Origin of the sequence: Pseudomonas retamae (assembly GCF_043496865.1) — a bacterium.
Lineage (GTDB): Bacteria > Pseudomonadota > Gammaproteobacteria > Pseudomonadales > Pseudomonadaceae > Aquipseudomonas > Aquipseudomonas retamae.
In genome coordinates this window covers 1-54,632 of record NZ_JBIEIL010000021.1, presented here as the reverse complement: position 1 = coordinate 54,632, position 54,632 = coordinate 1, and the positions used below count along the sequence as shown (strand labels likewise).

General features: G+C 58.0%; 44 protein-coding genes, 5 tRNA genes and 1 riboswitch. Of the genes, 30 read left to right on the top strand and 19 right to left on the bottom strand.

What is annotated here, in order from left to right; translation table 11 throughout:
* Positions 1–373 precede the first annotated feature (373 nt).
* The gene (locus tag ACGSLL_RS27500; protein WP_394508591.1) at positions 374–679 is read right to left on the bottom strand and encodes a PepSY domain-containing protein; all 306 of its coding nucleotides are present in this window, start codon (positions 677–679) and stop codon (positions 374–376) included.
* Between the two features lie 156 nt (positions 680–835).
* Positions 836–1,963: a glycerophosphodiester phosphodiesterase gene (locus ACGSLL_RS27495; protein ID WP_394508590.1), complete on the bottom strand. Its 1,128-nt coding sequence runs from the start codon at positions 1,961–1,963 to the stop codon at positions 836–838.
* Between the two features lie 221 nt (positions 1,964–2,184).
* Between ACGSLL_RS27495 and ACGSLL_RS27490 the strand changes: the two genes are divergently transcribed.
* Complete coding sequence (locus ACGSLL_RS27490) at positions 2,185–2,511, top strand: DUF2025 family protein (RefSeq protein ID WP_394508589.1); 327 nt, start codon at positions 2,185–2,187, stop codon at positions 2,509–2,511.
* Positions 2,512–2,695: 184 nt separating this feature from the next.
* Here ACGSLL_RS27490 and ACGSLL_RS27485 read toward each other — a convergent pair whose 3' ends face one another.
* The 3 genes from ACGSLL_RS27485 to ACGSLL_RS27475 all read right to left on the bottom strand — a co-directional run bounded on the left by ACGSLL_RS27485 (position 2,696) and on the right by ACGSLL_RS27475 (position 5,981).
* A complete protein-coding gene (locus tag ACGSLL_RS27485) occupies positions 2,696–3,403 on the bottom strand; it encodes a CTP synthase C-terminal region-related (seleno)protein (RefSeq protein WP_394508588.1) in 708 nt (235 codons plus the stop codon).
* A gap of 199 nt (positions 3,404–3,602) precedes the next feature.
* On the bottom strand, positions 3,603–4,922 hold the full coding sequence (locus tag ACGSLL_RS27480; RefSeq protein WP_394508587.1) for a methyl-accepting chemotaxis protein: 1,320 nt from the start codon (positions 4,920–4,922) through the stop codon (positions 3,603–3,605).
* A 450-nt stretch (positions 4,923–5,372) separates the two neighbouring features.
* The gene (locus ACGSLL_RS27475) at positions 5,373–5,981 is read right to left on the bottom strand and encodes a TetR/AcrR family transcriptional regulator (protein ID WP_394508586.1); all 609 of its coding nucleotides are present in this window, start codon (positions 5,979–5,981) and stop codon (positions 5,373–5,375) included.
* A gap of 212 nt (positions 5,982–6,193) precedes the next feature.
* Between ACGSLL_RS27475 and ACGSLL_RS27470 the strand changes: the two genes are divergently transcribed.
* The gene (locus ACGSLL_RS27470; protein WP_394508585.1) at positions 6,194–7,249 is read left to right on the top strand and encodes an MBL fold metallo-hydrolase; all 1,056 of its coding nucleotides are present in this window, start codon (positions 6,194–6,196) and stop codon (positions 7,247–7,249) included.
* 35 nt (positions 7,250–7,284) lie between these two features.
* Here ACGSLL_RS27470 and ACGSLL_RS27465 read toward each other — a convergent pair whose 3' ends face one another.
* On the bottom strand, positions 7,285–7,602 hold the full coding sequence (locus tag ACGSLL_RS27465; RefSeq protein WP_394508584.1) for a helix-turn-helix domain-containing protein: 318 nt from the start codon (positions 7,600–7,602) through the stop codon (positions 7,285–7,287).
* Positions 7,603–7,695: 93 nt separating this feature from the next.
* Complete coding sequence (locus ACGSLL_RS27460) at positions 7,696–8,463, bottom strand: AraC family transcriptional regulator (RefSeq protein ID WP_394508583.1); 768 nt, start codon at positions 8,461–8,463, stop codon at positions 7,696–7,698.
* Between the two features lie 111 nt (positions 8,464–8,574).
* Between ACGSLL_RS27460 and ACGSLL_RS27455 the strand changes: the two genes are divergently transcribed.
* From ACGSLL_RS27455 to ACGSLL_RS27445, 3 genes are all read left to right on the top strand, one after another.
* On the top strand, positions 8,575–9,390 hold the full coding sequence (locus ACGSLL_RS27455; protein WP_394508582.1) for a sulfite exporter TauE/SafE family protein: 816 nt from the start codon (positions 8,575–8,577) through the stop codon (positions 9,388–9,390).
* A 76-nt stretch (positions 9,391–9,466) separates the two neighbouring features.
* Complete coding sequence (locus tag ACGSLL_RS27450) at positions 9,467–10,186, top strand: DUF6933 domain-containing protein (RefSeq protein ID WP_394508581.1); 720 nt, start codon at positions 9,467–9,469, stop codon at positions 10,184–10,186.
* Between the two features lie 81 nt (positions 10,187–10,267).
* Positions 10,268–11,464 (top strand): hypothetical protein, encoded by a 1,197-nt coding sequence (locus ACGSLL_RS27445; protein WP_394508580.1) that lies wholly within the window; start codon positions 10,268–10,270, stop codon positions 11,462–11,464.
* A 3-nt stretch (positions 11,465–11,467) separates the two neighbouring features.
* Here ACGSLL_RS27445 and ACGSLL_RS27440 read toward each other — a convergent pair whose 3' ends face one another.
* The 6 genes from ACGSLL_RS27440 to ACGSLL_RS27415 all read right to left on the bottom strand — a co-directional run bounded on the left by ACGSLL_RS27440 (position 11,468) and on the right by ACGSLL_RS27415 (position 18,136).
* Positions 11,468–12,457, bottom strand: a complete 990-nt coding sequence (locus ACGSLL_RS27440) for a hypothetical protein (protein WP_394508579.1) — start codon at positions 12,455–12,457, stop codon at positions 11,468–11,470.
* Between the two features lie 44 nt (positions 12,458–12,501).
* Positions 12,502–14,214, bottom strand: coding sequence for an AIPR family protein (locus tag ACGSLL_RS27435; RefSeq protein ID WP_394508578.1), 1,713 nt, complete (start codon positions 14,212–14,214; stop codon positions 12,502–12,504).
* Positions 14,215–14,354: 140 nt separating this feature from the next.
* A complete protein-coding gene (locus ACGSLL_RS27430; RefSeq protein WP_394508577.1) occupies positions 14,355–15,071 on the bottom strand; it encodes an HNH endonuclease in 717 nt (238 codons plus the stop codon).
* 137 nt (positions 15,072–15,208) lie between these two features.
* Complete coding sequence (locus ACGSLL_RS27425) at positions 15,209–15,718, bottom strand: BRO-N domain-containing protein (RefSeq protein ID WP_394508576.1); 510 nt, start codon at positions 15,716–15,718, stop codon at positions 15,209–15,211.
* 359 nt (positions 15,719–16,077) lie between these two features.
* Positions 16,078–17,325 (bottom strand): ribonucleotide-diphosphate reductase subunit beta, encoded by a 1,248-nt coding sequence (locus ACGSLL_RS27420; protein ID WP_090285427.1) that lies wholly within the window; start codon positions 17,323–17,325, stop codon positions 16,078–16,080.
* 550 nt (positions 17,326–17,875) lie between these two features.
* Complete coding sequence (locus tag ACGSLL_RS27415; RefSeq protein WP_203419157.1) at positions 17,876–18,136, bottom strand: DUF2790 domain-containing protein; 261 nt, start codon at positions 18,134–18,136, stop codon at positions 17,876–17,878.
* Between the two features lie 447 nt (positions 18,137–18,583).
* Between ACGSLL_RS27415 and acs the strand changes: the two genes are divergently transcribed.
* The 7 genes from acs (at position 18,584) to argR (ending at position 26,525) form a co-directional block, all read left to right on the top strand.
* Complete coding sequence (gene acs, locus ACGSLL_RS27410; protein ID WP_090285423.1) at positions 18,584–20,539, top strand: acetate--CoA ligase; 1,956 nt, start codon at positions 18,584–18,586, stop codon at positions 20,537–20,539.
* A gap of 693 nt (positions 20,540–21,232) precedes the next feature.
* Positions 21,233–22,006, top strand: a complete 774-nt coding sequence (locus tag ACGSLL_RS27405) for an ABC transporter substrate-binding protein (RefSeq protein ID WP_394508575.1) — start codon at positions 21,233–21,235, stop codon at positions 22,004–22,006.
* 91 nt (positions 22,007–22,097) lie between these two features.
* Positions 22,098–22,787, top strand: coding sequence for an ABC transporter permease (locus tag ACGSLL_RS27400; protein WP_016773583.1), 690 nt, complete (start codon positions 22,098–22,100; stop codon positions 22,785–22,787).
* Positions 22,784–23,482 carry an ABC transporter permease gene (locus ACGSLL_RS27395; RefSeq protein WP_093099200.1) on the top strand — a complete coding sequence of 233 codons (699 nt, stop codon included), beginning with the start codon at positions 22,784–22,786 and terminating at the stop codon, positions 23,480–23,482. The genes ACGSLL_RS27400 and ACGSLL_RS27395 overlap by 4 nt, the downstream gene beginning before the upstream one ends.
* Position 23,483: 1 nt before the next feature.
* Positions 23,484–24,596 (top strand): succinylglutamate desuccinylase/aspartoacylase family protein, encoded by a 1,113-nt coding sequence (locus ACGSLL_RS27390; protein ID WP_394508574.1) that lies wholly within the window; start codon positions 23,484–23,486, stop codon positions 24,594–24,596.
* 27 nt (positions 24,597–24,623) lie between these two features.
* The gene (locus ACGSLL_RS27385) at positions 24,624–25,388 is read left to right on the top strand and encodes an ABC transporter ATP-binding protein (protein ID WP_007912705.1); all 765 of its coding nucleotides are present in this window, start codon (positions 24,624–24,626) and stop codon (positions 25,386–25,388) included.
* A gap of 156 nt (positions 25,389–25,544) precedes the next feature.
* Complete coding sequence (gene argR / locus ACGSLL_RS27380; protein ID WP_090285414.1) at positions 25,545–26,525, top strand: transcriptional regulator ArgR; 981 nt, start codon at positions 25,545–25,547, stop codon at positions 26,523–26,525.
* A gap of 7 nt (positions 26,526–26,532) precedes the next feature.
* Here argR and ACGSLL_RS27375 read toward each other — a convergent pair whose 3' ends face one another.
* Positions 26,533–34,305, bottom strand: coding sequence for a dermonecrotic toxin domain-containing protein (locus ACGSLL_RS27375; protein ID WP_394508573.1), 7,773 nt, complete (start codon positions 34,303–34,305; stop codon positions 26,533–26,535).
* Between the two features lie 304 nt (positions 34,306–34,609).
* On the opposite strand from ACGSLL_RS27375, the gene ACGSLL_RS27370 reads away from it, so the two are divergent.
* The 7 genes from ACGSLL_RS27370 (at position 34,610) to astE (ending at position 42,454) form a co-directional block, all read left to right on the top strand.
* Positions 34,610–35,830, top strand: a complete 1,221-nt coding sequence (locus ACGSLL_RS27370) for an aspartate aminotransferase family protein (RefSeq protein ID WP_394508572.1) — start codon at positions 34,610–34,612, stop codon at positions 35,828–35,830.
* A 206-nt stretch (positions 35,831–36,036) separates the two neighbouring features.
* Complete coding sequence (gene aruF / locus ACGSLL_RS27365; RefSeq protein ID WP_059404897.1) at positions 36,037–37,056, top strand: arginine/ornithine succinyltransferase subunit alpha; 1,020 nt, start codon at positions 36,037–36,039, stop codon at positions 37,054–37,056.
* A gap of 51 nt (positions 37,057–37,107) precedes the next feature.
* A complete protein-coding gene (astA, locus tag ACGSLL_RS27360) occupies positions 37,108–38,136 on the top strand; it encodes an arginine N-succinyltransferase (RefSeq protein WP_394508571.1) in 1,029 nt (342 codons plus the stop codon).
* Positions 38,133–39,599, top strand: a complete 1,467-nt coding sequence (gene astD / locus ACGSLL_RS27355; protein WP_394508570.1) for a succinylglutamate-semialdehyde dehydrogenase — start codon at positions 38,133–38,135, stop codon at positions 39,597–39,599. The genes astA and astD overlap by 4 nt, the downstream gene beginning before the upstream one ends.
* Before the next feature lie 138 nt (positions 39,600–39,737).
* Positions 39,738–41,084: an N-succinylarginine dihydrolase gene (gene astB, locus ACGSLL_RS27350; RefSeq protein WP_394508569.1), complete on the top strand. Its 1,347-nt coding sequence runs from the start codon at positions 39,738–39,740 to the stop codon at positions 41,082–41,084.
* Positions 41,085–41,140: 56 nt separating this feature from the next.
* Positions 41,141–41,431, top strand: coding sequence for a hypothetical protein (locus ACGSLL_RS27345; protein WP_016773591.1), 291 nt, complete (start codon positions 41,141–41,143; stop codon positions 41,429–41,431).
* A 12-nt stretch (positions 41,432–41,443) separates the two neighbouring features.
* Positions 41,444–42,454 (top strand): succinylglutamate desuccinylase, encoded by a 1,011-nt coding sequence (astE, locus tag ACGSLL_RS27340; protein ID WP_394508568.1) that lies wholly within the window; start codon positions 41,444–41,446, stop codon positions 42,452–42,454.
* 156 nt (positions 42,455–42,610) lie between these two features.
* Here the strand turns inward: astE and ACGSLL_RS27335 are convergent, their stop codons facing one another.
* Positions 42,611–43,120, bottom strand: coding sequence for a 6,7-dimethyl-8-ribityllumazine synthase (locus ACGSLL_RS27335; protein WP_394508567.1), 510 nt, complete (start codon positions 43,118–43,120; stop codon positions 42,611–42,613).
* A gap of 101 nt (positions 43,121–43,221) precedes the next feature.
* A riboswitch (FMN riboswitch) is annotated at positions 43,222–43,393 on the bottom strand.
* Between the two features lie 276 nt (positions 43,394–43,669).
* On the opposite strand from ACGSLL_RS27335, the gene ltaE reads away from it, so the two are divergent.
* From ltaE to ACGSLL_RS27295, 8 genes are all read left to right on the top strand, one after another.
* Entirely contained in the window at positions 43,670–44,674 is a 1,005-nt protein-coding gene (ltaE, locus tag ACGSLL_RS27330) for a low-specificity L-threonine aldolase (protein ID WP_394508566.1), read from the top strand.
* A gap of 146 nt (positions 44,675–44,820) precedes the next feature.
* On the top strand, positions 44,821–47,439 hold the full coding sequence (gene alaS / locus ACGSLL_RS27325; RefSeq protein ID WP_208940126.1) for an alanine--tRNA ligase: 2,619 nt from the start codon (positions 44,821–44,823) through the stop codon (positions 47,437–47,439).
* 90 nt (positions 47,440–47,529) lie between these two features.
* Positions 47,530–48,771 (top strand): aspartate kinase, encoded by a 1,242-nt coding sequence (locus tag ACGSLL_RS27320; protein ID WP_093099222.1) that lies wholly within the window; start codon positions 47,530–47,532, stop codon positions 48,769–48,771.
* A gap of 185 nt (positions 48,772–48,956) precedes the next feature.
* A complete protein-coding gene (csrA, locus tag ACGSLL_RS27315) occupies positions 48,957–49,145 on the top strand; it encodes a carbon storage regulator CsrA (protein ID WP_002554426.1) in 189 nt (62 codons plus the stop codon).
* Between the two features lie 62 nt (positions 49,146–49,207).
* Positions 49,208–49,298: transfer RNA gene (locus tag ACGSLL_RS27310), tRNA-Ser, on the top strand.
* Between the two features lie 107 nt (positions 49,299–49,405).
* Positions 49,406–49,482, top strand: a tRNA-Arg gene (locus ACGSLL_RS27305).
* 71 nt (positions 49,483–49,553) lie between these two features.
* Positions 49,554–49,630 (top strand) — tRNA-Arg (locus ACGSLL_RS27300).
* A gap of 72 nt (positions 49,631–49,702) precedes the next feature.
* A tRNA-Arg gene (locus tag ACGSLL_RS27295) sits at positions 49,703–49,779 on the top strand.
* A gap of 19 nt (positions 49,780–49,798) precedes the next feature.
* On the opposite strand, the gene ACGSLL_RS27290 is transcribed toward ACGSLL_RS27295, so the two are convergent.
* On the bottom strand, positions 49,799–50,317 hold the full coding sequence (locus tag ACGSLL_RS27290; RefSeq protein WP_394508565.1) for a cell envelope protein SmpA: 519 nt from the start codon (positions 50,315–50,317) through the stop codon (positions 49,799–49,801).
* Positions 50,318–50,638: 321 nt separating this feature from the next.
* Here ACGSLL_RS27290 and mgtE point away from each other — a divergent pair, with 321 nt between their 5' ends.
* Positions 50,639–52,081 carry a magnesium transporter gene (gene mgtE, locus ACGSLL_RS27285; protein ID WP_090285386.1) on the top strand — a complete coding sequence of 481 codons (1,443 nt, stop codon included), beginning with the start codon at positions 50,639–50,641 and terminating at the stop codon, positions 52,079–52,081.
* 112 nt (positions 52,082–52,193) lie between these two features.
* On the opposite strand, the gene ACGSLL_RS27280 is transcribed toward mgtE, so the two are convergent.
* Positions 52,194–52,520, bottom strand: coding sequence for an Arc family DNA-binding protein (locus ACGSLL_RS27280; RefSeq protein WP_003178899.1), 327 nt, complete (start codon positions 52,518–52,520; stop codon positions 52,194–52,196).
* A gap of 387 nt (positions 52,521–52,907) precedes the next feature.
* Here ACGSLL_RS27280 and phnN point away from each other — a divergent pair, with 387 nt between their 5' ends.
* Entirely contained in the window at positions 52,908–53,477 is a 570-nt protein-coding gene (gene phnN / locus ACGSLL_RS27275) for a phosphonate metabolism protein/1,5-bisphosphokinase (PRPP-forming) PhnN (protein ID WP_394508564.1), read from the top strand.
* Here the strand turns inward: phnN and ACGSLL_RS27270 are convergent.
* Positions 53,452–53,631 (bottom strand): PA3371 family protein, encoded by a 180-nt coding sequence (locus ACGSLL_RS27270; protein ID WP_394508563.1) that lies wholly within the window; start codon positions 53,629–53,631, stop codon positions 53,452–53,454. The two genes, phnN and ACGSLL_RS27270, sit on opposite strands and share 26 nt — an antisense overlap.
* A gap of 22 nt (positions 53,632–53,653) precedes the next feature.
* On the bottom strand, positions 53,654–53,884 hold the full coding sequence (locus ACGSLL_RS27265; protein WP_394508562.1) for a hypothetical protein: 231 nt from the start codon (positions 53,882–53,884) through the stop codon (positions 53,654–53,656).
* 293 nt (positions 53,885–54,177) lie between these two features.
* Between ACGSLL_RS27265 and ACGSLL_RS27260 the strand changes: the two genes are divergently transcribed.
* A tRNA-Arg gene (locus ACGSLL_RS27260) sits at positions 54,178–54,254 on the top strand.
* The last annotated feature ends 378 nt before the right edge of the window (positions 54,255–54,632 follow it).

Below are 54,632 nucleotides of genomic sequence, written 5' to 3'. Positions count from 1 at the left end.
CATTGTTGGGTTTTACAACAACGAACGGCTGCACTCAAAACTGGGGTATCTGCCACCGACCGTTTATGAGCGGGCGATGGCGTCAAAACCACCTATCGAGGTGTCCGGAATTAGTTGACCACTGCAGAGATATGTCGACCTGAGATCTCGAGGCGAACACAGGCTCTGAACTGATCAAGAGTTATCAGAGATCTCGAGGCGAACTCAGGCTTTGAATGGCCCCCGATCTGCTCCCTTTCCCCCTCGCCCCCTTGGGGGAGAGGGCTGGGGTGAGGGGGAATCGATTTCCCAGTCACCCCAAACATCACGCCAAACCCCAGCCACAAAAAAGCCGCACGATCGTTAAATCGTGCGGCTCTCTATCAGCGCTCTATCAAGTATCTTGCTTGTTGCTCAACACCTTGCCGGTAGTTGCATCAAAGTCCACGTCGAACTCTTTGCCATCAGCGGCCTTCAGTTCAACTTCATACTCATAACCGTTGAAGTGGTTATCCAGGTCGGTGTCAGTAATGGTCGCACCCGGATGCAGTTTCAGCGCTTCGGCGTTCATCGACTCCAGCGACTTGATCTTGCCGTCTTTCACCAGTTGCGGGATCTGGTCGATGCGCACGTCAGCCTGAGCCAGGCCAGCGGTAAGAGTCAGGGCAGCGGCGGTAAACAGGGCAGTCAAAGTTTTCATCGGTTCATTCCTTGGTGGTGCGTTGAAGTGGTTGATCTGTGTAAGTGAGTTCAGATTAACCAGCGCAACTTAATTCACCCTTAAATCTCTGCCTCGCGATAAAACTGCTCTTTGTGGGAGCGAGCCTGCTCGCGAAGCAGGCAACTCGATGACGGCTCAGAAACCGTTCTTCTTCAAAACTTCTTCAACGCTGCCAGTGGCCGGACGCTTATAAAACTTCAGCAGTTCACTGGCACGGTTGGTAAAGATCCCATCGACACCGGCCGCCATGACTTTCTCGTAATCCACTGGCTCATCGACGGTGTAGACATGCACCAGCATGCCCTGATCATGGGTGTACTGATTCATCCACGGCTGCACCAGATCCGAATAGCTCTGGTCACCGCCATGGGTCAGTTTGGCCGACGGACCGGTGCCGATAGCGCCCTGGGCCTTGGCGTAGTCGACCCACTGCTTGAATTCAGCTTCGGACTTCGGTTCCTGTTTACCGTAGAAAACGTTCTTGTCCTTCTCGCCGGAGGCGGCAAAGGTCACGTTCGATTTCGGCTCGATGCTGCCTTCGCCGACCCACAACAGCAAGATCTTCGGCACTTGCGGCATTTCCTTTTCCAGCAATTGCAGACTGTTCTTGTCAAACGTCTGCAGGATTACCTTGCCTTTGCCCTGGCCGACACCGAGCGCGCTTTTCGCCAGTTTCGAACCGGCCGGGCTCAGCCAGCCGCGGTCCTGCAGTTTTTCCTTGAGATCATGTTCGATGCCCGGAAACAGCTGCGGTTCTTTGGTTTCGATGTACAGACCCGGCTTGTGCTGCGGATTGGCGCGGGCGATGTCGATGATTTCATCGAGGGTCAGAATTTTCAGCCCGGCGTAGGACGGACGCGCGCGATCCGGGTACTTGGCGTTGAACCAGCTACCGGCGTCGAGGGTTTTCAGTTCGGCCATGGTAAACGCGGTGGCGGGGCTGTCCTTGCGCTCCGGGAATTTGCTCGCAACGTCGGTGGTGCGCTGCAGATTGTCATCGTGCAGGGCGAACAGCACGCCGTCCTTGCTGCGCTGCAAATCCAGCTCCAGGTAGTCGGCGCCCAGGTCGCGGGCCAGTCGATAAGCGGCGGCGGTGGATTCCGGCGCATCGAACGACGCGCCACGGTGAGCGATCACCGCCGGGTGCGGGATGCCGTGGGCCGCGGCGATGGCCTCAGGGGCGCTGTGGCTGGCGGCCTGCGCCTGACCGAGGCCGAGCAGCAGACTCAGGACCAAAGCGCTTTTGCTAAAAGTGGCAGGCATGTTCGAGTTCCTTTCGCAGGGCAATTTCAAAGAGCACTGTTTTAACAACTGAAGCGCTCGGGTGCCAGCGCAAGACCGACATAAACGTATCAAAAGCGAATTTTCCTGCACGTTTGTGGCGCCGTTTGCAGTACGCTTGCTCGCGGCAGACACCCCGGCAGAGGGTGCGCCACTCAATGGCCCTGCGTGTAAACCATCGATCATCATTCGCGAGGTTTACCATGCGCATCACCTCCCAACTCATCTGCCAGGCCGCCGACGACCTCAAGGGCTTCGTCGGCCTCAACCGCAAGACCGGTCAATACATCGTCCGATTCAGCGAAGACTCCTTCGGCATGGACGTCGCCGATGACGGCATCATCCCCGCCAGCGAGTTTGTCTGGGCCGCCACGACCGAACAGACCATGACCCTTAAACGCGAGTTGATCCAGTTGCTGCTGGATCAACACATCGACGACCGGATCAACATCACCGAACCGCTGCGCGTTTACATGAGCAAGGTGCAAGTGCCGGAGATCGTGGCGGTGCGCAGTCTGGTTCGGGGCTGAAGCCTTGCGCTGACCGGGTTGCCGTCATCGCCAGCAGGCTGGCTCCCACATTGGCTCGCGGCGTGCCTGCATCCTTTAGGAACCCGCAGGGAATTGAGTATTCACCGATCCCTGTGGGAGCCAGCCTGCTGGCGATGAGGCCGGTGAATGCGCCGCCAGTCATTTGCCTTAAACAGAGCCGAACTCAGCACGGCTTCCCGGCACAAGCTTCAACAAACGCAAGCACCAGCGGCGGCGTCTGCCCCTTGAGCGCCGCGCGTTCCGGCTGGAACAGCGTAGCGACAAAGAACGGGTGATCCTTGAGCTCAACGGCACGCAAGTCCCCCGCAGAATCGTGCCCCACTGCGTGTAGCCGATCGCTGAGCAATTCGTGTTCGAACTGCGGGTTTACACCATAACGGCAGCGATAACCTTCACTGATTTCAGCCGTTTCGTACGCCTTGGCGATCAACGAGCCAGGCACGAGATGAATGCGGTCCACTGCCTCGACCAGCGAACACGTCAGTGGCGTAAGCAATGCGCGCTCGGACTCCGGCGAGGTTTCACCATGTGCTGCATCGGCCCAGCCCAGCACATTGCGCGAATATTCCAGCACGGCATGCTGAAAACCGCCGCAAGTGCCGAGGAACGGGCGCTGCTGTTCGCGCGCAAACCGGATCGCGCGCAAGGCGCCGGCTTCGCTTTTGTAGGGACTGGCCGGCACGCACCAGAAACCGTCGAAGGCGTGCAGCGGCGTATCGGCGTGGATCTGCTCGGTGGGCAACCATTCGAATTGCACCGCGCGCTCGAGCTGTTCGGCAACCAGCCCGAGGGCGACGGGAATCGCCTGATGGGCGGTGACTTGTGGGTCGTGATCGCCGATCAGGGCGATGCGGATGGCGCTGCGTTCCATGTGCGTGTCCCTGCGCTGTTGACTGTTGGCGGACAATATAATCGGGCGCTCGCGCACTGGATAGCGCATTTCTCCCTGTCAAAAAACACGCTTCGCTATACCGAAGTCCCTGTGGGAGCCAGCCCGCTGGCGATCGCGGCAAGCCGCTTCACTGCCAGGCCGAGACCTCAATTCCACCGCGCTCCCGAGCCAAGCCGCCTTACCCCGGCGCCCGTTCATTGGCAAACATGCTCACCGCCTCCACCGCTTCACTCGCGCCATCGCGGATCTGCAATATCACCGTGCCCGCCTGATTGGCCAGTTCGACCCCTTCCGCCGCGCGGCCACGGGTGCCTTCCATGCTCTTGATGGCCTGGCGGGTTTCGCTCTGGATCAGGCCGATCATGTTGGAAATTTCTGCGGTCGAACCGCTGGTACGGCCGGCCAACAGTCGCACCTCATCGGCGACTACGGCAAAACCGCGGCCCTGTTCCCCGGCGCGAGCGGCTTCGATGGCGGCGTTGAGCGCGAGCAGATTGGTCTGGTCGGCAATCGCGCGGATGGTGTTGACGATGGCGGTGATCTGTTCGGAGCGTTCGCCCAGTTGCGCAATCAAGGTTGAAGACTGGGCGATGTCTTCGGCGATCTCGCGCATTTCGCTGGCGGCTTGCTGGATCACCTGTGTGCCTTGCTCGGCGACTTTACGGGTCGCCACCGAGATGTGATAAGCCGCGCTGGCGCTGCGTGCATCCTGCTCATGCTGGACGACACGGGCGGTAACGTCGGAGGCGAACTTGACCACTTTGCACAAGCGCCCGGCGGCGTCGTAGACCGGGTTGTAGTTGGCTTCGAGCCAAACTATTTGCCCGCGTTTATCGACGCGTTCAAACAATCCGTGAAAAAGCTCACCCTGATTCAAGCGGCGCCAGAAATCCTGATACGCACCGCTGTTGACCAACTCCGAAGTGCAGAACAACCGGTGATGTTTACCTTTCAACTCGGCGAGCGTGTAACCCATGCGCGTCAGAAAATTCTGGTTGGCGGTGAGGACATTGCCCTCCAGGTCGAACTCGATCACGGCCATCGCCCGGTCAATCGCCTGCAACTTGGCGTTGGCTTCGCTTTCCTGTTGCACCTTGGCGGTCACGTCCATGGCGTACTTGACCACTTTCACCACGCGTCCCGAAGCATCCTTGATCGGGTTGTAACTGGCTTCGAGCCAGATCGGCTGACCCTGGCTGTTGATCCGCTCAAACGTGCCGGACTGAAACTGGCCATTCTTCAGGCGCGACCACAGTTCGGTGTATTGCGCGCTGCGGCCGAATTCCGATGTGCAGAAACGCCGATGCGGCTGGCCGATGGCTTGTTCAGCCGTGTAGTCCATGGTCTTTAAAAAGTTGTCGTTGGCGCGCATCACCACGCCCTCCAGATCGAATTCGATCACCGCCATCGAGCGATTGATCGCGTCGAGCAGGCCGGATTGTTCAGTGAGGGTGCGCTGAAGGTCGTCGATGATGGATTTTTGGCGATTGAAGAACATGCTCGCAGTACTCTGGAAATTGGGAAGATCAAGGATTCAGTCCCTATTACCGCGCCGGCAGACCGAATGCGCGGGGCGGCATTCGGTGGTGACTGCTCAATGCCAGCGTTCCTTAGCTGGCAGAGTGCTACTTATACAAAAAATCGTAAACTTGTACAAGAAGGTGCGTTTTTATAAATTTGTATAAGTTTTAGGGAGGGTAGACCGATCGGTCAGCAATTTGCCGGATGGCGTCTTGAATGGCTGCAAGCCTTGCATGGCGGGATTATAAGCATGTTGTCGGCATGATCCGGAGCTTTACTGGCATTCTTGTACAACATGCGAAGCGGTTTGCACCGATACTCAGGCGCACTGGAACCGGAACAATCTGCGCAAGATTGTTCCTGAAATACGTTGCAGGATTATTCAGGCGGCCAACCGTTCGTCGGTCGCGCTGGTTCGGCAGGAGGTTCAGACCTGATAGCGCGCCAGAAACATCTCCAGCGCCGATTCGGCCACGGTCTGCTGCGTCGCGGCATCCAGCGCGGCGCGGCCCATCGATATCTGCGGCCAGAAACCAAAGGCCTTCAGCAGTCCCTGGACCTGATGCGCAGCAAATTCCGGGTCGACCGCTTTTACACGACCATCGGCCTGCGCCGCGCGAATCCATACGGTCAATGCTTCTTCGCGCTCGCCCATGCGCTCGATCATGTTCTGCGCGCGCTCGGGCGAGTGGATGGTCGCCGCGATCGCCACACGCGCCAGCGTCAGAAAGTTTTCATCGGCCATCATTTGCACTTTGGCCTGGAGCAGCGGCCACAGCTGCTCGCGCAGTGGTACATCGCGGCGGTAGGCGACTGACTGCTCGGCACTGATGCGCGCCCACAACTGATTGAGGATTTCCGCGAACAATTCTTCCTTGCTGGGGAAGTGGTTGTACACCGTGCGCTTCGAAACGCCAGCGCTCGCGGCGATCTTGTCCATGCTGGTGATCTCGAACCCGTTGGCACGGAATTCGGCAATCGCCGCCTGAATAATGGCTGCGCGTTTACGCTCGGTGAGGCGCTGGGGAGCTGTCATAAGGTCGCTTAGGCAAAAAAGAGGAAATTACACTTGGCAGTTTACTTGGCGGCAGCTTTGATGCAACCTAGAAACTACACCCGTCAGTGTAATGTTGCGTTAATCCTCGCCGCTTACAAAACCGACAGTTCGGCCTTTGCGTGCAGCTTGGCCATCAACCGTCCCACCGTTGGAAAACCGTGTAATACGCGGCGTTCCGGAGTCATTCAGTCATGGCCAATCCAGTTTCGCTCACGGATAACACTTCCAAGCCTGAAGCCTCGCGCCAGGATCAAGGCCTGTTCCGCAATCACGCACCCGTGCAGCGCGAAGGCCTGCGCAAAATGCTGCGAATCATGTGGAACATGATCTTCCACAAACCGCGCACTACCCGGCCTAGCGCCGCGATCCCGGTGCAAGCACTGACCCGCGAAGATCTGCTGGCCGCACCGAACCACAGCGTTTATCGCCTCGGCCATTCGACCTTGCTGCTGAAAATGCGCGACAAGTTCTGGATCACCGACCCGGTGTTCGCCGAGCGCGCCTCACCGGTGCAGTGGGCCGGCCCGAAACGCTTTCACCAGCCACCGATCAGCATCGACCAGTTGCCGCCGATCGAAGCGGTGATCCTTTCCCACAACCACTACGATCACCTCGATTACGCTGCCGTGCTCAGACTGGCCGCGAAAACCAACCTGTTCCTCACGCCGCTGGGTGTTGGCGATACCCTGATCAAATGGGGCATCGAGGCCAGCAAAGTCCGCCAGTACGACTGGTGGCAGGGCGCGGAAATCGCCGGCATTCGCTTCATCGCCACGCCGTCACAGCACTTTTCCGGTCGCGGCCTGTTCGACGGTAACAGCACGCTATGGGCGTCCTGGGTAATGATCGACGGCGACACCCGCATCTTCTTCAGCGGTGACAGCGGTTACTTCGACGGCTTCAAACGCATCGGCGAACAGTACGGGCCGTTCGACCTGACCCTGATGGAAACCGGCGCCTACAACGTCGAATGGCCACACGTGCACATGCAGCCAGAAGAAACCCTGCAAGCGCACATCGACCTAAAGGGCCGCTGGCTCTTCCCGATCCACAACGGCACCTTCGACCTGGCGATGCACGCCTGGCACGAACCTTTCGACCGCATCCTCGCCCTGGCCTGGGAACGCAGCGTCGCCATCACCACCCCGCAGATGGGCGAAGCGTTCAACATCGCTCAACCGCAACGCGGCAGTGCGTGGTGGCTGGCGGTTGAAGGGGAGGGTGAGGTGGTGGCGCAGAATGCATGATGGGTTGAAGTCGGTTCGCACCTGTGGCGAACCGACTATTCAGCCATTGCATATTCCCCACGCTCCAGGCTTTCCGATGCCGCCGCTCGAACACTCGCACTACGCCCCGGCCTGAATCCCGGAAAAAACACCAACCCCAGCGCTTCAAATCGATAAGCCAGCGCCAAACGCGTCGCATCCGCAACCTCTTGCTGCGACTCGAACCGTTGAATGTCTTCAACCGGCACCTGCGCCTCGCGCGATAGTTGTTCCACGCTCCAGCCCAGCATCGCTCGGGCCTGGACGCAGTGCGTCGGGGTGAACTGGAAAAGGGCAATGCGTTCGAGAATGTGGTTCATCGCAAGAGAGGCCATGGTGTGCTCCGGGCTCAAAAGTGCTGATTGAAAATGTACTGTGTTTTTGTACAGTTGTTTTTGGCCGGGATCAAACGCATTTTTAGATTTGCCCTACTTCGCCGCCTCCAACCAGACGGACGGTGCCTGACCGAGCACGCGCCGGAACATCGTCGAGAACGCTGCCGGGCTTTCGTAACCGAAGTCCAGCGCAATGCGTGTGACCGCCTCGCCCTCGGCCAGCCGCGCCAGCGCCAGCACTACGCAGGCCTGCTGCCGCCACTGGCGAAAGCTGAGCCCGGTCTGCTGCCGAAACAATCTGTTAAAGGTGCGTAAGCTTATGTGTATCTGCTCGGCCCAATACTGCGGGGATAGGTGTGCGTTGGGCTTGTTCAGAAAGGTCTGACACAGACTGAGGAGCTTTCCTTCGGCTGGCATAGGGATATGTAGGGGCAGCACCTCGCTGCGTGTCAGCTCATGCAACAACAAGTCAAACAGTGCACCGTCACGTCCTGCCTGGTCGTAAATCAGCGGCGCTGCCACCGCCTCCATCAACAGATGACGCATCAACGGCGACACACTGATCACTTGGCAGCGCGAGCCCAGGTCCACCGTACCGGGCTCGATATATAAACTGCGCGTGCTGACCCCGAGCATCAACACTTCATGCGCTACCCCCGGGGGAACCCAGACTGCCCGCTGCGGCGGCACCACCCAATTGCCGTCATGGGTACGGACCTGCATCACGCCAGTCGCGCCGTACAACAACTGCGCGCGCCGATGTGTATGAAAAGGCAGTAGGTGACCGTGGGAATAATCCGTACCGAGCGCCACCACTTTGCGCGGTGTGTCATCCAGTTGGCTGATCGAAACATTGCGCATGTGCGACTTCCGGTGGTTGGCGTAAACGCAAACATTATTGTCCGACATGCTGAAGCGGGCCAAGCGGCGAAACTCTATCGTCGAGCGCTTTCCCACCACGGACGCCTCGACATGTTCTACCTACTGTTGACCTGCTTCGGTTGCCTGACCGGCATCTCCGCCGTGCTATTCGGCTTCGGCGGCGGCTTCGTCATTGTGCCGCTGCTGTATCGCCTGCTCACCGCCAGCCACGGCGCCGACGACCCGATCAGCCAATCGGCCATGCACATCGCCGTCGCCACCTCGACCTGCGTAATGATCGTCAACGCCCTGATCGCCACCAACCAACATCGCCGCGCCGGCCATCTCATCCGCCATTACCTGTGGCCGTTGGGTGGGTTTATCGCAGTGGGTGCGGTCGTAGGTGCAATAGCGGCAGTGTGGGTCAGCGGCGACATCATTCGCTACGCCTTCATCGCCTACCTCGGCGTGACCATCATCGATTGCCTGCTCAGACGCGGATTTCTTCGCCGCACCGAAGGTGTCATCCCACGCCGACTCGGCCTTACAGAAAACTCCACCGGCGGCGTAGGCATCGGCGCCATCGCGACCTTTCTCGGTGTAGGAGGAAGCGTCATGACCGTGCCGCTGTTGCGCCGTTGCGGATTGAGCATGTCGCAAGCGACGTCCATGGCCAATCCGCTGAGCGTGCCGGTGGCATTGGCCGGGACGTTGACGTACATGGCGCTGGCCGGGTTCAGTCAGGCTGAGTTGGGGGTGTGGTTTGTCGGGTATGTGGATTTGCTGGCGTTTGCGGTGCTGACGGTTGGCTCGCTCATCGGGATTCGATTGGCCGCGCCATGGATTGGGCGGATACCAGATCGGGTGCATGCATGGGTCTATATTGGATTGCTGATTATCGTGCTGCTGTTTATCTCGGTGAAATGAACCATTGCCAGACTACAGCGCAAGAAACCAAAATCGATAACTGAACGCTGTCTCCAGCAACGACCAGAGAACCAGGATGTTGATCTTTAATTGCACCGAAGCCGCCAGCAAGTTTTTCAGCCGTGTTCATAAAGGCAAAAAGGTCACGCCGGTGGACGCTAATCCGCCGTCCTCAATCATTGAAGATCATGAGTTGAGCGGTGCTGACGAGCAGTGGCTGGTTCACGCCATAACGGTGCAACGCAAGCACGTGCTGCTGGTCATTCACGTCAAAACCCGTTATTGCCTGATTTTGGCCGATTTGAAAAAGGCCGATACCGAAGACTTCGTTGCGCGGTTTATTGATCGCTGGGTCCATGGATTGATGATCAACGCACACCTTCATAAACTTGGGCCTTGGCTTAACCCTGAATTGATGGCGGCGCGTCTGCTACAGACCTGTGAACACCAACGTTTTTATCGACGCAGCCATCGCAGCGCGCAAAAACACATTGATGAAATTGCATGGATGTTCCAGGAAAAGGTCGCCCATACCGGGTCTTTGCCACCGGATGAAACCGCAGCGATGGTGTTTGACGCGCAAATGAATGACACACCGAGGAATAGCAAGGGCGCCAAGTCTTACTTCTTCCCGGATGAAGAAATGACACTCCACTGGCTGCGTCATTACTGCTTTCTTGATGATGTCCAGCTTCATGCGGCCAAGGAACGTCGCCAACAAGTGGCTCGAGAACTCACAGCCCTTGAGCACGAAGCCTGGCTTAAAGAGTACGAACGAGAAAACTCGAATAGTTGATCGATTCTCGCCATAATCCGCAGCGTATTTTTCAGCGTCGGCCATGTCGACGCTATCTTCGACTTCTTCAAGGATTGATCCATGTTCAAAGGACTGAAGCGCCTGGCGCCATGCGCTGCTGCGCTGTTCTCATTGGTTTCCGTCGCGCATGCCGAAGAAGGCCCGCGTGTCTTCACCGGTACGTTGGGCAAATCACCGATCGTGGTTGAGCTCAACACATCAAAGGACGGCGAAGTCATCGGCCGTTATTTCTACGAGAAATACCATCGTGACTTGCTCCTCACTGGTTCGTCGAGCGACGGCACGCTGGCCTTGGTTGAAGGAGAAAACCGCTACGGCGAGGAAGAACCATTACCCACTTTGAAATTGAAAGAAACCGGTGGTGGCTTGCAGGGTGAATGGCAAAGTCCCCAGGGGAAAAAACTGCCGGTCAAGTTGGCTGATGCCAAACTTCCAGCCTCGCCCTTGACGACGCTGCCGTTCATTGCCGCGCTGCCGCAAAGTGCGCCGTATGAATATCTGCGCCTGCAAGGCCTCAAGCTCAAAGCCGAGAAGAAAGAAAGCTTCATGGGCTACGAGCTGCAATGGTGGACGGAACCCGAATCGAAAATTTCCCTGTTCAGCGTCGAATCCGGTTTGCCGAAAGATGGGCAGCAACGAGTCAATCAGCAGTTGCTTGGCAGGTTGTGGCGCGAGGTGATCAGTTATCACGGTTGCCTGTTGCAAGGTGGTGTGAACACCGACTTCATGCAACAAGCCGAACCCAAGCTGATTTCGCCTTCGGTAGTCAGCCTCAACATCGCCACCAGCTATTACTGCGGTGGCGCACATCCGGATTTCGGCGACTCACCGCTTAACATTGATGTGCGCACCGGCCATCCATTGTCTCTGGCTGACGTGTTATGGGTGGGTGAGGGCCAGCCGATACTGCATGCCGAACGCGACAGCGCAGGTGATCAACCGCTGAGTGCAACGGACAGCGATGCGTACTCAAACTACCAGCGCGAAGTGCTGGCGCCCTGGGTGATCAAACAGTTCACCACGCTTCATCCCGATGAAATGAAGAAGCCTGCCGAGGACGACGACGATGCCTGCAACTACAGCGATGAAAGCATTTGGGGCTATTCCCCTTGGTACTTCACCGCGAAAGGCCTTTACCTCGGCCCTTATTTCGCGCGCATAGCCCGCGCTTGCGATGCGCCCGAGTGGTCCGTGCTACCGTACTCCATCGTCAAACAACATCCCGGCGCCGTTAAGCTGCAATTGCCCAAAGGCTAACCGTCACTCCAGGCCCGGCGCTTCACGAATGATGAAGTGATCCAGGTTCTCGATATTGGCATTGAAGACCTCGAAAGGCTTTTCGGGGTTCTTCTTGCCAGGCACCTGCTTCAACTCCGGCGTCACCCCATAGAAGAAACAGAACAACGCCTTGTCGCTGTCCACCGCGTGCTTGATCTCTTCCAGAAACGCCTCCCGCTTGCGGTAGTTGTCGATCAACTTCTTGTTCAGATAAACGCTGACCGGGTACGGCTTCTTCTTATTGTCCTCGGGCTTCTTGAACCAGACCTTGTCTTCGAAGTCGATACGAAAACTGGCGCCGCTGTGGAAGTCCTCAATCTTCTTGATCCGCCCCCAGTAAATCAGTCCCTTGTTGTCCGTCAGATACTCAATCTTCTTGAAGAACGAACTGTACGGCGCCGTATGCTCACCAATCTTCAACGGCATGCGCTTGAGCAACTCCTTGTCCGCGAAGTTCGAAACAAAGCACTCCACCGGATGCGCAAACACACTGGTCTTGTCCGGCGCCGACTCACGCCCCGCTGACTCCTTGCCACTGTCCGCCGCCGCCCGCACCGGATCATCCCGCAACACATCCGCCGCCCCCGCAGGCGCGACAGGCTTGCGCACATACTCACGCCGCGTCAGTAACAACTCCGACGGAAAGTGTTCCTCACGCCCTTCATCCGCCTCACCATCCAACGCCTCAACCCCAGACGCCGACGCCTTCAAACTCACATACGGACAACCCGCCACATGCTGCGAAGTCGGCAGATTCTTGAAGTGCGGCGTACGCACGTAATTCACGTTCTTGGCGTTGAACGTGCCCAACTCGTTGGTGGCCGCGAACGCCGAACGACAGGCATCGTTGGGGCACTGGAAGTGTTCCTTCGCAGAATCGAACGCCACCGTCTCATCGAAATTGAGATCGCGAACGTCATAGATCGACAACTTGTCGTCGAGGCTGAGGCAGTAGGCGAGATCGAATTTCATTTGTCTCCTTTATTGGTCATTCAATGCTCTGTATGTGATTTCCATTAGATTAACGAAATTGTCATGAGGGCATTGTCGAAGTTTATTGCCCCGATATGTCTATACATGCTTTGTAGCATTTTGTCTTTGTCTTCGCCTGACTTTAAGACGTCAATGGCTATGCATTTAAACGCTTTTATATAGGTTTCTAAGAAGATTTCTGGAGTTGATTCAATTTGGTTGGATAAGTGTATAACTGAAGATTTTAGGGTCTGGTAGTTGTCGAATTTATTATCTTGGACGCTAATTGAGCTGAAGATAGCAAGGAGAGACACGAAGCCGCGATAAGACGGTTTGTCTTCTTTCCAGAAACGCTTGAAGAGATCCATTATTTCGGCTTTTAATATTCCCTCTTTCAGAGTTTCCATGGCAGCTGCGGATCTGCTGTGAAGAAGGAATAGTGATTCAAGTAACATGTTTTTGTCTGGGTCGTCCTCAAAGCTTTTTAAAAGATCTATTCTGAGTTCTGTGTAGTTTGCAGAAATGGCGTTGTTGGCGCTTCTGGAGAATAAGCCTATAAATATGGACTTTAACTCGTCATAACAAACTTCATCTTTGTATATTTGATCTAGTATGGAAAAGGCTGACTTGTTATGAGCTTCTTTGGTGTTTCCGACTTTATAGCTGGTTTCTGCTCCAACGACGCGGACTAGCTGAGGCCTGAGGTATCTGGCAAGCTCTAATTCAACTCGTTCAATTGGGGTCTGGAAGTTTGCAGATTTTGCAATTTCCCAGGAGTCATCGGTTTCAACAAATTTTGCTAAAACGTGGCCGGATTTCGGGTTGGAAAAAAAGATGCTCATGGTTGTTTGACAGCCATTCACAATACTTGCATCTTTTAGTAAGAGTGTAGTTTCGGAAGCTGCGGTGATCTTTGAAGCTCTTAACGCTATACCGTTGTTACGTTCAAGCATTTTCTCGGGACAGTCTTCCAGTGTTGTGGCGATTGCTTCGTTTACGGTTTCTCTTCGGCCTCCAGACTTTACCTTGTTTCCTTGAAATCCCAACCACTCACGGATATTCTCAAAAAAGATTGAATCGCCAGTCTCCTGATAAACTCTTCTTAATTCATGGCAAGGGATTATACCAATATATACATTTTCGAATCGTATGAATGGTTTTTCTAATTTTACTTGAATTGTATGGGGGCGTATGTAAGCGCTTCTGTAAACGGATTGAAAGACTTTGAGTATTTCTTCTCCGTCAATGTGTTGAAAGCGATTGTCTGCGACTAGTTGCTTGTAGAATTCTACAGATGGTCTTTGGGTTTTTTCGTATCTTGATATAATGTTTGCTATTTTTGAAGCGGTGATTATTAAATAGTTGTTTTGGATTTCTTGGTTATGTATTTCTGAGTTAAAGTTTAGTTCGCCCTGGCTGCTGTTTTTTGTTGTGTTTTCATAATCTCGAAATTTGCTAATTATTAGATCGATGTCGTCAACGCTGGATATTGTGTATTTGACCTGGGCTCGAAGCTCTATATCTGCTTCTGTTCTGTGCTTGAAACTGATATCTACACCTTTGTCCCAACTTCGCTTTGATTTCGTGGAGCGTTCAAAGTCCTGTCCGGATTCCGTGTGTGGAATCAAATGCTCTGCTAATGTGGCGAACTTGTCTCCTATTTGAACAGTATTTAATCCCTCCATTTGGCCTTGTAAATGGCTATACAAAGATCCGTAGTCTGATAAAAATTCTGGTAGGTCGTTCGGCTGGTGCATTTTAAAGTCCTTTTTTCATTATTTGTCTATAATTGTAAATTTGCCTTCGCAGAGCTGCTTCGGAGCGAATTCATGACATGCAACTCTGGGTTTGGTGTCCTAACGTTCGTTTTATAATAGTCTGACCCGATTTCATCCTGCTAGCTTTCAGAAATTAATCGATTTATTTTTTTGTAAAGTGACAAGGTGAACTCTTCTCTATCGCAAGAGTGATGGCAGCGTTGATGGCAGTTTGGACACAGTGCCACAACGTTGGACGGAAGATCCGAGCCACCTTGTGCTAAGTGCTTTACATGATGCACCTCAAGAAAAGGTTGTCCAGCTTTCTCGAAAGGTGCTGCGTTACCACACCCTTCACATATCCCTTCAGCTTGCTGGCGAACCCAGCCTGTTAACTCCGGGTCCCGATAGTAAGTCTTCCGAGTGGACTCGGCATGCACCGGATTTTTTATTCCTTTTGGGACGTACAAAAATGGTTGCCGCTCAAATTTTGCTGCTCTGAGGTTCAGTGTTGCTTCGTCTAATGTAGGAACAAAGTCCTCAGGCGTCAAAACGTGGGAAGCATTGAGCGCTTCTCGAATGTTGCGCGCTATATTCGCGCCAACATTCTTGGCAGGTTTGTAGCCTTTAATACGCGTTCGACCCATTTCTACCAGAACGGTAGAGATGTTCTGCATCCGAAACTCGACCGAGCCTTTAGTCCGACCGGCTAAGGGGCCTTCACGCAAGATTCGATTTTCCTCAGTCTTGACGAATTTCTGGCCGCTCTGCTCGCGTGCCAGCATTTTGAGATAGGCGTCGACCGCCGCCTGAATCTCTACGTCACTCCAATCGCTATTACTTTTTTCCGTGTCCATACAATCGCCGAGGGTTGAGAACCCTCGGACGATACTGAGTGGCCATCACATCTGTCTACGAAAAATCCTACAGAAAAAAGCGACAGATCCTGCGCGATCCTACAAACCCATCCCTAGCCCATCGAGTGCTTCGAGGACTAAAACACCTGCGCAACCCGTCGCCACCAGGGTTTCTCTAGGGAAACTCGTCGTGGCTTCTGATCGTTCAACAGGTAAGGCATATCCCTTAGCCGAATCCAGCCCTCATCCTGCCAATGCAGCAAACTCAAAGACATCTCCGGCCAATCCAACAAACTCAACATTGGCCGATTTGAATCTCCTGAATCCTGCGCATCGCGCAAGGTTGGCACGACCTCGTTGGTCAACCACTCACGCAACAACCGATTCCCCGGAACGTAGTGATAGACCAACAGCGCGTACACCCCAGATTCACTGAGCATTAAATGCTGTTCGGGTTCTCGAAAATACTCAATCCACATGACGCGGCGTTGATCGATATCCAGTTTGTTGACCACACGATCATTCAGATGGAAACCCATCAATCGGCCGACATCGCGGGCGGCGAACCAAGGCTGGTTTTCGAATAGAAGGGCATGTAGCGAAAGATTGTGGCGAGAGAAGATGGTTACCGAGAATGGAACAGACATATTTATGACCTCTACGTTTTAGATTTGGGAAGGCCTGACCCCAACGTAGAGTGGACTTAAGAAATCCCAACGAGCAGAGCCGTTGCCACCGACGAATTACACGTCTGTGTCACTAACCAAGCTTTCTACGTTGGGCGTTTCTTAGGCACCTGCGATAGAGCTTAGTAGTGCTCGCACCAGGCTTCAATGGGAAGTGACTGTAAGTGCTGTAGGAAATTGAACGGTGTGGCGTGCGTAAAAAGGTTTACCTATCACCCATAAAAAAACCCCGATTAGATCGGGGCTTTCTGCTTTCTGCTTTCTGCTTTCTCGACTCGCCGACTCAAACTGCAATCGTCGAATCGTGCCAAGCGAGACTATCAATCCCAGCTCAGAGCACCACCAGTCTGATACTCAATAACCCGCGTCTCAAAGAAATTCTTCTCTTTCTTCAAGTCCATAATCTCGCTCATCCAAGGGAACGGGTTGGTCGTCCCTGGATATTCCTCTTTCAAACCAATCTGCGACAAACGACGGTTAGCGATGAACTTCAGGTAGTCCTCCATCATCGCCGCGTTCATACCCAACACGCCGCGAGGCATGGTGTCACGGGCGTATTCGATCTCCAGCTGCGTACCCTGCAGAATCATCTGGGTCGCTTCTTCCTTCATTTCAGCATCCCACAAATGTGGGTTTTCGATTTTGATCTGGTTGATCACGTCGATGCCGAAGTTCAGGTGCATGGATTCGTCGCGCAGGATGTATTGGAACTGCTCGGCGACGCCGGTCATTTTGTTGCGGCGGCCCATGGAGAGGATTTGGGTGAAGCCGCAGTAGAAGAAGATGCCTTCCAGAACGCAGTAGTAGGCGATCAGGTTGCGCAGCAACTCTTTGTCGGTGTCCGGGGTGCCGGTTTCGAACTTCGGATCGGAGATCGAGCGGGTGTATTTCAGGCCCCAGGCGGCTTTTTTCGCGACCGATGGGATCTCGTGGTACATGTTGAAGATTTCGCCTTCATCCATGGCCAGCGATTCGATGCAGTACTGGTAGGCGTGGGTGTGGATCGCTTCTTCGAACGCCTGGCGCAGGATGTACTGGCGGCATTCCGGGTTGGTGATCAGGCGGTACACGGCCAGCACCAGGTTGTTGGCAACCAGGGAGTCGGCGGTGGAGAAGAAGCCGAGGTTGCGCATGACGATGCGGCGCTCGTCGTCGGTCAGGCCTTCCGGGTTTTTCCAGAGGGCGATGTCGGCGGTCATGTTGACTTCTTGCGGCATCCAGTGGTTTGCGCAACCGTCCAGATACTTCTGCCAGGCCCAGTCGTACTTGAATGGCACGAGCTGGTTGAGGTCGGCGCGGCAGTTGATCATGCGCTTTTCGTCGACGGCGACACGGGCGGCGGCGCCTTCGAGTTCGGCGAGGCCTTCGGCGACGTCGAGGGAGTTCAGTGCAGCCTTGGCGCGGGCCACGGCGGCCGAGTCGTCGGCGGTCACGGCGCGCGCTTCGAGGGCGGCGGCACCGCCGGCGTTGTCGAGGCGGTCCATGTTGGCTTCGGAAGCGTGGCCGGCGTTGGCGCCTTTTACCGCTACTTCACTGTCTTCTTTGTCGAATTCGTCCCAGCTCAGCATGACGTGTCGTCTCCTGCGTGAGGGCTTGTGCCCGTGTGAAACCTGATGGGTTGGTTTTTCACACGGCCAAACAAGCCGCGTTGGATGTCGTTTTTTGCAGCGATGCACGCAGGCAAATAAACAGAAATTTTGACGGGTTCCGAGAGCCTCTGATGGGCGCAGCCAGTGTCGAGCACGGTTGCGGGGCTTCAGAATGGCGCATGTTCCCTGTAAGGGAATATTGCTGACCCGTATGGGGCGGCATTATAGGGAAATTTTTACCGGCGTGGTGCGGCGAATCGGCTCATGAAGAGGCCGAGGAGGGCATTGATTTAGGTCCGACCGAGGGTTTACAGGGCTTTGCGTCGGATCGCGGTGTGCAGATTTTTTTTCGTTAATTTTTTGGCAGCGGTGTTTTTGGTTGAAAAGTGACCAAAAAATCGCTCGATTCACTACATCTAGTGTTTTGCAAGCCTTTTTGCCGACCTCAGACACAACTGAGCCCGACCGAAGTCGGGCTGGAATCGGGTCTCAGATCTGTGCTGAGCGATCCAATTCGGTGCAGTCTGATTCAGTTCGTGCAGCCGTTGCCCATGATGCTGTAACGCAGGATGTGGCGTTGGCCTTTGGAATCGTCGTATTCCATTTTTGCCGGGACCACTTCACAGACATTCGGGACTTCGCTCATCGAGACAACTTTGGCGATGTCCAGGTGAGTGGAGTAAGTGTATTCCTCGACCACCGGTTGTTGCTGTGCAACATCAGTCGGGGTCTGGTCGGCCATGGCGGTTGCGCACAGGCTACTGAGGACCAGGAACATTAAAGCTTTCATCTGCTGTTTACCTTTTTTGAGGTCGAAAGGGGTCACGCAACCTTTTTGGGGTTGCGTGTGTAACTTCAGTTTTTGATCGTTACTGCGAGAGCTGGATTAACGGCCTTCGTGGGGGCTGTAACGTTGTTAATCGCGTTTGCCGTGTTGGCGAGGTGAATTTTAAGGAGATGGGGCGAGGGTAAACAGAGCGGGTTTTGATAAACACTTTTGGCAGATTTGGTAACAATCGGCGGGGTGGGTTTGTCTGACACACCGTGGCGTTTGCATCGCTTGCAGGCAAGCTCCCACAGGGATTGCGTGTGGCTCGAAAGGTTATTTCCAGTCAGCAACGGTGGATGTCTGGATGTTTTGTAGGGGCTTGTTACTACCATCGTCGAATGGTTCTATGGGGCCCACCCGGCTACAACGGGGTCATACAAAAACAACTATTACACCGAGGTAGGAAAGATGAGTGCGGCTTCTCTGTATCCCGTTCGTCCCGAGGTTCTGGCCAATACGCTGACTGACGAGGCGACCTACAAAGCCATGTACCAACAGTCGGTCGTCAACCCTGACGGCTTCTGGCGCGAGCAAGCCCAGCGTCTGGACTGGATCAAGCCTTTCACCACGGTGAAACAGACGTCGTTCGACGATCACCACGTCGACATCAAGTGGTTTGCCGACGGCACCCTCAACGTTTCCTACAACTGCCTCGACCGTCATCTGGCCGAGCGCGGTGATCAGGTGGCAATCATCTGGGAAGGCGACGATCCTTCCGAAAGCCGCAACATCACCTATCGCGAACTGCACGAACAAGTGTGCAAACTGGCCAACGCCCTGCGCGGTCAGGACGTGCACCGCGGCGACGTGGTGACCATTTACATGCCGATGATTCCCGAAGCCGTGGTCGCTATGCTGGCCTGCACCCGGATCGGCGCGATTCACTCGGTGGTATTCGGTGGCTTCTCGCCGGAAGCTTTGGCCGGTCGCATCATCGACTGCCGTTCGAAAGTGGTGATCACTGCTGACGAAGGTATTCGTGCCGGCAAGAAGATTTCCCTCAAGGCTAACGTCGATGACGCGCTGACCAACCCGGAAACCAGCAGCATCCAGAAAGTCATCGTCTGCAAGCGCACCGGTGGCGACATCAAGTGGAACCAGCATCGCGACATCTGGTACGAAGACCTGATGAAAGTGGCCGGTACCGTTTGCGCGCCGAAAGAGATGGGCGCCGAAGAAGCGCTGTTCATCCTTTATACCTCCGGCTCGACCGGCAAGCCGAAAGGCGTGCAGCACACCACTGGCGGTTATCTGCTGTATGCGGCGATGACTCACGAGCGCGTGTTCGACTACCGCCCGGGCGAAATCTATTGGTGCACCGCCGACGTCGGCTGGGTCACTGGCCACAGCTACATCGTCTACGGCCCGCTGGCCAATGGCGCGACCACGCTGCTGTTCGAAGGCGTGCCGAACTATCCGGACATCACTCGGGTGGCGAAGATCGTCGACAAGCACAAGGTCAATATCCTCTACACCGCGCCGACCGCGATCCGCGCGATGATGGCTTCGGGTCAGGCTGCCGTTGAAGGCGCCGATGGCAGCAGTCTGCGTCTGCTCGGTTCGGTCGGTGAGCCGATCAACCCGGAAGCATGGGACTGGTACTACAAGAATGTCGGCAAGTCGCGTTGCCCGATCGTCGATACCTGGTGGCAGACCGAAACCGGCGGCAACATGATGAGCCCATTGCCGGGTGCGCATGCGCTGAAGCCGGGTTCGGCGGCACGGCCGTTCTTCGGTGTGGTGCCGGCGCTGGTCGACAACCTCGGCAACATCATCGAGGGCGAGGCCGAGGGCAATCTGGTGATTCTCGATTCGTGGCCGGGTCAGGCGCGTACGTTGTACGGCGACCATGATCGCTTCGTCGATACCTACTTCAAGACCTTCCGTGGCATGTACTTCACCGGTGACGGCGCACGTCGCGATGCCGACGGCTACTACTGGATCACCGGGCGCGTGGATGACGTGCTCAACGTCTCCGGCCATCGCATGGGCACGGCCGAGATCGAGAGCGCGATGGTGGCGCACCCGAAAGTCGCCGAGGCGGCGGTGGTCGGTGTGCCGCATGACATCAAGGGCCAGGGCATTTATGTCTATGTGACCTTGAAGAATGGCGAAGAGCCGACCGAGCAACTGCGTCTGGAACTGAAGAACTGGGTGCGCAAGGAGATCGGGCCGATCGCTTCGCCGGATGTGATCCAGTGGGCGCCCGGGCTGCCGAAGACTCGTTCGGGCAAGATCATGCGGCGGATTCTGCGCAAGATTGCCACGGCGGAATATGACGGGCTGGGCGATATTTCGACCCTGGCCGATCCGGGTGTGGTGCAGCATTTGATTGATACGCACAAGACCATGAATGTGGCGTAAGCCCTAGCGATGTGAAAAGCCCTGTCCGGTGATGCCGGATGGGGCTTTTTTATGGCTGGGGGTTTGTGGTGTGATGGCTGGCGCCTTCGCGAGCAGGCTCGCTCCCACAGGGGAATGCATTTCAAATGTGGGAGCGAGCCTGCTCGCGAAGGCAATCTGTCAAACGCCGCTGTAGTCATCCGTAGGAAACCGAAACCGGCCAACCAATAATTATCGACCTGCGCCGCAGGACCTTTCCCTCTGTTACCCACCACAACCCAATGTGTAACCGCCCGCGCCAAACCGGGGCGAAGGGAAACGCTACGCCCCGTATTAGAGCCTCAAAACCCCCGCTGAAAAATAAGACACAACGCTGCGCTTGCCGGATTAGAAGGGTTTGCGAATAATAGGCCCGCAATTTGCAGCATGGATCGGTTCACTGTCTTTCGCTCTTGCATGAAATTGCAAGGCTGTCAATGCGCTCAAGTCGCTTTCTCTGTGCATCTGTAATTAGTTGTCGCATTGAAGAAATATCGACTTCGGGCCTGTCGTTAGAATGCCGATCACTCGCTCATCGTGGCTGACGTTGAAATCTTCGCCGGTTTCAATAGGAAATTTCCCACCGATGCAGCAACCGATTTCCTGATTCACCCATTCGCATATTGGGCTGTTGCTCACTCTGCCGTTTTTGCCCTTTACCGATGGAGTCCCAAGATGAAGAAACTTGTGCTGATTGGCGCCCTGGCACTGTCCGTGCTGTCGCTGAATGCCGTCGCTGACGAAAAGCCTGTGAAGATCGGCATCGAAGCGGCTTACCCGCCATTCGCTTCGAAAGCACCGGACGGCAGCATCGTCGGTTTCGACTACGACATCGGCAACGCGCTGTGCGAAGAAATGAAGGTCAAGTGTGTATGGGTCGAGCAAGAGTTCGACGGTCTGATCCCGGCGCTGAAAGTGCGCAAGATCGACGCGATCCTGTCGTCCATGTCGATCACTGAAGACCGCAAGAAGTCGGTCGACTTCACCAACAAGTACTACAACACCCCGGCGCGTCTGGTGATGAAGGCCGGTACTCAGGTCAGCGAAGGTCTGGCTGAGCTCAAGGGCAAGAACATCGGTGTACAGCGCGGTTCGATCCACGAGCGTTTCGCCCGCGAAGTGCTGGCCCCGCTGGGTGCCGAGATCAAGCCGTACGGTTCGCAGAACGAGATCTACCTCGACGTGGCTGCCGGTCGTCTCGACGGTACCGTGGCTGACGCGACTCTGCTCGATGACGGCTTCCTGAAAACCGACGCCGGCAAAGGCTTCGCGTTCGTTGGCCCGGCGTTCACCGACGTCAAATACTTCGGCGACGGCGTAGGCATCGCAGTACGCAAGGGCGATGCCCTGAAAGACAAGATCAACAGCGCCATCGCGGCCATCCGCGAGAACGGCAAATACAAGCAAATCCAGGACAAGTACTTCGCCTTCGATATCTACGGCAAGTAACACGTCTCTGCGACAAGTCCGAAATGGCGCAAGCAACAGAATCTCTGCGGTTTGCGCCATTTTTTCATCCCAACTTTCGAGGACCTGAATCATGTTGAAAGGCTACGGGGCTGTCATCCTCGATGGCGCATGGCTGACGCTTCAGCTCGCCTTGTCGTCCATGGCTCTGGCCATCGTTCTCGGGCTGATCGGTGTCGCGTTGCGCCTGTCGCCGGTGCGCTGGCTGGCCTGGCTGGGCGATCTGTACTCCACGGTGATCCGCGGGATTCCCGATCTGGTGCTGATTCTGCTGATCTTCTACGGCGGTCAGGACTTGCTCAACCGCGTCGCGCCGATGCTTGGCTATGACGATTACATCGACCTGAACCCGCTGGCGGCCGGTATCGGCACCCTCGGTTTCATCTTCGGTGCGTATCTGTCGGAAACCTTCCGCGGTGCGTTCATGGCAATCCCCAAAGGCCAGGCCGAAGCCGGCATGGCGTACGGCATGAGCAGTTTTCAGGTGTTCTTCCGGGTGATGGTGCCGCAGATGATCCGTCTGGCGATTCCTGGCTTCACCAACAATTGGCTGGTTCTGACCAAGGCCACCGCGCTGATTTCCGTGGTCGGTCTGCAAGACATGATGTTCAAGGCCAAGCAGGCGGCGGATGCCACGCGTGAGCCTTTCACCTTCTTCCTCGCAGTGGCGGCGATGTACCTGGTGATCACCAGCGTCTCGTTGCTGGCATTGCGTCACCTTGAGAAGCGCTACTCGGTAGGCGTAAGGGCGGCTGATCTATGATCTTCGACTACAACGTCATTTGGGAGGCGCTGCCGCTGTACTTCGGCGGCCTGCTGACCACCCTCAAACTGCTCGCGCTGTCGCTGTTTTTCGGCTTGCTGGCGGCCCTGCCGCTGGGGCTGATGCGCGTCTCGAAGAACCCGGTCGTCAACGGCGCCGCGTGGCTCTACACCTACGTGATCCGTGGCACGCCGATGCTGGTGCAGCTGTTCCTGATCTATTACGGTCTGGCGCAGTTCGAAGCGGTACGCGAAAGCTTCCTGTGGCCATGGCTGTCCAGCGCAACGTTCTGTGCGTGCCTGGCATTTGCGGTCAACACCAGCGCCTACACTGCCGAGATCATCGCCGGCAGCCTCAAGGCCACGCCGAACGGTGAGATAGAAGCGGCCAAGGCCATGGGCATGTCGCGCTTCAAACTGTACAAGCGCATCCTGCTGCCATCGGCCCTGCGCCGGGCACTGCCGCAATACAGCAACGAAGTGATCATGATGCTGCAGACCACCAGTCTGGCGTCCATCGTGACCCTCATCGACATAACTGGCGCGGCGCGTACCGTCAACGCGCAGTTCTATCTGCCGTTCGAGGCGTACATCACCGCTGGTGTGTTCTACCTGTGCCTGACCTTCATTCTGGTCAAGCTGTTCAAGCTGGCCGAGCGTCGCTGGTTGAGCTACCTCGCGCCACGGAAGCACTGATATGGAACGCATCGACCACGTGTTGCCGTGGAGCCACTTGGGCAGCGAGCGCAAGGTTTCGGTGTTCCGCTTTGGCCGCGGCGAGCGCAAGGCTTACATCCAGGCCAGCCTGCACGCCGACGAACTGCCGGGCATGCGCACCGCCTGGGAGCTGAAGAAGCGCCTCGGCGAGCTCGAAGCCCAAGGCTTGCTCAACGGCGTGATCGAGCTGGTGCCGGTGGCCAACCCGTTGGGGCTCGGGCAGTTGCTGCAAGGCAATCACCAGGGCCGTTTCGAGGCGGGCAGCGGCAAGAATTTCAACCGCGATTTCGTCGAGCTGAGCGCGCCGGTCGCCGCCGCGCTGGGCGACAAGCTCGGCGATGATCCGCATGCCAATGTTCGGCTGATCCGTCAGGCGATGGCCGATCACTTGGCCGCATTGCCTGAAGCAAGCAGCCAGTTGCAAGGCATGCAGCGCGTGTTGCTCAGCCATGCCTGCACTGCCGATGTGGTGCTCGATCTGCATTGCGACGCCGAAGCCGCGCTGCACATGTATGCGCTGCCGCAGCATTGGCCGCAATGGCGCTCGCTCGCCGCGCACCTGAACGTGAAGGTCGGCTTGCTCGCGGAAGATTCCGGCGGCAGCTCGTTCGACGAAGCCTGTTCGCTGCCATGGCTGCGCCTGTCGCGGCAGTTCCCCGATGCGCAGATCCCGCTGGCGTGCCTGGCCACCACCATCGAACTGGGCGGCCAGGCCGATACCGGTCGCGCTGAAGCAAAGGCTTACGCTGAAGGCATTCTGGCGTTCCTTGCCGAGCAAGGCCTGATCACCGGCGAGTGGCCGAATCCGGCGTTTGATCCGTGCGAAGGCATGCCGTTCGAAGGCACCGAATTGTTGTTCGCGCCGCACCCTGGTGTGGTGAGTTTTTCCCGCAAGCCCGGCGAATGGGTCGAGGCGGGCGAGGAGATTTTTGAAGTGATCGACCCTGTGGCCGATCGGGTCAGCACGGTATGTGCTGGTACCTCCGGGGTGCTGTTTGCCATTGAACGGCTGCGTTATGCCCAACCCGGTTTCTGGCTGGCCAAGGTGGCGGGGCGCGAAGCGCTGCGTCACGGGCGCTTGCTCAACGACTGACTGACTGTTTTTGTGAGAACCGACCGCATGTACAAACTTGAAGTCCAAGACCTGCATAAACGCTATGGCAGTCACGAAGTGCTCAAGGGCGTGTCCCTGAAAGCGGCGGCCGGCGATGTGATCAGCATCATCGGCTCCAGTGGCTCCGGCAAAAGTACTTTTCTGCGTTGCATCAACCTGCTCGAGCAGCCGCACGCGGGCAAGATCCTGCTCAACAACGAAGAGCTGAAACTGGTCGCCAACAAGGACGGCGCGCTCAAAGCCGCTGATCCGAAGCAGCTGCAACGCATGCGTTCGCGCCTGTCGATGGTGTTCCAGCATTTCAACCTGTGGTCGCACATGACTGCGATTGAAAACATCATGGAAGCGCCGGTGCACGTCCTTGGCGTGCCCAAGTACGAAGCCCGCGAGAAAGCCGAGTACTACCTGAACAAGGTCGGCGTGGCCCATCGTAAGGATGCGTTCCCTGGGCACATGTCCGGGGGCGAGCAGCAGCGTGTGGCGATCGCCCGTGCGCTGGCGATGGAACCGGAAGTGATGTTGTTCGACGAGCCGACCTCGGCCCTCGACCCGGAACTGGTCGGCGACGTGCTGAAAGTCATGCAGGCGCTGGCGCAGGAAGGCCGGACCATGGTCGTGGTCACCCACGAAATGGGTTTTGCCCGCGAAGTGTCGAACCAGTTGGTGTTCCTGCACAAAGGCGTCGTCGAAGAAAGCGGCAACCCGCGCGAAGTGCTGGTCAATCCGCAGTCGGAGCGTTTGCAGCAGTTCCTGTCCGGTAGCCTGAAATAAAACAGGGCTGCCGTTGTGCACTTCAATAGTGCATGCTTCGCGATTTACAGGCTCGCTCCCACATTTGATCTTCACCGGTTTCAGGATGTGTGTTCATTTACGGGCTAGCATTGGCCCATGCCTTCATCACCGTTGTTCGTTTCGGATTGCCCGCCCATGACTGCCCATCGAATTGGTTTCCTGATTTGGCCCAGCACTAAAGCGTTGACGCTGGCGCTGGCGGAGGAAGCTTTGCGTGTCGCTCAGCGTGTGCACCCGGACGTGGTTTACGAATTGTCATTCCTGCAGGCCGAACCGCCGGCCGAAGGTGCCTGGCAGTTGCCCGGTGAAGCGTGGGCCGGCAAGCTCGAAAATTTCCAGAAACTGTTCCTGCTCGCCGATGAGCCGCCGACCACACTGGCCCCGGCACTGAGCAGTGCGCTCAAGCAACTGGTGCGTGCCGGTTGCGTGATCGGCGGTCTGTCGGCGGGTGTCTACCCGTTGGCCCAGCTCGGTCTGCTCGACGGTTATCGCGCTGCGGTGCACTGGCGCTGGCAGGACGATTTCGCCGAACGCTTCCCGAAAGTCATTGCCACCAGTCATCTGTTTGATTGGGACCGCGATCGCCTGACCGCCTGCGGTGGCATGTCGGTGCTCGACCTGCTGCTGGCGGTACTGGCGCGCGATCACGGCGCAGAACTGGCCGGTGCGGTGTCCGAAGAACTGGTGGTCGAGCGCATCCGCGAAGGCGGCGAGCGCCAGCGTATTCCGTTGCAGAACCGTCTTGGCTCAAGTCATCCGAAGCTCACCCAGGCGGTGTTGCTGATGGAAGCCAACATCGAAGAGCCGCTGACCACCGACGAAATCGCCCAGCACGTGTGCGTATCTCGTCGGCAACTGGAGCGGATCTTCAAGCAATACCTCAACCGCGTGCCAAGCCAGTACTACTTGGAACTGCGCCTGAACAAGGCCCGGCAGATGTTGATGCAGACCAGCAAGTCGATCATCCAGATCGGCCTCTCGTGTGGCTTCTCTTCAGGGCCGCATTTCTCCAGCGCCTACCGCAACTTCTTCGGTGCCACGCCGCGGGAAGATCGCAACCAGCGGCGCAGCAGCAGCCCGTTCGAATTATCGTCGGTGCCGCCCGAGCGCGGCTGACGGCCGATCAGCTGTCGTCAGTCGACGGCAGCTCTTCGCCAATGGAAAAATCCGAATCGTCAAAGTTGTCAAAATCGTCTTGAAAATTCGGCGTCCTCACCCCGATATTGGCGAGCGCCGTGTTGTAGCTGTCCAGGCGTTGCTGGCTTTCCACAGTCAATGGATTTGCGCTGAAATCGTACTCGGTCAGCATGGTGTCGGGACGCGAAGGGAATTCCAGAGGCAACCGCTTGATTCTGTTATTCGACAGGTCCGCCTTTCTTAACCGAGTGAGCCTGAACAAGCCCGCGGGCGGCCTGGTCAGGCCGGTGCTGCGCAGGTTCAGCACCTGAAGGTCGGGAAAATGAATCATGTCGGGGACTGTCCCGAGTCGGTTGTTATGATTCAGATCCAAAGAGCCAAGGTTTTTCAGGGCTGCGAACCCTTCGGCGGTCAGCGGCGTGATCATGAGCTCGCACCCCGACAGATTCAGGCTGCTCAGTGTTTCGAGGCGAAAGATCGCCGGCGGAATGCGGCCTAACGGGTAATCACGCATATCCAGCACTCTGAGCCGGGGAAATAACTCCAGCAAGGCATCGACTGGCGGGGGCGTGCTTGCCGTTGAGGTCAGACGCAACTGGTCGATGTAGTCAAAGCGACCCGCCATTTGCGGCAGCTCGCCGGTGAAGGACAGGTCGCAGGTGAAGTCGCCGTCCAGGGCATTGACCGGGTAGTGGCGCAGGCGTTTTTCCAGATTGTCCTTGAAGCGCCGGCGCTGCGTGACTTGCCCGCGCGGTGGCTCATTTTCCGGCACACCGTGGATAATCGGACCTTCGGGCGCCGCATTCACCCAAGTCTCAAGTTTGTTAAGCATCGTGCTGAGCTCGGTGTGCCGACGCAGCAGCTCGGTGCGCCCGTCCGTCAATGTCCCGGGCAAACGATAGATCAGGTTATTGGCGTCGAAACCGCTCAGTCGGGGATACAGCGTCTGGGCCAGATCAATGTCGGCCTGTTCGACCCAGACGCCGAAATTGTCGCCTTTGAGCAGGTAGCATGCCTTGATCTGTTCGCGCGAGGTCGCCGACAACGGATTGGAGCCCACATCGACACCTCGGTTGGCGTACGCCGCCAGTGGGTCGGGCAATTCGATGATGCTGTTGTCGCTCAGCAGCGCGGTTTGCAGGTGGGGGAGTTGGTCCAGCCCGGCAGGTACACGATCTATCCCGGTGCGGATCAGGTCGATGAACGTCAGATTCAACAGCCTTGAGGTATCGGGCGTCTGGCCCAGTGGATTATTGAAAAGGTCCAGCGACGTCAGGCGGCTCAGTGTCGACAAGGTGGATTGCCCGGCCGCATCGAGGGTGATATTGCAACGGCTCATCATCAGTGTTTCAAGCGATGGCATGCGTTCCAGGGCTCGCGGGATTCGGCCCAGGGCGAACCCGGGCAACTCAAGACCTTCCAGTCCAGTGAAGCGATCGAGAAAGCCATCGGGAACCGTCAAGTGTGGATTGCCTTGAATTTCCAGGTGCGTTATCTGGCTGAAGTCTGCGCTCAGCTCGGGCAGCTCACCGGCAAACGCGGCTTTGGCTTTGAAAAATTCCACGCGTAGATCCGGCACATCGATGCGACTGCCGCGCCAGAGTCCCTCCAGTTTTTCCTTGAATTGTGACCGCGCATCAAGCTGTGTGGCTCGCTGCTCGGCACTCCACAGTTGACCTGACGTCGGATCGTGACTCGGTACCTGCTCTTGCCACGCAGCGAGGTCGCTGAGCAGTCGAGTCATTTCGGCTTCCCAACTCATCAGTTGCGCCGTACTTGCCTGCAACGTGCCGGGCAGACGATAGATCATGTCGCTCGCCATGTAGTCGGTCAGGTGCGGGAACACTCTGCGTGCCACCGCGACATCGTTGGCGGCGGGCATGATTCCGAAGTGGCGTTGATGTTGGGCATAGTAAATCTTGATGCGCTCGCGAGCCGCCACAGACAGCGGATTGCCGGCCAGACGCACACCGTCTGCACGATTGCGGTTAAGGCTGAAGAACGCATCCGGCAACTGGGTGATGAGGTTGTCATTGAGATGCACCGTCTGCAGGGCCGGATGTTCAACCATGCCGTCAGGCACGGCTGTCAGCCCGCTATTGAGCAGGAAGACATCCTGCAATGCTGGCAACGTCTGTAGATCCGGGGCCACGGTCAACGGGTTGTTGCTCAGATCCAGACGCGTGAGTGTGCGCAGAGACTTGAGCACATGGGTTCCCGCTGAGGTGCTGGTTATCGCGCAGCTGTCCAGGCGCAGTTTCTTGAGGTTGCGCAGGCTACCGATAAAGGCAGGAACTTCATTCAGCGCAAAATCCTTCATCTGCAAGCCTTCGAGCTTGGGAAACAACGCCACGAACGGGTCAATGGCATTGATGGCTGCGTTGCCAGTCAGCTTCAGGCTCGAGACATGACTGAAGTCGACGTTCAGGCGAGGCAATTGGCCCATGAAATTCAGCTCTGCTACAAACGATGCGCTGCGCTGGCCGGTCTCGCTCGATAGGCGCCGCCAGAAAGATTCCAGGTCTTGCTTGAACGCGGTGCGTGCCGAGCGCTGTTGCGTGCGCTCGTTCTCGGACAGCGCGCGCCCGGTGGTCGGGTGTGTCGACGGGACTTGCGATACCCAAAGGTCGAGATCGCGCTGCATCTGCGCCAGCTCCGCTTGCCAGCGCAGCAGTTGCGCACGACCGTCGGCCAGCTCGCCCGGCAGATCGTAGAGCATGTCGCTGGCCTCTTGCTGATCCAGCTCCGGGAACAATTGCTGCGCCAGGCTGACGTCCTGGTCAGGGGCTCTGACGTCGAAGTCCTGATGATGAGTGCGATAGTAGGTTTTGATTTTTTCGCGTGTCGCGGTCGATAGCGGATTGTCGGAAAAATACAGACCATCGCTGCGTTCTGCGGGCAGGCCGAATACTGCGTCGGGTATGTCCGTGATGTGATTGCCGGTCAACACCGCAGTGCGCAGTTGGGGATGGCCGGCCAGACCTTCTGGAGCCGCGGTAAGACCGCTGTTGGACAAGTCGATGAATGTGAGCGCAGGAAGCATGTTCAAGTCGGGGAACGTCCCCAATGGATTGTTGCTCAGGTTCAGCGTCTGCAAAGCGTTCATGGAAACCAGCGCGGCCTGATGTTCGGGGGTCATGACCACGCCACAGTTTTTCAGCTTCAGATCGGTCAGCTGGGGCAGATTGTTCCCGGACAGGGAACCGGTCGCCAGATCGAAGCCATTGAGGCTCAGTGAGACCAGATTCGGGAAGGAATCCACAAAGGGCAAACTGGCCGAAATATTGGCATTGCCGGTCAGTTTGAGTCGCAGGACATGTTCGAAGTTGGCGCTGAGAACGGGCATGTCACCGCTGAACTCAGCCGTCGCTTCTAATTCTCCACTGCGGGTGAATTGATCCCGGCTGCGCCAGAAACGCTCGAGTTGTTGCGCGAAGGAGCGTCGGGCATCGAGTTCACGCGACTGCTCGACTTGGGGCAGGCGTTCACCCGTCTCGGGGTGGGAGGTCGCCGCCTGGTTGATCCATTGGCTGAGCTCCAGGTTCAACTGTTTGACCTCGATTTCCCAGCGAGTCAATTGCGCGCGACCTTCAGCCAGTGTTCCGGGCAAGCGGTACAGCATGGCGGTGGCCTGCTCCTCGTCCAGGGCCGGGAACAACGTGCTTGTGCGCTGCAGGTCCGCACGCTCCGGGCGGATGCCGAAATGCCTGCCGGTGGCGTCATGGAAGCGTTTCACGCGTTCGCGTGCAACGGGTGTCAGCGGGTTGTCGGCGAAGGTGAAACCATCACACAGGGAGGGCGGCAACCTGAAGAACGCTTCGGGCACAGCGGTCATGCGATTGCCGTCGAACTGGCCGGAGATCAGTCGGGGATGGTGCAGCAGGTCGTCGGGCAGGCCGTGAATGCCGGTGTTGGACAAGTTGACGTAACGCAGCGAAGGCATCGTGAGCAGATCGGGCGGTAAACCGAGGGCGTTGCCCTGCAGATCGAGAATGGTCAGCTGCGGCATCGAGGCCAACACCGATTGCGTGGTGATCGTCAGGCTGAGTCGACAATTGCGCATTCGCAATTCGCGCAGCGATGCCATTGAAGTCAGGACCTGTGGCAGAGCCGGCAATTTGAGGTTGCGTGCATCAAGTAGTTGCAATTGTGGAAAGTGCTGCAGAAAGCCTTCCAGAGAATCCGCCGTAGCGCTGCCATCGAGGGTCAGCGCAGTGATATGGCTGAGGTCGGCCGACAGGGTCGGCAAGTCGCCGATGATCGGATGTACAAGTCGTAGCGCATAACCTGTCGCCATGCCGTGTTGATTGATCGCGGTAGGGTATTCGCGGCGCCAGCCACTGAGGATTTCTTCCCTGAGCAAACGGCGGTTCTGGATTTCGGCGCGCTTTTGCAGCGATGTCAGCGCCGCGCCGGTATCGGGATGCCTGGCGGGCGGATCGTTGGCCCAGAGGTGCAGATCGTTTTGCAACTGCAGGTAATCATTTTGCAGTCGCTGGATTTCCACGCGCGGGCCGGAAGGACTGGCACGCAGGTTTTCCGCCAGCGCGCGGACTTGCTGTTCGCTCATCCTCGGATAAAGCGCCCGGATGTCTTGCTCGTGGGAGCGCGCCGTGTTGTTCAGGCTTTCGGCATGATCAATGCGCGGAAAACCGTCGCTGCCCAGGATTCGTAACGTGTCCACGTCTGGTGGCTTGATGGGCGTTTCGTGCAGCACGACTCGCAGTTCGTCACGGCCCAGCATGCGTTGGCGAATGGCGGCCTTCAGCGTCTGGCCCTGGCCAATTGCGATGTTGAGGCTGGAGCGCTCACTGTCGGGCAATGCGTACAGCAAACTGGAGTAGAAATCGCTGAGTGAGTGCAGCTCCTGGCCACGGTCATCGAAGGCTTGATAGCGATTGTCATCGCTCCTCACCAGAACCTTTTTTTCGGCGGCATCCTCGCGACCGATGCTGTCGACAATCGCCCCTTCGTAGCGACCGGTGCGAATTTCGATGCGCACATCGCCGCTCCAGCCCGGCAGCAATTTGAGGCTGTGCAGCGCGAGCGAGTCGGAATCGGGATTATTTACGGAGCCGAGTTCGAGCCCTTCATAGGCGCGGGACACGCGCACTTCCTGGCTGGCCAGTTGTGCCAGTTCCTGTTGGCGTGGCGGCAGTTGCCCATCGTTGATCTGCAGCAATTCGCTGCCGGTGGCCGTGTCGAGCAGCTCGCGGGTGATGCTCGCAGGTAATTGAGGGGTGTGAGTCTGAAGCTGTTGCGCCAGCGGGTCGTCGATCTGCTGCGACAGTTGATAGCGGGATTCGAACAGTGCGCTTCGGTTGGTTTTGGCGAGGCCGACCAATTGCTTGCGCAGGGTCTGGCTGCGGACGTCCAGCGCTGGCATCGCGGTAAAAGGCTCGGCAAGCAGCGCCTTGATTAGCGTGTCGTCGAGAATGGAAAGCAGCGTCTTGAGCAGGTCGCCGCCGATCAACTGGTCCTGGCGCAGCTCGGTCAAGGGCAGGCTTGCGTCTGCGCTGGACTGCCAGAGCAGCTCACCGTTGCGATCGATCAGGCGCAGGCGCTGGTTGCTCGGCCAGCGACCTTGCTCGCTGAGCAATTGCAATTGCGTGACCTGATCGGCGCGCATGAAATCTTCAGCGATATCGCTGTCGAGCTGATCGATGAAACGCTGCAACTGTTGATCGATCTTGAAGCGCTGGATGCTGTCGGCCAGCAGCGGTGGGGTTTTTTCCTGATTGACGTGCATCTTGCGCAACGCCTCTTCGCTGCTGCCGCTGACCTGAAGAATGGTTTCGCGCTCGGCCGGGGTAAAACCTTCAACCGCAGGGCCGATGCGTCGCAGAGCGGTTTCGCCGTCCCATTGCATGGGTTGTTCGAGTTCGGTATGCCAGGCACCGTCGCCGTTGTGCCGCAGCACCGGCTGGTACGCATCGGGGCGGGTCGGATGTTCAATACGGTACTGCCCGGGCACCTCATGTTCTTTTACCGAAAAATGCGCCTCTTCGAGAGGCAGCAGTTGCTTGCCCTGATGCGAATGCAGGCCCTGTTGATTCGGCTGCGAATCCGCTGGTGGCGGTGTCGGATGTTTGTAGCGCTCGAGATCCGGCTCCCAGTAGCGGGTTTCGCCATTGGCCAGCTTCACCGGTTTGAAGCGGTCGATAAACGCCACCACTTCCTTGGGCAAGACCTTGCGAAACTCGGTCGATGCAATCGCGCCGCCCACGGCAAACATGCCCAGCTGGATCATCGATTCAACGGTGCCCATCAAATGCTGGAAAGCTTCGGTGGTGCGGCCCTGGCCCCATTCGACGATGCCCTCGAAGGCTTCGTCGAGCATCTGGTAAGCCATGTACGCCATCATTGCTTCGCCCAGCACCGGCACGAACGGTGCGACGATCAGCGCGGCGGTCTGGGCGATCGTGGAAATGATCTCGACCACCGAGTCCCAGAATGCCCAGCGCGCCTTCTGATCGACGACTGCGGTGGGCACGGCAATGACTCGAGCATCATTGAAAACCTTGTTCAGTTTCGCCTGATGGAGGTGCTGCCACAGGTCGTCATGGAACGGCACCAGCGCTGTCTGCAGATCGGGCCGCTCCACCGGCGCTTCGCGCCAGGCCGGCAGTGGGCTGCCGGGCTCGTGCGGATGCCACTTGATTTCGCTGAGGCGGCTGTTGAGGGTGCTGAAGAAGAACCCGCGTTGCTCGTGATTGACGAAACGGCTGAAGAAGCGCTGGTAATCCTGCGAACGCAGCTGGCGTGTCAGTTCAACGATCATCTGCAGCGGCGAGGTGTACTCCTTGAACGGATGTTCGGGGTCATCCGGCACATACGCTACAACCCGCGCATTGTTTTGTGAAAGGTACAGGTCCGGGGCGAACACGACGATGCCGGTCAGCGGCGCGCAAAGCATGCTCACGTCATGACAGAGCAAAGGCGCGCCATTGACATAGAGACCTTTCATGCCATCGAGGAAGGCCTCGATCAGGCGCACGGCACTCTCCGACACATCGCGGTTCATTCGTGCCCATTGCAGCGCGGCTTTCATCGCAGTTTTCTGGCTGGCGTCCAGCTTGTTGCGCAACACCGTCGCGACCATCGGATCGGAATAACCGAGGTGTTCTTCGAGGCTGGCTTTGTATTTCGCGCCAATGTCCAGCCGCCGGCACAGTTGGGCGAAAGCGGGGATGCTCATTCGGGACTGGACGGCAGGCAAGGTGTCGAACTGCCCGGTCGGCGTCGGCGCGGTGGTGAATGTCGATTCAGCTTCGAAGGCGGTGTCGTGAGTTTCCCGGTCTTCGAAGTTATGCAGCGCCGCATCGAGCAGAGAAACGCTCCAGACGCGTGCACCGGTCTTGATCGGAAACAGCGGGGTAGTCGCAGGGATGTACAGGCGCACGAAAGTGTTTCTGACATCCAGGTCCAGGTCGAAACAGCTTTTGAGTTCGGTCTTGAGCAAGGGCTCGGCGAAGGCGGCGGCGTCCTGCAGATGTTCCAGGCTTTTATCGACCTGGCTCTGCGCCTCGATATGCGCCGCCCCGAGGGTTTTCATCAGCGCATGCTGGTCGGCGGGTGCGGACTTGAGCACTTCGGGCAGCTGCGGCGCGCTGTTCTTCAGCGTCTCTCGCCGTGTGGTCGAAGTGTTGCCCAGCCACGGGGCAATCGCCTCCTTGAGCGGTTGATAATGTGCGTCCGCATGATGTGCTTCCTGAATGGTATCGGGGGTTACGGATGGGTGTGCTTGCGACAAATGCATGGCCATTCCTTGGCGTCGGTAAGAACCCCCAGCAAATCAACAAACAGCGCTTGGCGTGCGGTACATATTTATATCTGCACTGTGAGGCCGACTTGGTATTCTGCGCGGCCTGCCGCAAATCGGCCGCGCCCGGTAAACTGCGCCTTTGCGACGCTATATGTCGCATTGCCGTAAACCCGGGAAAATCCGGGGTTTGCGCTATAAGAAGTTGTCGCTTGGCGGCAAGGCCGGGCTGAGAACTGTCCTTACAATCCCCCCAATCGCTCGCCAGTTTCAGGCGAGTGTTCCTTTTCAGGAGACTCCGATGTCCGTTGAGCACGCTGCGGTACAACGCGCCGATTTCGACCAGGTAATGGTTCCCAACTACGCGCCTGCCGCTTTCATTCCGGTGCGTGGCGCCGGTTCCCGGGTCTGGGATCAGGCCGGTCGCGAGCTGATCGACTTCGCCGGCGGGATTGCCGTCAACGTATTGGGCCACGCGCACCCGGCGCTGGTCGGTGCCTTGACCGAGCAGGCCAACAAGCTCTGGCACGTGTCCAACGTTTTTACCAACGAACCGGCCCTGCGCCTGGCGCACAAGCTGATCGACGCGACATTCGCCGAGCGTGCGTTCTTCTGCAATTCCGGCGCCGAAGCCAACGAGGCCGCATTCAAGCTGGCCCGTCGCGTCGCGTTCGACCGTTTCGGCAGCGAGAAGTACGAAATCATCGCCGCGCTGAACAGTTTCCACGGCCGTACCCTGTTCACCGTCAACGTCGGTGGCCAGTCGAAGTACTCCGACGGTTTCGGTCCGAAAATCACCGGCATCACCCACGTTCCCTACAATGACCTCGAAGCGCTGAAAGCTGCGGTGTCCGACAAGACCTGTGCGGTCGTGCTCGAACCGATCCAGGGCGAGGGCGGCGTGCTGCCGGCCGAACTGGCTTACCTGCAAGGCGCCCGTGAATTGTGCGACGCGCACAACGCGCTGCTGGTGTTCGACGAAGTGCAGACCGGCATGGGCCGCAGCGGCAAGCTGTTTGCCTACCAGCATTACGGCGTGACCCCGGACATCCTCACCAGCGCCAAGAGCCTGGGCGGCGGTTTCCCGATCGCGGCGATGCTCACCACTGAAGCGCTGGCCAAGCATCTGGTGGTCGGCACTCACGGCACTACATACGGCGGCAACCCGCTGGCCTGTGCAGTGGCGGAAGCGGTAATCGATGTAGTCAACACGCCAGAAGTGTTGAGCGGTGTGAACGCCAAGCACGACAAGTTCAAGTCGCGCCTGGAGCAGATCGGTGCGAAATACGGCCTGTTCACCCAGGTGCGTGGCCTCGGTCTGCTGATCGGCTGCGTGCTCAACGATGCCTGGAAAGGCAAGGCCAAGGACATCTTCAACGCCGCTGAAAAAGAAGGTCTGATGATCCTGCAGGCCGGCCCGGACGTGATCCGTTTCGCCCCGAGCCTGGTGGTCGAAGACGCCGATATCGATGCCGGTCTGGACCGCTTCGAACGCGCTGCTGCTGCACTGACGCAAGCCTGATGGACCCATCGACGCCTGAGCATCGTTCAAGCGTCGAACCAATTTTCGATACCGGGCGAGTTTCCAATGTGGGAGCGAGCCTGCTCGCGAAGAGGGAGTGTCAGTCGCCAACTATGCTGACTGATATATCGCTTTCGCGAGCAGGCTCGCTCCCACAGTGTCCGGTGTTTTTTTCTGTGAATTGATAAGAGAAAAGGAGTGACACCATGCTGGTGATGCGCCCCGCGCAAATGGCTGATCTGGGCGAGGTACAGCGTCTGGCTGCGGACAGCCCGATTGGTGTCACTTCCTTGCCGGATGACGTGGAACGTCTGAGCGACAAGATCGCCGCGAGCGAAGCGTCGTTTGCCGCCGAAGTGAGCTTCAACGGTGAGGAAAGCTATTTCTTCGTCCTCGAAGATTCCGCCACCGGCAAGCTGGTCGGTTGCTCCGCCATCGTCGCCTCGGCCGGTTATTCGGAGCCGTTCTACAGCTTCCGCAACGAGACCTTCGTGCACGCCTCGCGCGAGCTGAAGATCCACAACAAGATCCACGTGCTCTCGCAGTGCCACGACCTGACCGGCAACAGCTTGCTGACCAGTTTCTACGTGCAGCGCGAGCTGGTCGGGTCGCCGTGGGCCGAGCTCAATTCCCGTGGTCGTCTATTGTTCGTCGCCAGCCACCCGGAGCGTTTTGCCGATTCGGTGGTGACCGAGATCGTCGGTTACAGCGACGAGAATGGCGACTCGCCATTTTGGGATGCCATCGGGCGCAACTTCTTCGACCTCAACTACGCCGAAGCCGAACGCCTGTGCGGGCTGAAAAGCCGCACGTTCCTCGCCGAGCTGATGCCGCATTACCCGATCTACGTGCCGTTGCTGCCGGACTCCGCGCAAGAAGCGATGGGCCAGGTGCACCCGCGGGCGCAGATCACTTTCGACATCCTGATGCGCGAAGGCTTCGAGACCGATCACTACATCGACATTTTCGACGGTGGCCCGACCCTGCATGCGCGGGTTTCCGGGATCCGCTCGATCGCCCAGAGCCGTGTGGTGCCGGTAAAGATCGGTGAGCCGGTCAAAGGCGCCGGGCGCCAGTATCTGGTGGCCAACGCGCAGTTGCAGGATTACCGCGCAGTGTTGCTCGAGCTGGATTACGCGCCGGGCAAACCGGTGACTCTGGATCTGGAAGCGGCCGAAGCCCTAGGCGTCGGTGAAGGTGCCAGCGTGCGCCTGGTGGCGGTTTAACGCCTTAGCGAGTTTCACGGGTGGCGCAAGCGGCCCGTTTGAGGAGATAGCATGATTGTTCGTCCCGTACGCAGCAGCGATTTATCCGCGCTGATCGATCTGGCCCGCAGCACCGGTACCGGCCTCACCACCTTGCCGGCCAACGAAGAACGTCTGGCCCACCGGGTCGGCTGGGCAGAGAAGACCTTTCGCGGCGAAGCCGGCCGTGGCGATGCGGACTACCTGTTCGTGCTCGAAGACGACAACGGTCGTGTGGTGGGGATTTCCGCCATCGCTGGCGCGGTCGGTCTGCGTGAGCCTTGGTACAACTTCCGCGTCGGCCTGACCGTCAGCGCCTCGCAGGAACTGAACATTTATCGCGAGATTCCGACGCTGTTCCTGGCCAACGACCTGACTGGCAACTCCGAGCTGTGCTCGCTGTTCCTGCACGCCGATTACCGCAGCGGTCTCAATGGCCGCATGCTGTCCAAGGCGCGCATGCTGTTCATCGCCGAATTCCCGGAGCTGTTCGGCAACAAGATCATCGCCGAGATGCGCGGTGTATCCGATGACGCCGGGCGCTCGCCGTTCTGGGAAAGCCTGGGCCGGCACTTCTTCAAGATGGAATTCAGCCAGGCTGATTACCTGACCGGCGTCGGTAACAAGGCGTTCATTGCCGAATTGATGCCGAAATTCCCGCTGTACACCTGCTTCCTCTCGCCGGATGCGCGCAACGTGATCGGCCAGGTCCACCCGGACACCGAGCCGGCGCTGGCGATGCTCAAGGGGGAAGGTTTCAGCTATCAAGGTTACGTCGACATCTTCGACGCCGGCCCGGCGATCGAATGCGAAACCGGCAAGATCCGCGCGGTGCGTGACAGCGAAGCGCTGGTGCTGGCCGTCGGCACGCCGGGCGACGACGCCACGCCGTTCATCATCCATAACCGCAAACGCGAAGACTGCCGCATCACCGCGGCGCCAGCGCGTCTGGCCGCCGGCACGCTGGTGGTCGATCCGCGGACCGCCAAACGTCTTCAACTCAGCGCCGGCGATCAGGTTCGCGCCGTGGCGTTGTCCGCTGCACGGGAGTCGAAACAATGAATTCGCTATACATCGCAGGTGAGTGGCTGGCCGGTCAGGGCGAGGCCTTTCAATCGCTGAACCCGGTGACCCAGCAAGTGCTGTGGTCGGGCGAGGGCGCCACGACGGCTCAGGTCGAATCCGCCGTGCAGGCCGCACGTCAGGCCTTTCCGGGCTGGGCGCGGCGTTCGCTGGACGAGCGCATCAGCGTGCTTGAGGCGTTTGCCGCCGCGCTGAAAAACCATTCTGACGAACTGGCCCGTACCATCGGTGAAGAAACCGGCAAACCGTTGTGGGAAGCCGCGACCGAAGTCACCAGCATGGTCAACAAGATTGCCATCTCGGTGCAGAGCTACCGTGAGCGCACCGGCGAGAAGAGCGGCCCGCTGGGCGACGCCACCGCTGTGTTGCGCCACAAGCCGCACGGCGTGGTCGCGGTGTTCGGCCCATACAACTTCCCCGGCCACCTGCCCAACGGCCATATCGTACCGGCGCTGCTGGCGGGTAACAGCGTGCTGTTCAAGCCGAGCGAACTGACGCCGAAAGTCGCCGAGCTGACGGTCAAGTGCTGGATCGAAGCCGGTCTGCCGGCCGGTGTGTTGAACCTGCTGCAAGGCGCGCGGGAAACCGGCATTGCGCTGGCGGCGAATCCGGGCATCGATGGTCTGTTCTTCACCGGTTCGAGCCGCACCGGCAACCATCTGCATCAGCAGTTTGCCGGTCGCCCGGACAAGATCCTGGCGCTGGAAATGGGCGGCAACAATCCGCTGGTGGTCGACGAAGTTGCCGATCTCGATGCTGCGGTTTACACAATCATTCAGTCGGCGTTCATCTCTGCCGGCCAGCGTTGCACCTGCGCGCGCCGTTTGCTGGTGCCGCAAGGCGCGTGGGGCGACAGCCTGCTCAAGCGTCTGGTGGAAGTCAGCGCGACCATCGAAGTCGGTGCGTTCGATCAGCAGCCGGCGCCGTTCATGGGCTCGGTGGTTTCCCTCGGCGCGGCAAAAGCGCTGATGGATGCACAGGAACAATTGCTGGCCAACGGCGCGGTGGCGCTGCTGGAAATGACTCAGCCGCAAGCGCAGTCGGCATTGCTGACGCCGGGCATTGTCGACGTCACTGCAGTCTCCGAGCGCCCGGATGAAGAGCTGTTCGGGCCGTTGCTGCAAGTGATCCGCTATGTCGATTTCGAAGCCGCCATCGTCGAAGCCAACAACACCGCCTACGGTCTGGCCGCGGGCCTGCTGTCGGATTCCGAAGCGCGTTACCAGCAGTTCTGGCTGGAAAGCCGCGCCGGCATCGTCAACTGGAACAAACAACTGACCGGCGCTGCGAGCAGCGCGCCGTTCGGCGGCGTCGGTGCCTCGGGCAACCATCGCGCCAGCGCCTACTACGCCGCGGATTACTGCGCGTACCCGGTGGCGTCGCTGGAAACCCCGAGCCTGGTGATGCCTGCTTCCCTGACACCCGGCGTGAAAATGGCGTGATGCCCATTCGCGAGCAGGCTCGCTCCCACACTGGAATGCATTTCCCTGTGGGAGCGAGCCTGCTCGCAAAGGCCGCGCATCGGTCGCACTGAACAGTTACTGAAGCCTATAACAACAGATTCACGTGGAGCCTCGCTGATGAAATCCTACGAAGTCAATTTTGACGGTCTAGTGGGGCCGACCCATAACTACGGTGGTCTGTCCTACGGCAACGTTGCCTCCCAAAGCAACAGCCAGCAATCCTCCAGCCCGAAAGAAGCGGCGCTGCAAGGCCTGGCAAAAATGAAAGCGCTGATGGAAATGGGCTTCCAGCAAGGCGTACTGGCACCGCAGGAACGTCCGGACGTGGCCGCACTGCGCCGTCTGGGTTTCAGCGGCACTGACGCGCAAGTGATCGAGCGCGCCGCCAAAGAAGCCATGCCGTTGCTGGTCGCCAGTTGCTCGGCGTCGAGCATGTGGGTGGCCAACGCCGCCACGGTCAGCCCGAGCGCCGACACCGCTGACGGTCGCGTGCATTTCACTGCCGCCAACCTCAACTGCAAATACCACCGCAGCATCGAACACCCGACTACCAGTCGCGTGCTCGGGGCCATGTTCGCCAATCAGCAGCACTTCGCCCATCACGCCGCTTTGCCGGCGGTCGCGCAGTTCGGCGACGAAGGCGCGGCCAACCACACGCGTTTCTGTTGTGAATATGGTGAGGCGGGCGTCGAGTTCTTCGTGTTCGGCCGCAGCGCGTTCGACAACCGTTACCCGGCGCCGCAAAAGTACCCGGCGCGGCAGACCCTCGAAGCTTCGCAAGCCGTGGCGCGTCTGCACGGTCTGCGCGAAGACGGCGTGGTCTACGCCCAGCAGAATCCCAATGTGATCGATCAGGGCGTGTTCCATAACGACGTGATCGCCGTGGGCAACGGCGAAGTGCTGTTCTATCACGAGGACGCGTTCCTCGAGACCGAACAGATGCTCGCCGAGCTGGAAAGCAAACTGGCCAAGGTCGGTGGCAAGTTCCAGTCGGTGTGTGTGCCGCGTTCGGCGGTCACCGTCGATGACGCGGTGCGCTCGTACCTGTTCAACAGCCAGTTGCTGTCGCGCCCTGACGGTTCGATGCTGCTGATCGTGCCGCAAGAGTGCCAGGCCAACGAGCGCGTCTGGGCGTATCTGCAAAGCCTGACCAGCTCCGGCGGTCTGATTCGCGAAGTGAAAGTCTTCGACCTCAAGCAGAGCATGCAGAACGGCGGCGGCCCAGCGTGCCTGCGCTTGCGCGTGGCACTCAACGAAACGGAACTGGCGGCGGTCAACTCAGGGGTTATCATGACGCCACCGTTGTACGGTTCGTTGACCGCATGGGTTGAAAAGCACTATCGCGACCGCCTCAGCGAAAGCGATCTGGCGGACCCGCAGTTGTTGCTTGAATGCCGGACGGCACTGGATGAACTGACGCAAATCCTTAAACTGGGCGCGGTTTATCCCTTCCAGATCAATTGATCGCTGGCGTGCCGCTTGAACGCGGCGCGCGGCAGGTCACCCAAGAGAGTAAAAACATGAGCGATTCCCTGCAGCTGATCCTTGAAGACACCGACGGCACGCAACTGCAAACCTCGTGCACCCGCGTCGCGGTCATGTGGCAAGGCAAAGAGCTGTGGATCCAGCAGGACGGCCGCGGCCAGTTGCTGATCGGCGTTGACGTCGAAGAAGGTGACGAAGAGTACGCCAACCTGCTGTTGCGCCCATTGGCGACTAATCTGGTAAGTCTGCAGCTGGAAATGGAACCGGCTGACCTCGGCGCTGACGAGGATCACGTACACGGCCCGGATTGCAACCACGACCACTAAGGAAACCGCTCTATGCTCGCCCTCGGCAAACTGCTTGAACTGACCCTCGCCGGCCGCGAACCGGCGGAGAAGACTCAACTGACTGTCGAAGGCGTGCGCATGCGCTGGTTGAGCGAAGGGGCGCTGGAAGTCCGGCCCCCGGAAGCGCGCGACAATGGCCTGGACCTGCTGCTGTCGGCAGGCATCCACGGCAACGAAACCGCACCGATCGAGTTGCTCGACCGGTTGCTGCACGACATCGCTCGCGGCGATCTGAAGCCGCGCGCACGCATTCTTTTCCTGTTCGGTAATCCCGAGGCGATGCGCAAAGGCGAGCGCTTCATCGAGCAGGACGTCAATCGGCTGTTCAACGGCCGGCATGAACAAAGCAGTGGCAGCGAAGCGTTGCGTGCCTGCGAGCTGGAACGCCTGGCGGCGAGTTTTTTCAGCAAACCCGAGCGCCAGCGTTTGCACTACGACCTGCACACGGCGATTCGCGGTTCGAAGATCGAACAATTTGCGCTGTATCCGTGGAAGGAAGGGCGCCAGCATTCACGCCTTGAACTGGCGCGCCTGCGCGCAGCCGGGATGGAAGCCGTGCTGCTGCAGAACAAGCCTTCGATCGTGTTCAGTTCCTATACCTACGACAAGCTTGATGCCGAGGCTTTCACCCTCGAGCTGGGCAAGGCGCGGCCGTTCGGACACAACGAAGGCGTCAACGTGTCACTGCTGGAAACTCGCCTGAAGCAGATCATTGAAGGAACCGAGCCGGAGACGGCGCAAGCGGGGCTCGACGGCTTGCAGTTGTTCAGCGTCGCCCGGGAAATCATCAAGCACAGCGACGCGTTCCGCCTGAATCTACCGGCGGACATCGAAAACTTTTCCGAGTTGGAACCGGGTTATGTGCTGGCCGAGGATCTGGCCGATACCCGCTGGGTCATCGAGGAGCCAGGCGCGCGGATCATCTTCCCCAACCCGAAGGTCAAGAACGGCCTGCGTGCCGGCATCCTGATCGTCCCGACCACTGACGAAAACCTCGCCTGATTTTCCGGCCAACACACACTACTGTGGGAGCGCCCCGGCTGGCGAAGGCTCCCTGCCCCCCAACAGGCGGGGGGCTGACACCCCGCTTTCGCGAGCAGGCTCGCTCCCACAAATGAATCTGAGTGGGGTTTGAATTCCCCACTCAGCCTGGTGGAATCAAACCGCTACCGCATGCGGCTCGGTACGGCGCAATGCGCGAACCTTGCGCAGCGTATCCGCACATGTCCGCGCCGCTTCCTGCCCCTTGTGCACAAAATGCTCAAAGAAGAATTTCTGATGCTCTTCGCCCGAATGGAAGTGATGCGGCGTCAGTGACACCGAGAACACCGGCACTTCGGTTTCCAGCTGCACCTGCATCAGGCCGCTGACCACTGATTGAGCAACGAACTCGTGGCGGTAGATGCCGCCGTCCACCACCAGGGCTGCTGCGACGATGCCGGCATAACGACCGGTCCTGGCCAGCAGTTTGGCGTGCAGAGGCATTTCAAAAGCGCCGCCGACTTCGAAGAAATCGATGTCGGATTCCTGATAACCCTGGGCAAGCATTTCAGAGACGAAGCCTTTTCGGCTCTGGTCGACGATTTCCTTGTGCCAGCAGGCCTGGATAAACGCGACGCGCTCGCCGTGCGGGTGTTTGCTTTTGCTGTCGATAGCAGTGGGTTGCATGTTCTGACTCCTGTTTGTGTGAAAAACAGGGCGTTATGAATCGAAAGGGATGCCTGGGTGCGCACACGCACAACGACGCGCGGACGGCCTTTGGCTTTTGATCCCGTTCTCTCTTCATCCGGACTATGACCGTCGGCCCCGGAATCACACCGGGTCTGCTGACCTTGCCGCCGACCACCGCCATTGCCGTGTTCGCCGCCAAGCGCTCGCGGGCTATGCGCATTGCGCGCAATTACCGCCGGTGGGGAATTGCACCCCGCCCTGAGAACGTTTGTGCCGCCCAATGTCGGGCAGCGCGCAGTTTGTAACACATATTTTTCGCTCCTGCACAGACCCCTGTGGGAGCGAGCCTGCTCGCGAAAGCGGTTTCACATCCAACAGAGATGCTGACTGTTACACCGCTCTCGCGAGCAGGCTCGCTCCCACATGGGTTATGCCTACTCAACGAAAAACTGCATTTTCTTGGCGCAAGGCTTGATTAATCGGCGCCATGACCGCAGTAATCCCACTTCACAAAGGGATTCTCCCTGCTGACCAGAGGCCAGGTTCATGAGCGTTATCGATCTTCGCAGCGACACCGTCACCCAACCGACTCCCGCCATGCTCGACGCCATGCTGGCGGCGGACACCGGTGACGACGTGTACGGCGAAGACCCGACGGTCAACCGTCTGGAAGCCGAACTGGCCAGCCGCCTCGGTTTTGCAGCCGCGCTGTTCGTGCCGACCGGGACCATGAGCAACCTGCTCGGGTTGATGGCGCACTGCGAGCGCGGCGACGAATACGTCGTCGGCCAGCAGGCGCACACCTATAAGTACGAGGGCGGTGGCGCGGCGGTGCTCGGTTCGATCCAGCCGCAGCCGCTGGAAGTGCAGGCTGATGGTTCGCTCGATCTGGAGCAGGTCGCGGCGGCGATCAAACCGGACGACTTCCACTTTGCCCGCACGCGCTTGCTGGCGCTGGAAAACACCATGCAAGGCAAAGTGCTGCCGTTGGAGTATCTGGCCCGGGCGCGACGCTTCACTCAGCAGCATGGCCTGCAATTGCACCTGGACGGCGCGCGCCTTTACAACGCGGCGGTCAAATTGGGTGTCGATGCGCGGGAAATCACTCAGTACTTCGATTCGGTCTCGGTGTGCCTGTCCAAAGGCCTCGGTGCTCCGGTCGGCTCGGTGCTGTGCGGTACCGAACAACTGATCGACAAGGCCCGGCGCTTGCGCAAAATGGTCGGCGGCGGCATGCGCCAGGCCGGCGTGCTGGCAGCGGCGGGGCTGTACGCGCTGGATCACCACGTCGGGCGGCTGGCCGATGATCACGCCAACGCGCAACAGCTGGCCGAGGGTCTGCGTGAGGCCGGTTTCGTCGTCGAACCCGTGCAAACCAATATGGTTTATGTGCAAATGGGCGACAGGGCCGAGGCGCTCAAGGCCTTCGCGGCCGAGCGCGGAATCAAGCTCAGCGCCGCGGCGCGTTTGCGCATGGTCACGCACATGGACGTCAGCCGTGCGCAAATCGAGCAAGTGATCGCGACATTCGTCGAGTTTTCACGCAAGTGACAGCGTTAGCCGTCCAATTGACCGTTTCTATCGTATAAACACGCTGTACCCCGCGCGCAGTGCCGATATAATGCGGCCCTTTGCCGTCGCTTCGTCTCTAGACGTTTCGAACAGGCCTTTGGCCGCAGCCTCCGTGGAAGAACCTAATGAAAAGCGCAGAAATCCGTGAAGCCTTCCTTCGCTTCTTCGAAGAGCAAGGCCACACCCGTGTAGCCTCCAGCTCTTTGATTCCGGGCAACGACCCAACCCTGCTGTTCACCAACGCGGGGATGAACCAGTTCAAGGATTGCTTCCTGGGCCAGGAAAAACGTGCCTACACCCGTGCGACCAGCAGCCAGAAGTGCGTGCGCGCCGGGGGCAAGAACAGTGACCTGGAAAACGTCGGTTATACCGCCCGTCACCACACATTCTTCGAAATGCTCGGTAACTTCAGCTTCGGCGATTACTTCAAGCACGACGCGATCACCTTTGCCTGGACCTTCCTGACCGGCGTGCTGAAGCTGCCGAAGGAAAAACTCTGGGTCACCGTCTACGCCACCGACGACGAAGCGTATGACATCTGGACGCAAAAAATCGGCGTGCCGGCCGAGCGCATGATCCGCATTGGCGACAACAAAGGCGCGCCGTACGCGTCCGACAACTTCTGGACCATGGGTGACACCGGCCCGTGCGGCCCGTGCACCGAGATTTTCTACGATCACGGCGAGCACATCTGGGGTGGCCCGCCGGGCTCGCCGGAAGAAGATGGCGACCGTTACATCGAAATCTGGAACAACGTGTTCATGCAATTCAACCGCACCGCCGATGGCGTGTTGCATCCGTTGCCAGCGCCGTCGGTCGACACCGGCATGGGCCTGGAGCGGATCAGTGCGGTGATGCAGCACGTCAACTCCAACTACGACATCGACCTGTTCAAGAACCTGCTGAAGGCTTCGGCTGAAGCGATCGGTTGCGAAAACGGTGATCAGTCTTCGCTCAAAGTGGTGTCTGACCACATCCGTTCCTGCGGCTTCCTGATTGCCGACGGCGTGCTGCCGTCCAACGAAGGCCGTGGTTACGTGCTGCGCCGGATCATCCGTCGCGCCTGCCGTCACGGCAACAAGCTCGGCGCCACCGGCAGCTTCTTCTACAAGATCGTCGCGGCGCTGGTTGCCGAGATGGGTGAAGCATTCCCGGAGCTGAAGAAACAGCAGAGCAACATCGAGCGCGTGCTCAAGGCTGAAGAAGAGCAGTTCTCCAAGACGCTGGAGCACGGCCTGAAGATTCTCGAGCAGGATCTGGCCGAGCTCAAAGGCACCGTGGTGCCGGGCGACGTGGTGTTCAAGCTCTACGACACCTACGGCTTCCCGATGGACCTGACCGCTGACATCGCCCGCGAACGCGGCCTGACTGTCGATGAAGTCGGGTTCGAGCGTGAAATGGAAGCCCAGCGCGTGCGCGCGCGTTCCGCCAGCTCGTTCGGTCTGGACTACAACACGCTGGTCAAGGTTGACGTCGCCACAGAATTTACCGGTTACGCCGCCACCAGCGGTTCGGCCAAGATCGTTGCTATCTATAAGGACGGCCAGTCGGTCGACGTGCTGAGCGAAGGCGAAGAGGCGGTGATCGTTCTCAACCAGACGCCGTTCTACGCTGAATCCGGTGGCCAGATCGGTGACTGCGGTTTCATTCAGGCCGGCAGCAGCCGTTTCGACGTGCGCGACACCACCAAGACCGGCGGTGCGTTTCTGCATCACGGTGTGCTGGCGTCCGGCAGCCTGACCATTGGTGCACCGGTGGAAACTCACGTCGACGCCGAAGTGCGTCACGCCACTGCGTTGAACCACTCGGCCACCCACTTGCTGCATGCGGCATTGCGTCAGGTGTTGGGTGAGCACGTGCAGCAGAAAGGTTCGTTGGTCGATAGCCAGCGCCTGCGTTTCGACTTCAGCCACTTCGAAGCGATCAAGCCGGAACAGATCAAGCAGCTGGAAGACATCGTCAACGCCGAGATCCGCAAGAACTCTGCGGTTGAGACCGAAGAAACCGACATCGAGACCGCGAAGAACAAAGGCGCCATGGCGCTGTTTGGCGAGAAATACGGTGACAGTGTGCGCGTGCTGAGCATGGGCGGTGATTTTTCCGTCGAACTGTGCGGCGGTATCCACGCCAACCGTACCGGCGACATCGGCCTGCTGAAAATCATCAGCGAAGGCGGTGTGGCTTCGGGCGTGCGTCGTATCGAAGCGGTCACCGGTGCCGCGGCGCTGGCGTACCTCAATGCCGCGGAAGAACAACTCAAGGAAGCGGCCAGCCTGGTCAAGGGCAGCCGTGACAATCTGATCGACAAGTTGTCGGCTGTGCTCGAACGCAACCGTCTGCTGGAGAAACAACTCGAGCAGTTGCAGGCCAAGGCAGCCAGTGCCGCGGGCGACGATCTGTCGGCCTCGGCAGTGGACGTCAAGGACGTGAAGGTTCTGGCCGCACGTCTCGACGGTCAGGACGGCAAGGCGCTGCTGGCGCTGGTCGATCAGCTGAAAAACAAACTCGGTCGCGCAGTGATCCTGCTCGGCGGTGTCCATGAGGAAAAGGTCGTACTGGTTGCAGGCGTAACCAAGGACCTGACTGGCCAACTCAAAGCCGGTGATTTGATGAAGCAGGCTGCTGCGGCAGTGGGCGGGAAGGGCGGTGGTCGTCCGGACATGGCGCAGGGCGGCGGTGTCGACGCCGGCGCGCTGGATGGCGCACTGGCGCTGACCGTTCCATTCGTCGAGCAGGGTTTATAAGACGGTTCGCCCGGCGCGCAGTCTAGTGGCGCGCAGGGCGGCTGTTCGATTGATTATTGGGCGCCCTTCATGGGCAGAGGCGGCTTTGAAATGGCTTTGATCGTACAGAAATTTGGAGGCACCTCGGTCGGCACTGTCGAGAGAATCGAGCAGGTCGCCGACAAGGTTAAGAAATTCCGTGATGCCGGCGATGACCTGGTGGTCGTGCTGTCGGCAATGAGCGGCGAAACCAACCGTCTGATCGATCTGGCCAAGCAAATCAGTGGCGAGACGCAACCGGTTCCGCGTGAGCTGGACGTAATCGTTTCTACCGGTGAGCAGGTGACGATTGCCCTGTTGGCCATGGCGCTGATCAAGCGCGGTGTGCCAGCGGTGTCGTACACCGGTAATCAGGTGCGGATCCTGACAGACAGTGCGCACAATAAAGCGCGTATCTTGCAGATTGATGACCAGAAGATTCGTGGCGATCTGAAAGCCGGTCGCGTGGTTGTGGTCGCGGGTTTCCAGGGCGTCGACGAGCACGGCAACATCACCACCCTCGGTCGTGGCGGTTCCGACACCACTGGCGTGGCCCTGGCGGCTGCGCTGAAGGCTGACGAATGCCAGATCTACACCGACGTCGATGGTGTCTACACCACCGATCCGCGTGTGGTGCCGGTCGCTCAGCGTCTGGACAAGATCACGTTCGAAGAGATGCTGGAAATGGCCAGCCTCGGTTCCAAGGTGTTGCAGATCCGTGCGGTGGAATTCGCCGGCAAGTACAACGTTCCGCTGCGCGTACTGCACAGCTTCAAAGAGGGTCCGGGCACCCTCATTACTATCGATGAAGAGGAAACCATGGAACAGCCGATCATTTCCGGCATCGCTTTCAACCGCGATGAAGCCAAGCTGACCATCCGTGGCGTGCCAGACACCCCGGGTGTGGCGTTCAAGATTCTCGGCCCGATCAGTGCCGCGAACATCGAAGTCGACATGATCGTGCAGAACGTTGCGCACGATAACACCACCGACTTTACCTTCACCGTACACCGCAACGACTACCAGGCCGCACAGACCGTGCTGGAAAACACCGCTCGCGAGATCGGTGCCCGTGAAGTGGTTGGCGACACGAAGATTGCCAAGGTCTCGATCGTTGGCGTGGGCATGCGTTCTCACGCAGGCGTTGCCAGCCGCATGTTCGAATCGCTGGCCAAGGAAAGCATCAACATCCAGATGATCTCGACGTCGGAAATCAAGGTTTCCGTGGTGATCGAAGAGAAGTACCTGGAACTGGCTGTGCGCGCCCTGCACACGGCTTTCGAACTGGATGCTCCGGCCCGTCAGGGCGAGTAATTCCGTTTCTTGAGGGGCGCGGTCTGACCGCGCCCTTTATTTTTGAATGGCGTGAGCCCTGAACTGTTCTTTTGCTCGCGCTGGTCAATACTCAGGCATGTAGGGCTACGATCGCTCCGGTTGTAGGTCGGGTGCCTTTTTTTTGCAGACTGTTGTCCCTGAAAGAATTGCGTGAGGAGAAAGGTATGCTGATTCTGACTCGTCGGTGCGCAGAAAGCCTGATTATCGGTGATGGCGAAATCACCGTGACCGTGCTCGGCGTTAAAGGAAACCAGGTGCGCATCGGCGTCAACGCGCCGAAAGAGGTTGCAGTGCACCGTGAGGAAATTTACCTGCGTATAAAGAAAGAGAAGGACGAAGAACCAAGCCATTAATTTTTATCGATTTTTATGTTTGCAAACGGGGAAAAGGTTGGTTAAGATACGCCCCGTGTTGCGGAGAGCTGGCCGAGTGGCCGAAGGCGCTCCCCTGCTAAGGGAGTACACCTCAAAAGGGTGTCGGGGGTTCGAATCCCCCGTTCTCCGCCATTATTTGCTTAGTACGTTGTAATCTGGCTTTTTCGGTAAGTGATTGAATTTACTAGAAAAAGTGGTTGGAATAGAGATTAGACGGGCTATAATGCGGCGCAACAAATGCACTCGTAGCTCAGCTGGATAGAGTACTCGGCTACGAACCGAGCGGTCACAGGTTCGAATCCTGTCGAGTGCACCATTTAAGAGTTAGTTGCAGCGATGCAGGTAACTTGGATTCAACCAGATGTGAGCTGGTCTAAAAACACAAATGCACTCGTAGCTCAGCTGGATAGAGTACTCGGCTACGAACCGAGCGGTCACAGGTTCGAATCCTGTCGAGTGCACCATTTAAGAGTTAGTTGCAGAAATGCGGGTAACTTGGCTTCATCCAGTTGTGGTCTGGGCTAAAAACACAAATTGCACTCGTAGCTCAGCTGGATAGAGTACTCGGCTACGAACCGAGCGGTCACAGGTTCGAATCCTGTCGAGTGCACCATATACCAAAAAGCCCGCGTTTAACGCGGGCTTTTTGCTGTCCGCGATTTGGCTTTTGCCTTCACGCATCCTCTCTCGTCAAAATCGATCTGAGCACTGCGGCCTCGCTTGAGGTCGTAACGATACTGGGTGCTCGATGTTCTGATGCTCACCTTGTCCGGCTTGCCCAATGCGCTTTCCACGTCCTGCTGGTTCATGCCGGCGGTGACGCGCCGGTTAATGATCGCTTCGCGTCGTTGCCTGTTATTGATCAGATTTCCGCAGGCGTCTTCAGCATGACCAATCACGCCCGGCTCTCGCCTCATGGCCTTCAGTTCGGTCATGCGTTCGTGGTTGTGTTCCGGCAGCAATACAACCGATCCGGGCGAGTAGGGGTGTACTTTCTGCATTGAGCGCTGCTCACCCTGCGCACAACTCATTGAAGTGAACGTGACGCTGCCATCGCTGGCCTCACAACGATGAAGCGAGATAGGCGCTGCGCTGGATGGCAGACAAAGCAGGCAGGCGGGCAGTAGAAAAGCGTAGGGTTTGAACTGCATTTGATGTCCTCCATGACGATCTTCCTTCAAGGGTAGTCGCTACATTTTCGGCTGCCGGTGTGTTTTCTTTTCAGAATAAGTCGTCGCAGTTGCAGGGTTCAGGACAGCGCTCAGAATTGTTTCGCAAGCGCTTGTTTCGGCCGTGATTTTTTAACGTTTTAAACCGTCAAGCGGTGTATCATTGCGCCCGTCAGCCCCGCCGGGGCTTATGGAAAACTTCCATGGACTTACCCAGTAGTTACTCAGTACCCCGTTTCACCAATCATGAATTGACTGATTGATCCTTCCGGCGTGCCCCGCTGCTGGGAGTGGAGTTCGCCTATGTCTGAAATCGAAGTAAAGAAAACTCAAGAAAGCCTGCAGGATCGCCTGGCTCAGGTGGTCGAGCTGCTGCAGCGCCAGCGTGTCGTCGAAGACCTGACCCATCGTCAGGAAGGTCCGCATCACGACCGCGTCGAAAACCTGGTTCACCGGCAGAACCTCGTCGAGTTGCAACGCAAGCTCGATGATCTGCACTCCGCCGACGTCGCCTATATTCTCGAAGCCCTGCCGCTGGACGATCGTCTGACGCTCTGGCAATTGGTCAAGGCTGACCGCGACGGCGACATTCTGCTTGAAGTATCAGATTCCGTTCGTGAAACGCTGATCGCCGACATGGACGATCACGAGTTGCTCGCGGCTGCCAAGGACATGGACGCCGACGAACTCGCTGACCTGGCTTCCGAGCTGCCGCGAGACGTCGTTCATGAGCTGATGGAGAGCCTCGATAATCAGCAGCGTGAGCGCGTGCGTTCAGCCCTGTCCTACGACGAGGACCAGGTCGGTGCATTGATGGACTTCGAAATGGTGACCATCCGTGAGGATGTCAGTCTCGAAGTGGTACTGCGCTATCTGCGTCGCCTGAAAGAACTGCCTGGGCATACCGACAAGCTGTTCGTGGTCGATTACGACGGCGTGCTCAAAGGCGTGCTGCCGATCAAGCGTCTGCTGGTCAACGATCCGGAAAAACAGGTCGCCGAAGTCATGGCCAGTGATCCGGTGAGCTTTCACCCGGATGAAGACGCCTATGATGCGGCGCAAGCGTTCGAGCGTTACGACTTGATCTCGGCGCCGGTGGTCGACAAGAACGGCAAGTTGATTGGTCGTCTGACCATCGACGAGATGGTCGACCTGATTCGTGAGGAGAGCGAAAGCGAAGTTCTTAATATGGCGGGTCTGCGCGAAGAGGAAGATATCTTCGCTTCCGTCTGGAAGTCGCTGCGCAACCGCTGGGCCTGGTTGGCCGTCAATCTGATCACCGCGTTTGTCGCATCGCGGGTGATCGGTCTTTTCGAAGGTTCGATCGAGAAGTTGGTAGCGCTCGCCGCGTTGATGCCGATCGTCGCCGGCATCGGGGGCAACTCCGGTAATCAGACGATTACCATGATCGTGCGCGCAATGGCGCTCGATCAGGTCAGCACCGGCAATACGTCGCGGTTGATGCGCAAAGAGCTTGCGGTAGGACTGATCAATGGCCTGGTCTGGGGCGGGGTGATCGGTGTGGTGGCTTATCTGCTTTACGGCAGTTGGTCTCTGGGCGTGGTAATGACCGCCGCAATGACACTCAACCTGCTGTTGGCAGCGCTGATGGGTGTATTGATTCCGATGACGCTGGCGAAGATGGGCCGGGATCCGGCGATGGGGGCCAGTGTGATGATCACTGCCATGACCGACAGCGGTGGTTTCTTCATCTTCCTGGGTTTAGCGACAATCTTCCTGCTTTAAGTGATTGCACTGAAACTACCCGCCAGTCTGGCGGGTTTTTTTTGCCTGTAAAACGCAAATTTCGGGCAAAAAAAAGCCAGCTATCAAAGCTGGCTTGAGATGTTCGTGTTGCTCAGGACGCGTCTGCGGCCATTTCTGCATCGTGTGCAATCAACGAAACCAGTGCGTTCTGCTGACGGTGTGACAACTGACGGAAGCGTTGCAACAGCTCGCGCTCGTGCAACGACAGCTCCGGGCTGTCCAGGCGCATGCTCAGCTCTTCGCCCAGTGCGCCTTCCTGAATAAGACTCTGCTCAAGACGCGCAATGATCTCGGAGTTCATGCTGCGATGATGATTGCGAGCCACCTCGGCAATGCGTTCACGCATTCCGTCTGGCAGACGTACGACGAATTTGTCAGCCGTACGGCTGGAATAAATTGCCTGTTTCAATGGGCGCATATATTTAACCGGTTAGTTCAGGGGAGCGGTTCTCGGGATTGGCCGCAGGATGTGTGGTAGGACAAGCATCCGCGCCAAATGGTTCAACCTGAATTGTTAAGAGGCCGGCATCATGCCTCAAAATTGCCAGATCATTGGCGCCAATTCTGTGACAAATATTGAGCCGGGTAAAGGCGTAATGCCAGCACCAATCATCAGAAATGCGGACTGGTCGGAAATCTTTGCCTATGTCCCATGCTCTGCCTGGGTGTCATCGACTTCCATGGATGCTCAAGGGCGCCAGAAGGTGCATGCTAAGCATCTGCGCATCCTTGTTACCTACCTTTACAGGATAGTGGCAAATTGCCGATTTACTAGTGGCGGGCATCCGCAGAGGGCGTTTAAGGGATGGATGGCAAGCTTATTTATTTGATGGGCCCGTCCGGCTCAGGCAAAGACAGTCTGATTGAGGCTGCTCGCCAACCATTGCGTGCGTTGAATTGCGAAGTCATGCGCCGAGTGATTACCCGGTCCGCCGAGTCGGTGGGGGAGGAGGCCGTTGGAGTGACACCCGATGAGTTCGACCAGCGCGAGCGCGCCGGCGATTTTGCGTTGGCTTGGCGCGCCAATGGTTTGTCCTATGGCATTCCTGTGGAAATGGACCAACGCTTGAGCGCCGGTCAACAGGTCTTGGTTAATGGTTCGCGAGCCAACCTGCGCCAGGCGATGGCGCGCTACCCGAAGCTTGTAGCGGTTATGTTGACGGTCGAAGATGAGATGTTGCGCGAGCGCCTGCTCAAGCGTGGTCGTGAAACACTTGAGCAGATCGATCAGAGGTTGGGTCGTAATGCGCAGTTCAAGGACAGAAGGTCGAGTGATGGGCCGCTGCACCTCATCGACAACTCCGGCAGTCTGGCGGATGCCGTGAATCAACTTTTGGCTTTGGTTGCGCTCAGCGCAAAACCGGATCAAATTTGATTTTGCGCCCGGCAGCCAATGCCAATACAAACAACACCGCAAAAATGCCGCAGCCAACCAGCGGCAGGCTGAGATCGGTGTCCTCGAACAGCGAAAAATGCACGGCGCCGCTCAACAGGGCGAGGATCAGCAATCCCGCAGCTGACTTGGACATCATTTTGTACTCCTGAAGATATTCAAAAAACCAGTCGTTCGGAGGCTGTCGCCGGAAGTGACCGCTCGGAATCGCTCACGGCTCTTGGCGCGCCCTGATTGCTTAACACCGCGAGTTGAGGCGCCTTTTGTACCTGCAAGTAATGCGGTACGCGTTGAGCCACTGATTCGGATGCTTTGCGCTCGGGGATAAACTGCGAACCGACCAAAACCGCCAAAGCAATTGCATTTGCAAGCAAAAGGGTGCTGTTCATGGGGCTGGGCTCCGAATGTTCTTTTATAGAACAGGCAAAGCACTCGCCGTGCCAACAGTCTATCGGCTGTTAAATCCTTTAAAAACAACCATTTGTGCGATTTTGAACGAGGATGCTGATTGCAATCTGCAATGGCGGCGTTTTTAAGGTCGTGCAAAATGCAGGTAACTCTTCCCGCAAGTGGGTGGGCAGGGGCCTACACTTAAAAAGCCGCGGGGATGACATGACAAATCAGGGTTCGGCCGTTAACATGCACGCCGTCCGTTACGCAGCGCCTGCTGCGGCTTACCTGTGTCTCAGTAGCTCAATTGGATAGAGCATCCCCCTCCTAAGGGGAAGGTTGGCAGTTCGAACCTGCCCTGGGACACCATTTATACCGAGTTCCCTCCTTTAGATAGCTGCTCATCCCGAATGGGGTGGCTTTTGGCTGCCCGTTTTCAGGCATCAGCGGGCTGACCTCTAGGATCGCTTCTATATAAGGCGGGTAGTGAAGCGAGAATTCGCTAAAAGCGAAATTAACGGTTGACGGCAGATCTCAGGTGTCTATAATTCGCCCCACTTCCGGCGCAGCCGAAACGGAAACTCCTTGAGATTCAACGAGTTATGTAGGTTTCGGCAGTAGGCGGCTTCAGTTCATCGAAGCCCGAAAGGAAGTTGAAAAAGAGGTGTTGACAGCAGCGTGTAACGCTGTAGAATTCGCCTCCCGCTGACGAGAGATCGGAAGCGCAAGTGGTTGAAGTTGTTGAAG

Coding starts and splice junctions, on each gene's coding strand:
- ACGSLL_RS27495 (WP_394508590.1), bottom strand. CDS start 1,963: ATGCCTGCCACTTTTAGCAAAAGCGCTTTGGTCCTGAGTCTGCTGCTC.
- ACGSLL_RS27395 (WP_093099200.1), top strand. CDS start 22,784: ATGATCTTCGACTACAACGTCATTTGGGAGGCGCTGCCGCTGTACTTC.
- ACGSLL_RS27270 (WP_394508563.1), bottom strand. CDS start 53,631: ATGTCCAAGTCAGCTGCGGGATTGCTGATCCTCGCCCTGTTGAGCGGC.
- ACGSLL_RS27500 (WP_394508591.1), bottom strand. CDS start 679: ATGAAAACTTTGACTGCCCTGTTTACCGCCGCTGCCCTGACTCTTACC.
- ACGSLL_RS27420 (WP_090285427.1), bottom strand. CDS start 17,325: ATGCTGAGCTGGGACGAATTCGACAAAGAAGACAGTGAAGTAGCGGTA.
- ACGSLL_RS27345 (WP_016773591.1), top strand. CDS start 41,141: ATGAGCGATTCCCTGCAGCTGATCCTTGAAGACACCGACGGCACGCAA.
- ACGSLL_RS27490 (WP_394508589.1), top strand. CDS start 2,185: ATGCGCATCACCTCCCAACTCATCTGCCAGGCCGCCGACGACCTCAAG.
- ACGSLL_RS27390 (WP_394508574.1), top strand. CDS start 23,484: ATGGAACGCATCGACCACGTGTTGCCGTGGAGCCACTTGGGCAGCGAG.
- ACGSLL_RS27460 (WP_394508583.1), bottom strand. CDS start 8,463: ATGCGCAATGTTTCGATCAGCCAACTGGATGACACACCGCGCAAAGTG.
- phnN (WP_394508564.1), top strand. CDS start 52,908: ATGGATGGCAAGCTTATTTATTTGATGGGCCCGTCCGGCTCAGGCAAA.
- ACGSLL_RS27425 (WP_394508576.1), bottom strand. CDS start 15,718: ATGTCTGTTCCATTCTCGGTAACCATCTTCTCTCGCCACAATCTTTCG.
- mgtE (WP_090285386.1), top strand. CDS start 50,639: ATGTCTGAAATCGAAGTAAAGAAAACTCAAGAAAGCCTGCAGGATCGC.
- astE (WP_394508568.1), top strand. CDS start 41,444: ATGCTCGCCCTCGGCAAACTGCTTGAACTGACCCTCGCCGGCCGCGAA.
- ACGSLL_RS27440 (WP_394508579.1), bottom strand. CDS start 12,457: ATGAAATTCGATCTCGCCTACTGCCTCAGCCTCGACGACAAGTTGTCG.
- ltaE (WP_394508566.1), top strand. CDS start 43,670: ATGAGCGTTATCGATCTTCGCAGCGACACCGTCACCCAACCGACTCCC.
- ACGSLL_RS27485 (WP_394508588.1), bottom strand. CDS start 3,403: ATGGAACGCAGCGCCATCCGCATCGCCCTGATCGGCGATCACGACCCA.
- alaS (WP_208940126.1), top strand. CDS start 44,821: ATGAAAAGCGCAGAAATCCGTGAAGCCTTCCTTCGCTTCTTCGAAGAG.
- aruF (WP_059404897.1), top strand. CDS start 36,037: ATGCTGGTGATGCGCCCCGCGCAAATGGCTGATCTGGGCGAGGTACAG.
- ACGSLL_RS27265 (WP_394508562.1), bottom strand. CDS start 53,884: ATGAACAGCACCCTTTTGCTTGCAAATGCAATTGCTTTGGCGGTTTTG.
- ACGSLL_RS27385 (WP_007912705.1), top strand. CDS start 24,624: ATGTACAAACTTGAAGTCCAAGACCTGCATAAACGCTATGGCAGTCAC.
- argR (WP_090285414.1), top strand. CDS start 25,545: ATGACTGCCCATCGAATTGGTTTCCTGATTTGGCCCAGCACTAAAGCG.
- ACGSLL_RS27400 (WP_016773583.1), top strand. CDS start 22,098: ATGTTGAAAGGCTACGGGGCTGTCATCCTCGATGGCGCATGGCTGACG.
- ACGSLL_RS27475 (WP_394508586.1), bottom strand. CDS start 5,981: ATGACAGCTCCCCAGCGCCTCACCGAGCGTAAACGCGCAGCCATTATT.
- astB (WP_394508569.1), top strand. CDS start 39,738: ATGAAATCCTACGAAGTCAATTTTGACGGTCTAGTGGGGCCGACCCAT.
- ACGSLL_RS27335 (WP_394508567.1), bottom strand. CDS start 43,120: ATGCAACCCACTGCTATCGACAGCAAAAGCAAACACCCGCACGGCGAG.
- acs (WP_090285423.1), top strand. CDS start 18,584: ATGAGTGCGGCTTCTCTGTATCCCGTTCGTCCCGAGGTTCTGGCCAAT.
- ACGSLL_RS27415 (WP_203419157.1), bottom strand. CDS start 18,136: ATGAAAGCTTTAATGTTCCTGGTCCTCAGTAGCCTGTGCGCAACCGCC.
- ACGSLL_RS27375 (WP_394508573.1), bottom strand. CDS start 34,305: ATGCATTTGTCGCAAGCACACCCATCCGTAACCCCCGATACCATTCAG.
- ACGSLL_RS27370 (WP_394508572.1), top strand. CDS start 34,610: ATGTCCGTTGAGCACGCTGCGGTACAACGCGCCGATTTCGACCAGGTA.
- ACGSLL_RS27470 (WP_394508585.1), top strand. CDS start 6,194: ATGGCCAATCCAGTTTCGCTCACGGATAACACTTCCAAGCCTGAAGCC.
- ACGSLL_RS27435 (WP_394508578.1), bottom strand. CDS start 14,214: ATGCACCAGCCGAACGACCTACCAGAATTTTTATCAGACTACGGATCT.
- ACGSLL_RS27290 (WP_394508565.1), bottom strand. CDS start 50,317: ATGCAGTTCAAACCCTACGCTTTTCTACTGCCCGCCTGCCTGCTTTGT.
- ACGSLL_RS27465 (WP_394508584.1), bottom strand. CDS start 7,602: ATGGCCTCTCTTGCGATGAACCACATTCTCGAACGCATTGCCCTTTTC.
- ACGSLL_RS27320 (WP_093099222.1), top strand. CDS start 47,530: ATGGCTTTGATCGTACAGAAATTTGGAGGCACCTCGGTCGGCACTGTC.
- ACGSLL_RS27445 (WP_394508580.1), top strand. CDS start 10,268: ATGTTCAAAGGACTGAAGCGCCTGGCGCCATGCGCTGCTGCGCTGTTC.
- csrA (WP_002554426.1), top strand. CDS start 48,957: ATGCTGATTCTGACTCGTCGGTGCGCAGAAAGCCTGATTATCGGTGAT.
- astA (WP_394508571.1), top strand. CDS start 37,108: ATGATTGTTCGTCCCGTACGCAGCAGCGATTTATCCGCGCTGATCGAT.
- astD (WP_394508570.1), top strand. CDS start 38,133: ATGAATTCGCTATACATCGCAGGTGAGTGGCTGGCCGGTCAGGGCGAG.
- ACGSLL_RS27450 (WP_394508581.1), top strand. CDS start 9,467: ATGTTGATCTTTAATTGCACCGAAGCCGCCAGCAAGTTTTTCAGCCGT.
- ACGSLL_RS27455 (WP_394508582.1), top strand. CDS start 8,575: ATGTTCTACCTACTGTTGACCTGCTTCGGTTGCCTGACCGGCATCTCC.
- ACGSLL_RS27480 (WP_394508587.1), bottom strand. CDS start 4,922: ATGTTCTTCAATCGCCAAAAATCCATCATCGACGACCTTCAGCGCACC.
- ACGSLL_RS27405 (WP_394508575.1), top strand. CDS start 21,233: ATGAAGAAACTTGTGCTGATTGGCGCCCTGGCACTGTCCGTGCTGTCG.
- ACGSLL_RS27430 (WP_394508577.1), bottom strand. CDS start 15,071: ATGGACACGGAAAAAAGTAATAGCGATTGGAGTGACGTAGAGATTCAG.
- ACGSLL_RS27280 (WP_003178899.1), bottom strand. CDS start 52,520: ATGCGCCCATTGAAACAGGCAATTTATTCCAGCCGTACGGCTGACAAA.